The sequence below is a fragment of the Hydrogenophaga flava NBRC 102514 genome (genome assembly GCF_001571145.1).
In the GTDB taxonomy this organism is placed as follows: domain Bacteria; phylum Pseudomonadota; class Gammaproteobacteria; order Burkholderiales; family Burkholderiaceae_C; genus Hydrogenophaga; species Hydrogenophaga flava.
In genome coordinates this window covers 1-54695 of sequence record NZ_BCTF01000025.1, presented here as the reverse complement: position 1 = coordinate 54695, position 54695 = coordinate 1, and the positions used below count along the sequence as shown (strand labels likewise).

The 54695-nt window shown below is 67.4% G+C and carries 58 protein-coding genes and 1 pseudogene (1 of these 59 running past the window's edge); 37 read left to right on the top strand and 22 right to left on the bottom strand.

What is annotated here, in order from left to right:
• The 9 genes from HFL01S_RS19735 to HFL01S_RS19695 form a co-directional block, all read left to right on the top strand.
• Positions 1-865, top strand: the 3' portion of a protein-coding gene (locus HFL01S_RS19735; protein ID WP_066261696.1) for an ABC transporter permease. The gene continues 131 nt to the left of window position 1, outside the view; only the last 865 of its 996 coding nucleotides appear in the window; its start codon lies off the left edge, out of view; it ends in the stop codon at positions 863-865.
• Positions 862-1212: an L-rhamnose mutarotase gene (rhaM, locus tag HFL01S_RS19730; protein WP_066261693.1), complete on the top strand. Its 351-nt coding sequence runs from the start codon at positions 862-864 to the stop codon at positions 1210-1212. Before HFL01S_RS19735 ends, rhaM begins: the two co-directional genes overlap by 4 nt.
• A gap of 2 nt (positions 1213-1214) precedes the next feature.
• Entirely contained in the window at positions 1215-2657 is a 1443-nt protein-coding gene (locus HFL01S_RS19725; RefSeq protein ID WP_066261689.1) for an FGGY-family carbohydrate kinase, read from the top strand.
• A 17-nt stretch (positions 2658-2674) separates the two neighbouring features.
• The gene (locus tag HFL01S_RS19720; protein ID WP_066261688.1) at positions 2675-3124 is read left to right on the top strand and encodes a hypothetical protein; all 450 of its coding nucleotides are present in this window, start codon (positions 2675-2677) and stop codon (positions 3122-3124) included.
• 28 nt (positions 3125-3152) lie between these two features.
• Positions 3153-3896 (top strand): hypothetical protein, encoded by a 744-nt coding sequence (locus tag HFL01S_RS19715; protein WP_066261687.1) that lies wholly within the window; start codon positions 3153-3155, stop codon positions 3894-3896.
• Between the two features lie 11 nt (positions 3897-3907).
• Positions 3908-4438 carry a DUF1697 domain-containing protein gene (locus tag HFL01S_RS19710; protein WP_066261686.1) on the top strand — a complete coding sequence of 177 codons (531 nt, stop codon included), beginning with the start codon at positions 3908-3910 and terminating at the stop codon, positions 4436-4438.
• A 37-nt stretch (positions 4439-4475) separates the two neighbouring features.
• Positions 4476-4919 carry a VOC family protein gene (locus HFL01S_RS19705; protein ID WP_066261684.1) on the top strand — a complete coding sequence of 148 codons (444 nt, stop codon included), beginning with the start codon at positions 4476-4478 and terminating at the stop codon, positions 4917-4919.
• A gap of 15 nt (positions 4920-4934) precedes the next feature.
• Positions 4935-5207: a hypothetical protein gene (locus tag HFL01S_RS19700; protein WP_066261681.1), complete on the top strand. Its 273-nt coding sequence runs from the start codon at positions 4935-4937 to the stop codon at positions 5205-5207.
• Between the two features lie 84 nt (positions 5208-5291).
• The gene (locus HFL01S_RS19695; protein ID WP_157538965.1) at positions 5292-5903 is read left to right on the top strand and encodes a hypothetical protein; all 612 of its coding nucleotides are present in this window, start codon (positions 5292-5294) and stop codon (positions 5901-5903) included.
• Positions 5904-6007: 104 nt separating this feature from the next.
• Here the strand turns inward: HFL01S_RS19695 and HFL01S_RS19690 are convergent, their stop codons facing one another.
• Positions 6008-6910 carry a nucleotidyl transferase AbiEii/AbiGii toxin family protein gene (locus HFL01S_RS19690; protein ID WP_066261672.1) on the bottom strand — a complete coding sequence of 301 codons (903 nt, stop codon included), beginning with the start codon at positions 6908-6910 and terminating at the stop codon, positions 6008-6010.
• Positions 6907-7506: a type IV toxin-antitoxin system AbiEi family antitoxin domain-containing protein gene (locus HFL01S_RS19685; RefSeq protein ID WP_066261670.1), complete on the bottom strand. Its 600-nt coding sequence runs from the start codon at positions 7504-7506 to the stop codon at positions 6907-6909. Before HFL01S_RS19685 ends, HFL01S_RS19690 begins: the two co-directional genes overlap by 4 nt.
• A 126-nt stretch (positions 7507-7632) precedes the next feature.
• On the opposite strand from HFL01S_RS19685, the gene HFL01S_RS19680 reads away from it, so the two are divergent.
• The 9 genes from HFL01S_RS19680 to HFL01S_RS19640 all read left to right on the top strand — a co-directional run bounded on the left by HFL01S_RS19680 (position 7633) and on the right by HFL01S_RS19640 (position 16520).
• The gene (locus HFL01S_RS19680) at positions 7633-7902 is read left to right on the top strand and encodes a ParD-like family protein (RefSeq protein WP_066261668.1); all 270 of its coding nucleotides are present in this window, start codon (positions 7633-7635) and stop codon (positions 7900-7902) included.
• Positions 7902-8678, top strand: a complete 777-nt coding sequence (map, locus tag HFL01S_RS19675) for a type I methionyl aminopeptidase (protein WP_066261661.1) — start codon at positions 7902-7904, stop codon at positions 8676-8678. Before HFL01S_RS19680 ends, map begins: the two co-directional genes overlap by 1 nt.
• A gap of 44 nt (positions 8679-8722) precedes the next feature.
• A complete protein-coding gene (locus HFL01S_RS19670; protein ID WP_066261659.1) occupies positions 8723-9661 on the top strand; it encodes a GSU2403 family nucleotidyltransferase fold protein in 939 nt (312 codons plus the stop codon).
• A 135-nt stretch (positions 9662-9796) separates the two neighbouring features.
• Positions 9797-11140 (top strand): PDDEXK family nuclease, encoded by a 1344-nt coding sequence (locus HFL01S_RS25210; protein ID WP_157538964.1) that lies wholly within the window; start codon positions 9797-9799, stop codon positions 11138-11140.
• Positions 11141-11340: 200 nt separating this feature from the next.
• Positions 11341-13239: a sigma-54-dependent Fis family transcriptional regulator gene (locus HFL01S_RS19660; RefSeq protein WP_066261653.1), complete on the top strand. Its 1899-nt coding sequence runs from the start codon at positions 11341-11343 to the stop codon at positions 13237-13239.
• A gap of 184 nt (positions 13240-13423) precedes the next feature.
• Positions 13424-15220: an NAD(P)/FAD-dependent oxidoreductase gene (locus HFL01S_RS19655; protein ID WP_066261651.1), complete on the top strand. Its 1797-nt coding sequence runs from the start codon at positions 13424-13426 to the stop codon at positions 15218-15220.
• A 107-nt stretch (positions 15221-15327) separates the two neighbouring features.
• On the top strand, positions 15328-15858 hold the full coding sequence (locus HFL01S_RS19650) for a hypothetical protein (protein ID WP_066261649.1): 531 nt from the start codon (positions 15328-15330) through the stop codon (positions 15856-15858).
• Between the two features lie 72 nt (positions 15859-15930).
• A complete protein-coding gene (locus HFL01S_RS19645) occupies positions 15931-16296 on the top strand; it encodes a hypothetical protein (RefSeq protein ID WP_066261647.1) in 366 nt (121 codons plus the stop codon).
• On the top strand, positions 16293-16520 hold the full coding sequence (locus tag HFL01S_RS19640; protein ID WP_157538962.1) for a hypothetical protein: 228 nt from the start codon (positions 16293-16295) through the stop codon (positions 16518-16520). Before HFL01S_RS19645 ends, HFL01S_RS19640 begins: the two co-directional genes overlap by 4 nt.
• 22 nt (positions 16521-16542) lie before the next feature.
• Here the strand turns inward: HFL01S_RS19640 and HFL01S_RS19635 are convergent, their stop codons facing one another.
• Positions 16543-17442: a DMT family transporter gene (locus HFL01S_RS19635; RefSeq protein ID WP_066261643.1), complete on the bottom strand. Its 900-nt coding sequence runs from the start codon at positions 17440-17442 to the stop codon at positions 16543-16545.
• 550 nt (positions 17443-17992) lie between these two features.
• Positions 17993-18511 (bottom strand): annotated as a pseudogene (locus HFL01S_RS25805) (flavin reductase family protein); the annotation flags it as partial.
• 86 nt (positions 18512-18597) lie between these two features.
• Here HFL01S_RS25805 and HFL01S_RS19625 point away from each other — a divergent pair.
• The 5 genes from HFL01S_RS19625 to HFL01S_RS19605 are packed head-to-tail and all read left to right on the top strand — an operon-like array spanning position 18598 to position 23710.
• Positions 18598-19650: a 2,5-dihydroxypyridine 5,6-dioxygenase NicX family protein gene (locus HFL01S_RS19625; RefSeq protein ID WP_066261642.1), complete on the top strand. Its 1053-nt coding sequence runs from the start codon at positions 18598-18600 to the stop codon at positions 19648-19650.
• Entirely contained in the window at positions 19647-20465 is an 819-nt protein-coding gene (locus HFL01S_RS19620; RefSeq protein ID WP_066261641.1) for an alpha/beta fold hydrolase, read from the top strand. Before HFL01S_RS19625 ends, HFL01S_RS19620 begins: the two co-directional genes overlap by 4 nt.
• A 27-nt stretch (positions 20466-20492) precedes the next feature.
• On the top strand, positions 20493-21776 hold the full coding sequence (locus tag HFL01S_RS19615; protein ID WP_066261640.1) for an acyl-CoA dehydrogenase family protein: 1284 nt from the start codon (positions 20493-20495) through the stop codon (positions 21774-21776).
• Positions 21777-21802: 26 nt separating this feature from the next.
• Entirely contained in the window at positions 21803-22726 is a 924-nt protein-coding gene (locus HFL01S_RS19610; protein WP_084383515.1) for a M14 family zinc carboxypeptidase, read from the top strand.
• Positions 22727-22744: 18 nt separating this feature from the next.
• Entirely contained in the window at positions 22745-23710 is a 966-nt protein-coding gene (locus HFL01S_RS19605) for a LysR family transcriptional regulator ArgP (protein WP_066261632.1), read from the top strand.
• Here HFL01S_RS19605 and HFL01S_RS19600 read toward each other — a convergent pair whose 3' ends face one another.
• On the bottom strand, positions 23711-24166 hold the full coding sequence (locus HFL01S_RS19600) for a fasciclin domain-containing protein (RefSeq protein WP_066261631.1): 456 nt from the start codon (positions 24164-24166) through the stop codon (positions 23711-23713).
• Positions 24167-24218: 52 nt separating this feature from the next.
• Positions 24219-24728: a fasciclin domain-containing protein gene (locus tag HFL01S_RS19595; RefSeq protein WP_084383514.1), complete on the bottom strand. Its 510-nt coding sequence runs from the start codon at positions 24726-24728 to the stop codon at positions 24219-24221.
• A gap of 207 nt (positions 24729-24935) precedes the next feature.
• Here HFL01S_RS19595 and HFL01S_RS19590 point away from each other — a divergent pair, with 207 nt between their 5' ends.
• Positions 24936-25574 (top strand): TetR/AcrR family transcriptional regulator, encoded by a 639-nt coding sequence (locus HFL01S_RS19590; protein ID WP_066261629.1) that lies wholly within the window; start codon positions 24936-24938, stop codon positions 25572-25574.
• A 15-nt stretch (positions 25575-25589) separates the two neighbouring features.
• On the opposite strand, the gene HFL01S_RS19585 is transcribed toward HFL01S_RS19590, so the two are convergent.
• From HFL01S_RS19585 to HFL01S_RS19575, 3 genes are all read right to left on the bottom strand, one after another.
• Positions 25590-26012, bottom strand: coding sequence for a universal stress protein (locus tag HFL01S_RS19585; RefSeq protein ID WP_066261628.1), 423 nt, complete (start codon positions 26010-26012; stop codon positions 25590-25592).
• Between the two features lie 71 nt (positions 26013-26083).
• A complete protein-coding gene (locus tag HFL01S_RS19580) occupies positions 26084-26914 on the bottom strand; it encodes a metallophosphoesterase (protein WP_066261626.1) in 831 nt (276 codons plus the stop codon).
• Positions 26911-27900, bottom strand: a complete 990-nt coding sequence (locus tag HFL01S_RS19575; RefSeq protein ID WP_066261795.1) for a LysR family transcriptional regulator — start codon at positions 27898-27900, stop codon at positions 26911-26913. Before HFL01S_RS19575 ends, HFL01S_RS19580 begins: the two co-directional genes overlap by 4 nt.
• A 102-nt stretch (positions 27901-28002) precedes the next feature.
• Here HFL01S_RS19575 and HFL01S_RS19570 point away from each other — a divergent pair, with 102 nt between their 5' ends.
• The gene (locus tag HFL01S_RS19570; RefSeq protein WP_157538960.1) at positions 28003-28560 is read left to right on the top strand and encodes a hypothetical protein; all 558 of its coding nucleotides are present in this window, start codon (positions 28003-28005) and stop codon (positions 28558-28560) included.
• Between the two features lie 84 nt (positions 28561-28644).
• Here the strand turns inward: HFL01S_RS19570 and HFL01S_RS19565 are convergent, their stop codons facing one another.
• A complete protein-coding gene (locus HFL01S_RS19565; protein WP_066261623.1) occupies positions 28645-30519 on the bottom strand; it encodes a phosphoenolpyruvate carboxykinase (GTP) in 1875 nt (624 codons plus the stop codon).
• Positions 30520-30838: 319 nt separating this feature from the next.
• On the opposite strand from HFL01S_RS19565, the gene HFL01S_RS19560 reads away from it, so the two are divergent.
• Positions 30839-31228, top strand: a complete 390-nt coding sequence (locus HFL01S_RS19560) for a nuclear transport factor 2 family protein (RefSeq protein ID WP_066261622.1) — start codon at positions 30839-30841, stop codon at positions 31226-31228.
• Positions 31229-31290: 62 nt separating this feature from the next.
• On the opposite strand, the gene HFL01S_RS25440 is transcribed toward HFL01S_RS19560, so the two are convergent.
• The 3 genes from HFL01S_RS25440 to HFL01S_RS19550 form a co-directional block, all read right to left on the bottom strand.
• Complete coding sequence (locus HFL01S_RS25440; protein ID WP_169802357.1) at positions 31291-31434, bottom strand: hypothetical protein; 144 nt, start codon at positions 31432-31434, stop codon at positions 31291-31293.
• A gap of 75 nt (positions 31435-31509) precedes the next feature.
• Positions 31510-31935: a PaaI family thioesterase gene (locus HFL01S_RS19555; protein WP_084383513.1), complete on the bottom strand. Its 426-nt coding sequence runs from the start codon at positions 31933-31935 to the stop codon at positions 31510-31512.
• Positions 31936-31940: 5 nt separating this feature from the next.
• A complete protein-coding gene (locus HFL01S_RS19550; protein ID WP_066261619.1) occupies positions 31941-33140 on the bottom strand; it encodes a threonine ammonia-lyase in 1200 nt (399 codons plus the stop codon).
• 314 nt (positions 33141-33454) lie between these two features.
• Here HFL01S_RS19550 and HFL01S_RS19545 point away from each other — a divergent pair, with 314 nt between their 5' ends.
• A complete protein-coding gene (locus HFL01S_RS19545; RefSeq protein ID WP_439648608.1) occupies positions 33455-35722 on the top strand; it encodes an ATP-binding protein in 2268 nt (755 codons plus the stop codon).
• Here HFL01S_RS19545 and HFL01S_RS19540 read toward each other — a convergent pair.
• The 6 genes from HFL01S_RS19540 to pdxR all read right to left on the bottom strand — a co-directional run bounded on the left by HFL01S_RS19540 (position 35712) and on the right by pdxR (position 41491).
• On the bottom strand, positions 35712-36437 hold the full coding sequence (locus HFL01S_RS19540; protein ID WP_066261616.1) for a glutamine amidotransferase: 726 nt from the start codon (positions 36435-36437) through the stop codon (positions 35712-35714). The genes HFL01S_RS19545 and HFL01S_RS19540 overlap by 11 nt on opposite strands.
• Positions 36438-36566: 129 nt before the next feature.
• Entirely contained in the window at positions 36567-36908 is a 342-nt protein-coding gene (locus tag HFL01S_RS19535) for a hypothetical protein (protein ID WP_066261615.1), read from the bottom strand.
• A 171-nt stretch (positions 36909-37079) separates the two neighbouring features.
• A complete protein-coding gene (gene recQ, locus HFL01S_RS19530) occupies positions 37080-38975 on the bottom strand; it encodes a DNA helicase RecQ (RefSeq protein ID WP_066261613.1) in 1896 nt (631 codons plus the stop codon).
• Positions 38972-39391 carry a rhodanese-like domain-containing protein gene (locus tag HFL01S_RS19525; RefSeq protein ID WP_066261611.1) on the bottom strand — a complete coding sequence of 140 codons (420 nt, stop codon included), beginning with the start codon at positions 39389-39391 and terminating at the stop codon, positions 38972-38974. The genes recQ and HFL01S_RS19525 overlap by 4 nt, the downstream gene beginning before the upstream one ends.
• 52 nt (positions 39392-39443) lie before the next feature.
• A complete protein-coding gene (locus HFL01S_RS19520) occupies positions 39444-39803 on the bottom strand; it encodes a hypothetical protein (RefSeq protein ID WP_157538958.1) in 360 nt (119 codons plus the stop codon).
• A 224-nt stretch (positions 39804-40027) separates the two neighbouring features.
• Positions 40028-41491, bottom strand: coding sequence for a MocR-like pyridoxine biosynthesis transcription factor PdxR (gene pdxR, locus HFL01S_RS19515; protein WP_084383511.1), 1464 nt, complete (start codon positions 41489-41491; stop codon positions 40028-40030).
• A gap of 105 nt (positions 41492-41596) precedes the next feature.
• Between pdxR and HFL01S_RS19510 the strand changes: the two genes are divergently transcribed.
• From HFL01S_RS19510 to HFL01S_RS19495, 4 genes are all read left to right on the top strand, one after another.
• Positions 41597-42055 (top strand): rhodanese-like domain-containing protein, encoded by a 459-nt coding sequence (locus HFL01S_RS19510; RefSeq protein ID WP_066261609.1) that lies wholly within the window; start codon positions 41597-41599, stop codon positions 42053-42055.
• On the top strand, positions 42049-42516 hold the full coding sequence (locus HFL01S_RS19505; RefSeq protein ID WP_066261783.1) for a GNAT family N-acetyltransferase: 468 nt from the start codon (positions 42049-42051) through the stop codon (positions 42514-42516). The genes HFL01S_RS19510 and HFL01S_RS19505 overlap by 7 nt, the downstream gene beginning before the upstream one ends.
• A 57-nt stretch (positions 42517-42573) precedes the next feature.
• Positions 42574-43620 (top strand): homocysteine S-methyltransferase family protein, encoded by a 1047-nt coding sequence (locus HFL01S_RS19500; protein ID WP_066261608.1) that lies wholly within the window; start codon positions 42574-42576, stop codon positions 43618-43620.
• Between the two features lie 295 nt (positions 43621-43915).
• Positions 43916-44866, top strand: coding sequence for a TerC family protein (locus tag HFL01S_RS19495; protein ID WP_066261602.1), 951 nt, complete (start codon positions 43916-43918; stop codon positions 44864-44866).
• 36 nt (positions 44867-44902) lie between these two features.
• Here HFL01S_RS19495 and HFL01S_RS19490 read toward each other — a convergent pair whose 3' ends face one another.
• Genes HFL01S_RS19490 through HFL01S_RS19480 form a run of 3 tightly spaced genes read right to left on the bottom strand, consistent with a single transcriptional unit; the run spans position 44903 to position 47332 of the window.
• Positions 44903-45523, bottom strand: a complete 621-nt coding sequence (locus tag HFL01S_RS19490) for a cyclic nucleotide-binding domain-containing protein (RefSeq protein ID WP_066261599.1) — start codon at positions 45521-45523, stop codon at positions 44903-44905.
• A gap of 56 nt (positions 45524-45579) precedes the next feature.
• Complete coding sequence (locus tag HFL01S_RS19485; RefSeq protein ID WP_066261597.1) at positions 45580-46458, bottom strand: pirin family protein; 879 nt, start codon at positions 46456-46458, stop codon at positions 45580-45582.
• 1 nt (position 46459) lies between these two features.
• Positions 46460-47332, bottom strand: coding sequence for a pirin family protein (locus HFL01S_RS19480; protein WP_066261595.1), 873 nt, complete (start codon positions 47330-47332; stop codon positions 46460-46462).
• 76 nt (positions 47333-47408) lie between these two features.
• On the opposite strand from HFL01S_RS19480, the gene HFL01S_RS19475 reads away from it, so the two are divergent.
• The 6 genes from HFL01S_RS19475 to HFL01S_RS19450 all read left to right on the top strand — a co-directional run.
• Positions 47409-48461 carry an RNA methyltransferase gene (locus HFL01S_RS19475; protein WP_066261594.1) on the top strand — a complete coding sequence of 351 codons (1053 nt, stop codon included), beginning with the start codon at positions 47409-47411 and terminating at the stop codon, positions 48459-48461.
• Between the two features lie 159 nt (positions 48462-48620).
• Entirely contained in the window at positions 48621-49676 is a 1056-nt protein-coding gene (locus tag HFL01S_RS19470) for a methyl-accepting chemotaxis protein (RefSeq protein WP_066261592.1), read from the top strand.
• 27 nt (positions 49677-49703) lie between these two features.
• Positions 49704-50075: a response regulator gene (locus tag HFL01S_RS19465; protein ID WP_066261590.1), complete on the top strand. Its 372-nt coding sequence runs from the start codon at positions 49704-49706 to the stop codon at positions 50073-50075.
• Positions 50076-50085: 10 nt separating this feature from the next.
• On the top strand, positions 50086-50394 hold the full coding sequence (locus HFL01S_RS19460; RefSeq protein WP_066261589.1) for an STAS domain-containing protein: 309 nt from the start codon (positions 50086-50088) through the stop codon (positions 50392-50394).
• The gene (locus HFL01S_RS19455) at positions 50391-52523 is read left to right on the top strand and encodes a chemotaxis protein CheA (protein WP_066261586.1); all 2133 of its coding nucleotides are present in this window, start codon (positions 50391-50393) and stop codon (positions 52521-52523) included. Before HFL01S_RS19460 ends, HFL01S_RS19455 begins: the two co-directional genes overlap by 4 nt.
• The coding region (locus tag HFL01S_RS19450) for a methyl-accepting chemotaxis protein (protein WP_066261584.1) at positions 52520-54695 on the top strand (2176 nt) is incomplete at its 3' end. The genes HFL01S_RS19455 and HFL01S_RS19450, both read left to right, overlap by 4 nt.

The window sequence follows — 54695 nt, the reverse complement described above, 5'->3', positions numbered from 1 at the left end:
GAAGGCGCTGATCGCGCTGGCCATGGCGCTGCTGGTGATCGGCGGCGAGATCGACCTGTCGATCGCCGCCACCATGGCACTGGCGTCCATGGCCATGGGCTTTGCCATGAAGGCCGGTGCTGGCACCGCCACCATGGTGCTCGCGGCGCTCGCCACCGGCGCGGCCTGCGGCGCGCTCAACGGCTGGCTGGTCACGCGCTGGAAGCTACCCTCCATCGTCGTCACCATCGGCACGCTCTCGCTCTACCGCGGGCTGGCGCAGGTGGTGCTGGGCGACCAGGCCATCACCGGCTACCCCGAGACCCTGGTCACCTGGGGCAACGGCTATCTGGGCGACCTGCTGGACCTGCCCTGGCTCATCGTGCCCATCGAGTTCGCGGTGATGCTGGTCGCGGCGCTGCTGGTCGGTCTGTTCCTGCACGCCACGGTGCACGGCCGCCGCATCTACGCCATCGGCGCCAACGCCACCGCCGCGCGCTTCTCCGGCATCGCGGTCGACCGCTACCGCATGGGACTGTTCGTCTTCGCCGGTGTCATGGCCGCGCTGGCCGCCGTGCTGCTCACCGGCCGCATCGGCAGCACCCGGCCCAACCTCGCCATGGGCTGGGAGCTGGACGCGGTGACCATCGTCATCCTCGGCGGCGTCTCCATCCTGGGCGGCAAGGGCAGCGTGGTCGGCACGATGCTGGCCGCCGTGCTGCTCGGCAGCTTCACCTTCGCCATGGGCATGCTCAACGTCACCGGCATCGTGGTCTCCATGGTGGTCGGCGGCCTGCTGATCGTGGCCATGGTGCTGCCGCTCTACCTGCGCCGCTTCATGGCGCGCGTCCGCCCGGCCGCACCGGTGCGGGGGAGCTTCTCATGAGCACGAATGCCACCACTGTTAACCCACACGCGACCGAGAAACACGCCTTCCGCATGTTCCTCAACCCCGGCTGTGTCGACGAATACCGCCGCCGCCACGACGCCATCTGGCCCGAGCTGGTGGCCCTGCTGAAAGACAGCGGCGTCGAGGACTACAGCATCTACCTCGACGCCGAGCACCATGTGCTGTTCGCCGTGCTGCGCCGCCGCCCCGGCCACACCATGGCCAGCCTGCCGCAGCACCCGGTGATGCAGCGCTGGTGGCAGCACATGAAGGACATCATGCGCAGCAATCCCGACGGCTCGCCGGTGGCCGAAGACCTGCCGTGTCTCTTTCATATGAATTGACCATGGACCGCGACGCCCACACCCTCGTGCTGGACATCGGCAAGAGCAACGCCAAGCTGGTGCTGTTCAACGCCGAGGGCGACGTGCTGACCCGCCGCGTGCAGGCCAACGCCTCGGTCGAGGCCGATGGCTACACCGCGCTCGGCACCGAGGCGCTGCAGGCCTGGCTGCTGGACGCCATGCCCACACTGCCCGAGCGCCGGCAGATCGGCCGCATCGGCATCACCACCCACGGCGCCGCCTTCTGCGCCATCGGCGACCACGGCCTGGCGCTGCCGCCGATGGACTACGAGTGGGACGGCTACGGCCCCTGGCGCGAGCGCTACACCGCGCTGCTCGACGGTTTCGACATTACCGGCTCGCCGCTGCTGCCGCTGGGCCTGAACGCCGGCCTGCAGCTCTACTGGCTGCAGCAACACCGGCCCGAGGCTTGGGCGCGCGTGCGCCACTGGCTGCCGTACCCGCAGTACTGGGCCTGGTGGCTCACGGGCGTGGCCGCGAGCGAGGCCACGTCCCTGGGCTGCCACACCCACCTCTGGCAACCCGCGCGCAACGCCTTCGCGCCCTGGGCCGTGCGCCAGGGCCTGACCGACCGCTTCGCGCCGCTGCGGCTGGCGCACGAAGTGATCGGACCGCTGCGCCCCGAACTCGCTGCGCGCCTCGGCCTCGCGCCCGACTGCCGCGTGCACGTCGGCCTGCACGACAGCAACGCCTGCCTCGCCCGCCACCTGCACGCGCTGCCCGGCGCCAGCGTCGTCTCCACCGGCACCTGGACCGTGGTCATGGCACCCGGCGTGCCCACCGACGCGCTCGCGCTCGACCCGCTGCGCGACCAGCTGTTCAACCAGTCGGTCGAGGGCAGACCGGTGCCCACCGCGCGCTTCATGGGCGGGCGCGAGTTCGCCCACCTCTGCCACGGCGCCGACCCTTCGCTGGCCACGCTGCGCGCGCTGCGCGACGTGATAGCCGCGGGCTGGACGGTGCTGCCCGAAGACAGCGCACAACCCGGCGCCGCGCACGGCCGCGTGGCCGAACTGCGCCAGGGCGAACGCCGCATCGGCGACCGACCCGGCGAGGTGCCGCTGCACCTGCGCCCCGCGCTCGGCGCCTGGTACTGCGCCCTCATGACCGCGCAGACCCTGCGCGAACTGCTGCCCGGTGATGGACATGACCCAGACCACACCGTCGTGCTCGAAGGCCCCATGGCCGAGAACCCCGCCTTCGTCACCGCGCTCGCCGCACTGCTCGCGCCGATGCGCCTGCTGCGCAGCGTGGACGAGGTGGAAGGCACGGCGCGCGGCGCCTGGCTCAGCACACGCTGGGACCAACCGGCGGGCGAGGGCGCGCGTTACGCCGAGGTGCCGCTGCCCGAGGCGGCCGAGGTGGCGCGGCTGCAGGCGGCGCGGGCCGCGTGGGAGGCGGTGGTGGAGGGTGTGGCGGTCTGATAGGCTGCTGCACCAAGATGCCCGACGCCCTTCACCTCCAGTTCAGACCTGATATCGACGGTACGGGCGAGCTCTTCGCGCAAGTCCACTCCAATGGCTATGCCGGCTATGGGTCTGCATGGTTCGCCGTGTCTGTACTCGTGGATTTTGCGAAGAGACTTGGTACTGCATTTCCGTTGCCTGCCGATTCACCGCTTGGACTACAAGGGGGCTTCTGGAGCCAGTCCGGTGATGGTTTGGAACAGGAGCATGTTGGGCTCACGTTCTACCCTGTGGGTGCGGTTGGTCGGGTCGGTTGCCGTGTGGTGCTGAGCACCCCAGTCCATGTGACCGATCGGCAGGAAAGCCAATCATCCTTGGCGGTCGAGTTGCTCACCACCTACGAAATGCTTGGCACTTTCGCCCAGTCGCTGGAACAGCTCGCAACTGGAGGTGCTGACAAAGCAGTCCTCGAAGCGACGAGCTGAATCAAGGCCTCTAGCTCAATCACGCTCCATGCCCACCCTCGTCACACAGCGCCGGGCCACCGATGAAGAACTTGATTGCCTGGCGAACATGCTTCGCGATGCACCGACCAGTTTTCAGCGGTTCAAACAAGGTGTCGAAAACGCGGTCGTTCTCTGGGCGGTGACATCTCTTTGCTTTGTCGTGATCTGGTCGGTCATCGCATGGGTGGCTGACAAGGTTGCCGGTGTGCAATGCGGGTTGTCCAGCCCCGTCGGGGTCTGGGCTGTCATCGTGGTGGTTCCGCTGTGCGGCATCTTTGCGGCGATCTCCAGCGTGCGCTGGGTCAGGTCCTGGAAAGACTATCGCCCACTCATCCAGGCCGACCTGGACGCTGGGAAAGTGCGGGAAGAGCGCTATGCCTTCACGGCGGCCAAACGGTTCCAAGAACCCGAGCACGGAGGGCTGCTCTATTTCCTGCACACGGGGGAAGGCAAGGTATTCACCATGTTCGACTCCGAGAGCCAAGACCTCGGCATCTACGAACAAGACCCGCTCACCAGCAGTTTTCGTCCCAGGTCGGAACTGGTCATGGTGCGATCACCCAATACGGGCTTCGTCATTCGCCAGACCTTCTCCGGTGAACCGTTGGAGCTGGGTCCTCCACTGGAGATTGAGGCCAACCCCAGAGACTGGCCTGAGTCCGAGACCTACTGCGACATTCCGTGGGCCGATCTGGAGTCTCGGCTGGGCTCAGAGAGCACCACGCCGCCTGCTGACGCTGTGCCAAGCTAAATAGGCGAACCATGCCTCGCTTCGCAGTCCTCCTCCGCGGTGTCAACGTCGGCAAGGCCAACCGCGTGCCGATGGCCGAGTTCCGGGCGATGCTCGAAGCGCTGGGCCACAGCGATGTGAAGACCCTGCTCAACAGCGGCAACGCGGTGTTCAGCTCGACCCGCCGCAGCGCGGACAAGCTGGCCGACGAGATCGGCGCCGGCCTTGCGGAGCGCTTCGGAGTCACCACGCCCGTGATCGTCAAGTCCGCCAGCGAGCTCCAGGCGATCGTGAACGGCAACCCCATCGTTCCGCCTGAAGCGGACCACGGGCGCTTCCTCGTGGCGTTCGCGATGGCGCCGGACCGGTTGACGGCACTGGAGAGCCTGCGGCCTCTGCTGAGCCCGGGCGAACGCCTCGCCGTCACCCAGCACGCCGCCTACCTGCATTGCGCGAACGGTCTGCTGGAGAGCCGGGCCGGGGAGGCGCTGCTGGGCAAGGTGGGCAAGGGCGTGACCAGCCGCAACTGGGGCACGACGCTCAAGCTGGCCGCGCTGGTTTGACGCCAGAATGCGGCCATCCTTTCCAACACCGCCGCCCATGCTTCCATTCACTGTCGAACGCATCGATCACGTCGTGTTCCGCGTGCGGAACCTCGCCGCCAGCGTGGCGTTCTACGAGCGTGTGCTGGGCTGCCACCTTGTGCGCGAGCGGCCCGACCTCGGGCTCATGCACCTCCGGGCGGGTGCGTCCATGGTGGACCTGGTGTCCATCGACGGCAGGCTGGGCCGGGTGGGCGGGGAAGGGCCGAAGGCGGAAGGACGCAACGTCGACCATCTCTGCCTGCGGGTGGGGCCCTTCGACGAACAGCGCATCGTGGCGCACCTCGCCCAACAAGGCGTCACTTCCAACGGCCCGGCGAGCACCAACTTTGGCGCTGAGGGAGAGGGGCTCTCCCTGTACTTCTGCGACCCGGACGGCAACGTCATCGAGCTCAAAGGGCCGGCCCATGAAGGGCCTGGGTCGCCCCGTCCATCGCGTTGAACCTGGGAGTAAAGAATGATCGATGTCCCCGACTGGCTGGATGCCCCCAGAGGGCATTTGCTCGGCGTCCTGCGATTCCTCTGGTGGCTGGCCTGGGATGTGTGCATCCAGACCGTGGGCTGGTCGATCGGCTGGTGCCTGCTGCGCGTCGTGACGCTGGGGCGCTATCCGCTGGAGCGCTTTGGCGGCGTGGATGACGCGGACACCGGCACAGCGATCCTTGTGGAGATCGTTGGTCTGGTGGTGTTGGCGGTGGGGATCTGGTGGTTGGCGGGGGATTGGCCCTGACCACGTGGACCACCGACATCGGTTCATGGCCTTCAATGAAGCTGGCCTGCAGTTCAAGAGGTTATGGAGTTTGGGAGGTTGAGAGTGACGCAGGTGAAAAAGGTGTTGGCGTTCGAGCTGACTGGGCATGACGACGGTTCGTACATGCTCGGGAACGACACTTTTAAGCCGCTCGCGGGAGCGAGTGAGTGGCGTTTTGGTCGGAACGGTGTTCCGCACACGGCGACCTGTCGCGAGTGTGGGGGCAAGGTCAACCATGAGTACGTCGATCCCGGGTATCGGGTCAAGAAGCGACGGAGGGACATCACCACCACGTACGACGGGTACACGTTGGTCTCATCGCGTCTGTGCCGGGTGCTCACGGAAAACGGCGCGAGTAGCCACGATTTCGTGAGGCTTCCGGCGGACCAGGACTTTTTCTGGCTGCGTCCACAGTCGGTGTTGAGGTACTCAGCGATGCAGAGATCAAGGCCGTGCGCTGTTTGCGGGAACTTTGCCGATGAGGTCGTTCCTGTTCCTGAATTTGCTTCAACGCTTTCGGAGCAGATTGCGTCCGGTGTGTTTCGCTCCAGCATTGAGTTCGGTTCAACACCCTTAAAGTCATTCAAGGTGGTCGTGGGCGCAAACGCTGGCACAGCGCTGTCTGCCGCGTCGTTTGTCGGCGTTGAGCTGACGCCTGTGCTTTCTCAAGTCTGAAATCTTCTTGGCATGTCCAGTCCTTCTGGCTATTCACCGTCTGCATCGATTGAATGGCTGGATGTGTTTGTGTATGGCTCTGTGCTTCTCCTTTCGGGAAAGCCTCAGATCCACCGCAAGGTATCAGGGCGCCAGGTGGCGGTGGCCAGGCTGTTGGCCGCAGCCACTTGCGTGGGCGGCCACAGCAGGTCGTGCAGCAGCGATACGGTGTCACCCAGACTGGCCGCCTCAATGCGGTTCTTGTTCAGGAAAGCTTGCCACTGGCGCAACTTGGCGGCGTCTTCGCTGAACGTTGTCGTCAACGCAAGCGGGCGCTCCATCGGCAGCACGGTATGGCGCCGGGCAAAGGTGGCGGCGATAGCGGCTGCCAGCGTCGCGCCATCCAGCTCTGTGCGCTGCGCTATCACTGCGAGGTCGAAGAAGTCCTTCATGCGGCTGTTGGCCTGTCCCAGCATCACCATGGCCTGGTACTTCTCGGCGATCACGGTGTAGACCGGGTAGACCCGCAGTGTGGGTGCCGGGAAGTCGCCCAGCAGGACGGGAAAGGCCACGGTTTGCGGCCCGGGTGTCACGGCATCACCAAATCCCACGTCGATCTGCAGGGCGCAGCGTGCGGAGCCGATGCGCCCCACCAGCGTGATGCGTGTGCCGCCGTAGGTGTTGTCTTCGCGGATGGCCTGCGCTTTCACCGATTCGGGGTCGAACACGATGCCGTCGCGCAGGTCGATGGCGGCGATGTCGCGGAAGGTGGCGATCAAGGTGGCCTCGTCGTCTGGCCCGAAACCCAGCAGGTCGGCATCCCGCGTCGGGCGGTGTGGGGTGTCGTACCACAGCGCAAAGAGCAACGCGCCCTTGAGCAGGAAGCGGTCGGCATGCTTCGATGCACTGACGCGCGTCAGCAGACGCTCCATCGCGAACCGGTTGAGCAGCAGGCTGTAGTCGTCGCCCCGTTGTTTCGCCAGCGTTAGCAGCCGGGCCAGGATGGACGCAGAGATGTTGGCGCTCATTGCGCGACGGCTTCCAGGTAGGGCTGCATGACACGTTCGACGCGGTTGATCCTGGCGAAGTGGTTCAGCTCGGCCATCGACACCTTGCGGCTGCGCCAAGCCTCTTTTAGCGCCTCCAGCGCCACGTCCAGGCCGATCTTGTGGCGGAACTTGAAGCAGTCGGTCACGGTCTTGGCGGCGCTGTACACACGCACGGGGGCGCCGTGTTCGGTCACCGTCTGGATGCCCTCGCTGTACGCAGCGCCGCGCAGGCGCACCACCCGAAGCGGCGGGTAGCCCAGCTGCGGTGTCTGCCGGCCTTCGGGCAGCGCGATCCAGACTTCGTGGGGCATCTGCGTGCTGATCTCATGGAACTGCAGCGCGCTCAGCAGGCACAGCACCGCCTTGGGCACCCGCTGACACACCTCGATCTGCGTCTGGTGTTCAGTGACTTCGGCGTCTGGCAGGCCATACAGACCGCGGGCGAACCGTTGCAGCTTGCCCGTCTGGTGCAGCCGGATCAGCAGCTGCGGCGACCAGCCTTGCGCACGCACATCCGCCGCCCGCAGCACATGCCGCTGCCGGGCCAGTTCGAGGATGTGGTCGGATGGATTCATGGGCACTGAAGTTTAGTATCTGCATGACTTCTTAACAAGTCATGCAGTTTTCAAAACAAGGGCCACGGTGGATTGGGAATATACGATGCAAATACAATTCGTATATGTTTCATATGAAGGCCTCAGATGGGTATCGTCAAGATTTCCGACCAGATGCATGAGAACCTGCGGGTCGCCGGCACGGCCCTGAGCCGGTCCATCAACGCGCAGGCCGAGCACTGGATGCGCGTGGGCATGCTCACCGAGATGCATCCCGACCTTGACTACCGCGAGATCTGCCAGCTGCTGATCCAGGCCGAGCTCAACGGCGGTTTGGACCTCACCAACGCCGCCACCCTCGTGACGACAGCGCCACACAAGACCGCCGCCGCAGCCGCCACCAAAGGCCGCCACTGATGGCGCGCGGCGTCCCCATCCGCAGCGCCGACGAACTGGTCATGGCGCGGCGCGCCGCGCAGCTGGCGGCCGAGGTGCTGGACATGATCGGGCCGCACGTCGTGCCCGGCGTCAGCGCCGAAGCGCTCGACCGCCTCTGCCACGACCACATCGTGAACGTGCAAGGGGCCGTCCCCGCCAACCTCGGTTACCACGGCTACCCCAAGACCATCCTCACCTCGGTCAACCACGTCGTCTGCCACGGCATCCCCGCGCCCGACAAGATCCTCAAGGCCGGCGACATCGTCAACATCGACGTGGCCGTGCTCAAGGACGGCTGGTTCGGCGACACCAGCCGCATGTTCTGCGTCGGCACGCCCAGCACCCTGGCGCGGCGGCTGGTGGACACCACCTACGAGGCCCTGCTGGCCGGCATCCGGCAGGTGCGGCCCGGCGCCACGCTCGGCGACGTGGGCCACGCCATCCAGACGGTCGCGCACCGCGAGCGCTTCAGCGTGGTGCGCGAGTACTGCGGCCACGGCATCGGCCAGATCTACCACGACGAACCCAACGTGCTGCACTACGGCCAGCCCGGCCAGGGCCTGCGGCTGGAGGCCGGCATGGTCTTCACCATCGAACCCATGCTCAACGCCGGCAAACGCGAGACCCGGCAGCTGGCCGACGGCTGGACGGTGGTGACCAAAGACCGCTCGCTCTCGGCGCAGTGGGAGCACATGGTGGCGGTGACGGAGCAGGGGTTTGAGGTGCTGACGGCGTGGGATAAGTCATTGATTTAAAAGAATTCACCTGTTAGATTGTTTTTTTTCTCTGCAACAGGTGAATGAACTACCTCCCCCTGCCTGACGAGGCCGCCCGGCAGGTCATCGACGCCCAGACCATCCTCGCCGAACTGACCCGCGTGAAAGCACTTGCCCGCCAGGTCGAAGGCGGCATGTACTGGAAGCAGGAAGGCGCCTACGAGTACCTGATCAAAACCGGGCGGGGCAACCGGCAACAGCGGCTGGGCGCCCGCAGCCCGGAGCTCGAAGCCACCTACACCGCTTTCAAGGCGCGCAAGGCAGAGACCGAGGCCCGCCTGGCCAGCCTCAAGGCGGCGGCCACCACCGCGCAGCGGCTCAACAAAGCGGTGAGGGCGGGGCGCGTGCCCGCCCTGGTGGTGGACCTGCTCAACAAGCTGGAAGACAGCGGCTTGGCTCCGCATTTCACGGTGGTCGGCACGCACGCGCTCTATGCCTACGAAGCGGTGGCGGGCGTTCGCATCGTCGCTGGCGCGCTCGCCACGCAGGGCGTCGACCTGTTGTGGGACGCCCGTCAGCGTGTGCGCTTCCTCGCCGACGTCAAGCGCCTGGACAAATCCATGCTGCAGCTGCTGCAGGAGGTGGACCCTACTTTCGTGCGCAAAGACCTGCAAGCCGAAACCGCCATCAACGCCAAAGGCTTCGAGGTGGACTTCCTGCGCCGCATGCAGGAGGGCGACGACCCCCACCCCTTCAAGCTCTCGGACGCGGAAGACGAGCTCTGGCCCGTCATGGCCGAAAGGGCCAAGATCCTTACCGAGGCGCCGCGCTTTTCACATGTGGTGATCGGTGCCACCGGCAAGATGGCCGTGATGCACACCATCTCCCCGGTTACCTTTGTGGAGTTCAAGCGCTGGCTGGCGGAGCGTCCCAACCGGGAGCCTTCGAAGCGCAGGCGGGATTCGCTGCAGGCGCAGGTGGTGCAAGGGCTGATGGATGAGGGTTTGCTGCTGGTGCAGTGAACTGCCATGCTGCCAGCGTGGGGCAACGCGGGCGCTGATTGCTTTGGGCCTATCCGACGAAGTCAATGTGCTCCGGGTCGACATAGCGATTGTTGATTTCAGTATTTAATTATTTGGGTGAATTTGGGGGTTTTAATGAGTGATGAGAAATTTCTTGATCGTCTCCTTGACAGGCTGACGCTTGAATGCACCCCGGGTAGCTGGGCACCCCGGCCTGTTCTCAGCGAGGATCAGTGGTCTGTGTTTAAACGGTTAGTTAGCTGTCTTGACGATGATGAACATGTCGTCCTTGCGGGCTGCGCGCTATCCGCATTCTTTGACCCAGATAAGCATGCGGCTGGACATGCGCACGATGTAAAAAAGATGAGCGTGCTATTCGCAATTGCGCATGGTAGAGAAAAGACCGATGTAAGGCCGATTTTATTCATCACTGACGAAGAGTCAGACAGAAGCGGTGCTACTGAATTTCTTCAAGTATGGGGTGTGGCTGTACTTCCCTTCGAACCACTTCTAGTCCCGCATGATTTTGTGGAGAAGGTCATTTCTATTTTGAATGTTGGTCGAAATTACTCTGGGGATAGGCGCCCTATTAATGTGATGGAGAGTAAGGTTGCTAACCAAATTAAGATCGGAGTGCAGGATGAGTACACTTTGTTGCACGAGGTTTCGGCCTATCGAATGATGCCGGAAGGGGTGCTTACCTGTAACAATGAACTGAACGAGTCCATAAGGCGCCTTGGACCTATAGATGTAGTCATTCATGGTCAGAACCCCAACAGACCTGTGTTGTGCATTGAGGTTGATGGTCAAACGCACACCGAATGGCGAAGCGTGATTAAAGATAGCCATAAAAACAGGCTCCTGCGAGAAATCGGGCTTCCTGTGCTGAGAATTCTTCCGTCAGATATGGCCTTGTGGCGAAATAGTTGGAGAAAAGAGTTTTATCTGTATGCCAAAATAATCTCAAGCTGGGCAAGGGTAATTTCAAGGGGTATGAGTGAGTCTCTTGTGCAAGATGTTGAGGATGATCAATTTCAGCGCAAATTTCTGAGGCAGCGTGAACAGCTGGCTAATGCGATGTTTGGTGGCAATTACCAGGATCTGTCAAAGGATCTGCAAATTCTCGTTGATGATTCTGATTTGCTCACGGAGTTGGTTGCTGATAAGTACTATTCAGATCTTTTGAGGATGGAGTCTTCATCGTTTTATCAGGAGGGTATGCCTCATTCTTTGAATAAGCTGCCGTCACGGCTTTCGAGGCATCTGGGAGGGGTGCGTATACACGGATCTATTCAGTCCGGTGTAAGAACTGAGGCTGTGTTTAAGCACAAAGGAGCTTCGGAAAACCTTCAGTCCGCGACCTTCTTCCTAGTCCATCCCAAGTTAACGGAAGTGGAGTCCTATGAGCAGTTGAAAAATATTGCACTCCGCCACCTGTATTGGCTCGCTGATCAGAAAGTTGCCGAAATCAGGAGGTGATGGCTACCGCTTGCCAGAGCGGTGCGCCTTGCGAAAACCTCCCGTTGCGATCCGAACTGCACATCTTCGGTTTCGGTCCGCGTGCCAAAGCTTCGTGCAGCCGGATTTCCCCGGGTAAACCCTCCATTGACACCACCCCGCGCTGATCCGAAGGTGCAAGGCTTTCTGAAGCCTGCCAGCCTTCACCCCGGAGACGCGCCATGCAAACCACCAGCCCGCACCAGCACATCGCCACCGTGATGCAGGTGGCCGCGGACGGGGTGGGGGCGCAGGTGGCGGCGCGGCATGAGCAGGTGATCCGCGATTCGTGGTTGCGCTGTGTGCAGCAGCACCGGCTGGACCCGACGCGCATGCAGGAGGCCGTCATCCTGCCGCAGGCGCGGTTGCGCGAGCACCAGGACCAGATGGAGGCGCTGCTGCAGATCGCGCGCCACGGGCTGGAATCGCTCTACAGCAAGGTCGCGGGCCTGGGGTATGTCGTGCTGCTGACCGACGCGCGCGGCGTGACAGTGGACTTTCTGGGCGACCTGGTGTTCGAGCCCAGCCTGCGCAAGGCGGGCCTCTACCTCGGCGCGGACTGGAGCGAGCACCACGCCGGCACCTGCGGCGTGGGCACCTGCATCAGCACCGGCCAGGCGCTGACCGTGCACCTGGACGACCACTTCGACGCCACCCACATTCCGCTGACCTGTACCACCGCGCCGGTCTACGACAGCGCCGGGCAGCTGAGCGCGGTGCTGGACATTTCGCAGCTCAGTTCGCAGCAGCCCAAGGAGAGCCAGCACCTGGCGCTGCAGCTGGTGAAGATGTACGCGCACGACATCGAGAACGCGGCCTTCCTGCACCGCCACCGCCACGACTGGGTGCTGCGCCTGTCGCAGGCGCCGCAGTTCCTCGACGTGCAGCCGGACTACCTGCTGGCGCTGGACGCCAACGGCCGCGTGGTGGGCCACAACCGGCGGGCGCAACTGGCGCTGCAGAACGGTGAGTCTTTGTTGGGCATGGGCTTCGAGCAGCTGTTCGGCCTGCCCTTCGGCCAGATCGGCCGCTTCGTGATGACCCAGCCTTCGGACCAGCGCGCGGTGATGCTGGCCGGTGGCAAACAGCTGCTGTTCCTCTCGGCGGTGCCGCCGCCCGCGCGCCCGGTGGCGAGTGCGCCGCGCGAGGAGCGCCGCGTGCCCGCGCCGCTGGCCGCGCTCTCGGCGGGCGACGCCGCGCTGGACCGGCAGGTGGAGCGCGTGGCGCGGCTGGTGAACACGCCGATCAGCCTGCTCATCACGGGCGAGACCGGCTCGGGCAAGGAGTATTTCGCGAAGGCGGTGCACACGGCGAGCGAGCGGCGCAGCCGGCCCTTCGTGGCGGTGAACTGCGCGGCGATTCCAGAGCACCTGATCGAGAGCGAGCTGTTCGGTCACCTGCCGGGCAGCTTCTCGGGCGCCTTGCCCAAGGGCAAGCGTGGTCTGATCGCCGAGGCCGACGGCGGCACGCTGTTCCTCGACGAGATCGGCGACATGCCGCTGGCGCTGCAGGCGCGGCTGCTGCGCGTGCTGTCCGAGCGCGAGGTGCTGCCGGTGGGAGCGACGCGGCCGGTGCCGGTGAACATCCGCGTGATCGCGGCGACGCACGCGCCGCTGGAGCAACTGGTGCTGGCGGGGCGCTTCCGCGACGATCTGTACTACCGGCTCAAGGGCGCGCACATTCAGCTGCCGCCGCTGCGCGAGCGCAGCGACCTGGGCGCCATGATCACGCGCCTGCTGGACGGCCACGCCATCGCGCCCGCGGCGCTGCAGCGCCTGCTGGCGCACCGCTGGCCGGGCAACCTGCGCGAGCTGCGCAACGTGCTCGACTACGCGGCCAGCCTGTGTGGTGACGGGCCGATCGACCTGGACGACCTGCCGGAGCTGCAGGTGGCTCGGTTGCCCGCGCGAGTCACGGCGGGCGAGGGCGGTCAGGACGAGGGGCCGGAGGCCCTGCTGCAGGCGCTGCGCGCCGCGCAGTGGAACGTGAGCGCGGTGGCGCTGGCGATGGGGCTCTCGCGCATGACGCTCTACCGCCGGATGAAGCGCGCCGGCATCGTGCCGCCCAACCGCATGGCCTGAAAGGGCTGGATGCCTGTGACAGCTGTCACTCCGAAGGGGTGACAGGTGCACGGGGTGTGACACCACCGCACCCCAGACAAATCCCTGCCAGATCAAGCACTTGCGCGCGCCGACCGCCTGGCACGCGTCTTGTGATGCACAAGGCACCGGCCCGCACCGAGGCCGGCATCACAGGAGACAACCCATGACTGCAAACACGCCCTCCCAGCGGGCACAGCGCTGGCTGGACGCTTTCGGAGCCGCCCTGGCCTCCGGCAATCCCGACAACGTGCTGCCCCTGTTCGACGCCGACTGCTACTGGCGCGACCTCGTGTCCTTCACCTGGAACATCCGCACGCAGGAAGGCCACGACGCGGTGCGCGACATGCTCGCCGCGCGCCAGGCCGACGCGGGCGCCTCGAACTTCCAGCTCGAAGGCGAAGCCACCGAGGCCGACGGCGTCACCGAGGCCTGGTTCACCTTCGACACCCGGGTCTCGCGCGGACGCGGCCACCTGCGCCTGAAGGGTGACAAGGCCTGGACCCTGCTGACCACCATGGTCGAGCTCAAGGGCTTCGAAGAGAAGAAGGGCGCCAACCGCATCAAGGGCGCCGAACACGGCGTGCACAAGGGCCGCAAGAGCTGGCTCGAACTGCGGCAGGACGAGCAGGCGCGCCTGGGTTACGAGGAGCAGCCTTATGTGGTGATCATCGGTGGCGGGCAGGGCGGCATCATCCTGGCCGCGCGGCTGCGTCGCCTGGGTGTGCCGACCATCGTGGTGGAGAAGAACCCGCGGCCCGGCGACAGCTGGCGCAACCGCTACAAGAGCCTGTGCCTGCACGACCCGGTCTGGTACGACCATCTGCCCTACATGCCGTTCCCGGACGACTGGCCGGTGTTCGCGCCCAAGGACAAGGTGGGCGACTGGCTGGAGATGTACACCAAGGTCATGGAGATCAACTACTGGGGCTCCACCACCGCGAAGAAGGCCAGCTACGACGAGGCCAAGGGCGAGTGGACCGTGGTGGTGGACCGCAACGGCGAAGAGGTGACGCTGCGGCCCAAGCAGCTGGTGTTCGCGCTGGGTGTGTCGGGCTACCCCAACGTGCCGAAGATCGCGGGCGCCGAGACCTTCGAGGGCGACCAGCACCACTCCAGCAAGCACCCCGGCCCCGAGAAGTACGCGGGCAAGAAGGCGGTGGTGCTCGGCTCCAACAACTCGGCCCACGACATCTGCGCGGCCCTGTGGGAACACGGCGCGGACGTGACCATGATCCAGCGCAGCAGCACACACATCGCGCCGTCGAACTCGCTGATGGAACTGGCGCTGGGCGGGCTCTACAGCGAAGAGGCGGTGAAGAACGGCATCGACCACCACAAGGCCGATCTGGTGTTCGCCAGCGTGCCCTACAAAATCATGCACAGCTTCCACATCCCCGTGTACGAGGAGATGAAGAAGCGCGACGCCGACCTCTACAGCCGGCTGGAGAAGGCGGGCTTCCTGCTCGACTTCGGCGACGATGGCTCGGGCCTGTTCATGAAGTACCTGCGCCGCGGCTCGGGCTACTACATCGACGTGGGCGCGAGCGAACTGGTGGCCAACGGCAGCATCAAGCTCAAGAGCGGCGTGAACATTGAGCGCATCAACCCGAAGAGCGTGACGCTCTCCGATGGCACCGAGCTGCCGGCCGACCTGATCGTCTACGCCACCGGCTACGGCTCGATGAACCACTGGCTGGCCGACCTGGTGTCGCCCGAGGTCGCCGACCGCGTCGGCAAGGTCTGGGGCCTGGGCTCCAGCACTACCAAGGACCCGGGGCCGTGGGAGGGCGAGCTGCGCAACATGTGGAAGCCGACCAACCAGCAGCAGCTGTGGATCCACGGCGGCAACCTGCACCAGAGCCGCCACTACTCGCAATTCCTGTCGCTGCAGCTCAAGGCGCGCTACGAAGGTCTGGACACGCCGGTGTACGGGCAGGCGGCGGTGCACCACCTGCGGTGAACGGGCCGTGAGGGCCTGACCTCCTGAGGCGTGGCTATAGTGGGCTGGCTCGCAACGCCAGCCCACGCCATGCCTGTTCCTTCTTCGAAGTTTTGCCGGAGCGATCCATGCTGATCGCCCTGCAGCGCTCGGCCCTGTCCGGCTTCACCTACGACCTGGCCGCGGCCGACGGCACCGTGATCGGCGAGCTGTGTTTCCCCGACTGGGCCGAAGCCCGCAACGCGCGGCTGAAGAACCCGGCACCGGGGCGGCTGCGGTCGAGCATCGACCTGCGTCTGTCTGGTGAGGCGTACACCATCGAGTTCGAATACACGCGCCGCGGCTGGAACAACGACACGCGCTTCGAGCTGATGCAGGGCGGCGCCCGTCTCGCATCGGCCGAGGTGGTGGTGCCCCAGGGCTTCTTCGGGCGCGCGCGGCTGCTCATCACTGAGCCCTTTAGTGGCGAGTTGGTGCGGCGCAGCACTTTTTTCAAGACCCGCTTCGAGCTGCAGCAGGACGGGCAGGCGCTGGGCCTGGTCCACGAGCCTCAGGCCTTCACCACGCGGCGCCGGCTGTGCGCCGAAGTACCACCCGACGTCCCGCCACCGGTGCAGGGGTTCCTGCTGTTCCTGGTGATCAATCTGGCGTTCGGGTGAACAGGTGCGAAGGGTGACCTTCAGCTCTTCTATGCTGTACAAGTGACGAACAGCGAATCAATTGAGGGGGCCATGTCAGAAGGCGTGAAATCTTCAGAACTTATCCAACAGCGGGTCCGGCAGCGCATTGTGGAGTGGCTCGAAATGGTTGCTGAATACCCATCCGATCCACCGCCGTGGGATCTGAACGAAACCATCAATCAGTGGTACGACTGGAGCCCAGATCACCCCACCAAGGACAGCTACCCGGCGCCGATCTACTCAGAAAATGAGGCACAGGCGCTTCTTTCTGTTGGGACGGCGGTAGATGTCTTCTGCCAGGCTACGCCTGCAACGATGCGTGGCGATAGCCAGGAGATGGCGAGGCCCGAGTGGATTGAACTGGTGGGTTCGGTCCGGCAGGCGCTTCAGGTCATTGCTCACCAAGAGAACCCATGAAAAAACCGTTGGAGGTGATCACGCTGACCCTGGTGGGTCTGTCGGTCTGCGTCATCGCAGGCATGGCGATCTACCGCTGGATGACGCAAGGCGATGAGATCCGGTGCGTGGCCCACGAGTTCGCATTCGGGTGCACCACCACCCTGGGTCATGTGCTGACCGGGGTGGGGGCGCTGGTGGTGGTCGTGGCGCTGGTGCTGTGGGCGCGTTTCCGCGGTCACTGACCTTGCCGAAGCGGGCGGCCGCTCAGCCCTTGCGGCTCACCAGCACGATCCCCGCCGCCACGCCCAGCAGCGCCAGCACCAGCTGCAGCGTCAGTGGTTCGCCCAGCAGCACCACGCCGAAGACCAGCGCGAACAGTGGGGTGAGGAAGGTGAAGGTGGACATCTGCGTCGCGGGGTAGTGGCGCAGCATCCACATCCAGGCCAGGTAGCTGGCAAACGCGCCGACGGCGGTCTGCAGGAACACCGAGCCCCAGGCGAGGGCCGAGTAGTCGAAGGACCAGGTTTCGCCCAGCGCCAGCGACAGCAGCGGGCAGACCGTGGCGGTCACGCTCAGCTGGTAGAACAGCGATTTCTCGGCCTGGATGGTGGCCACCTTGGTGGTGCGGATCGCGATGGTGGTCAGGCCCCAGAACATGCCAGCCGCCAGGCCCATGGCGTCGCCCTTCCACTGGCCCGGCGCCGAGCCGTGCAGGAAGGCTTCGCTGAAGGCGATGCCGACGGCGCTGAATGCGATGACCAGGCCGATCCACTGGATCTTGCGCAGCTTCTCCGAGGGCACGAAGCGCGGCAGCAGCACCGCCACCCAGAACGGGCTGGTGTAGAGGAACACCGTCAGGCGCGAGGCGCTGGTGTGCTGCAGACCAAGGTAGATCAGGCAGAACTCGGCCGCGAACAGCAGGCCGACGATCAGCCCACCCTTGAGCGAACCGTCGCTGTTGAACAGTTTGACGCCGCGCAGCTGGCACCACAGCCAGAGCAGGGCGGTGGCGCCGGCCATGCGCACCGAGGCCTGCCACAGCGGCGGGATCTCGCGGCCGGCGAACTTGATCAGGATCTGCTGGAAGCCCCAGAAGGCGCAGCAGGCCACCAGCACGGTGATGGCGAAGGTGTCGAGGTGGTCTTTGCGTTGGACGGCGGTCATGGGGGCAGGAGGGTAGCGCAGGCGCGGCGCGACTCATGTCGCGCGCGGCGCCTTACTGGCCGGAGGCCAGCTTTTGCAGGTGTCGCTTGAGCGTGTCCGCCTCGTGCGCCGACCAGCGCGAGAGCAGGTGGCTTTCCTGTGCGCGGGCCTGTTCGATCAGCGCCGCGGCGATGCGCCGGCCTTCGGCGGTGGCGACCACCAGGGTGCGGCGCTGGTCGGCCGGGTCGGCCAGCAGTTCCAGCAGGCCGTCCTCGGCCATGCGCTGCACGAGCTTGGTGACGGTGGGCTGTTTGGCCAGCACGTCGTGCGCCAGCTGGCCGACGGCGATGGCGCCCTGGCCGTTGGGGGGGCTGTGGGGCTGGCTGAGCGCGGCGTCGTGCAGCACGGCCAGCACGCGCCAGGCGATGTGGGTCAGGCCCTGGGCGGCAATCGCGTTTTCGAAGTCGCGGTAGACCGCGTGGCTGGCCTGGCCGAGCAGGTAGCCCAGGTAGCTGCCGACGAAGCGGCCATCGGGCGGCTGCGGTGCGCTGGCGTCGGCCGGCGCGCCGTGCAGCGGGTGTTCGGTGTAGAAGCGGCCACCGTGGTAGAGCAGGGGCGAGGCGTCGGCCCGGCGCGCGCAGCGCTCGACCTCGCCGACGAAGATCACGTGGTCGCCCTCGGTGTACTGGCTGCGGTTGAAGCACTCGAATGTGGCGACGCAGCCCTCCAGCAGCGGCGCGCCGCCCGCGCCTTCGGTGAAGCCGACGCCGGCCCAGCGGTCGACGCCGCGGGCGGCAAAACGTTCGGCCAGCGCCTGCTGGTCGGCGGCGAGCACGTTGATCGCGTAGTGCCGGCCGTTGCTGAACACCGCCATCGAGCCGGCCGCCTTGCCCAGGCTCCACAGCACCAGCGGCGGGTCCAGAGAGACGGAATTGAACGAGCTGGCCGTCAGGCCGACGGGCTCACCCTGGTCGTTGCGCGCGGTGACGATGGTGACGCCGGTCGCGAACATGCCCAGCGTCGCGCGGAAGTCGCGCGGCGAAAAATCGGGCGGTTGGGCGGCGTGGCCGGCGGCACGGGACGGGGACATGGCTGCAATTTATATGAAAATTCATCAATAATGGGCCCGCAACCGCCATTTCCCCGATGGCAGGCCCCCAAAACAGGAGACAACCCATGTTGCAGGAGCGGATCGAACCCGCCTGGATCGACGCGTTTGAAGCGGTGCTGCGGCGCTGTGCGCTGCAGCCGGGCGACACGGTGGCGATTCTCAACGAAAGCCAGAGCCGTCCGGTGCTGGTCGAGCTGGCGCGTCTCGCGGCGGCGCGGCTCGGGGCCCCGGCCTTCGTGTTGACCCTGCCGTCGGTGTTCGGCGCCGCGGGCGAACCCGTGACGCGCTCCACCGGGGCATCACCGGCCATTCAACAGCAGTTGCCGGTAATCGCGGCATTGCAGGCCTGCACCTTGGTGATCGATTGCACGGTCGAGGGCCTGATGCACGCGCCCGAGCTGCCGGCCATCCTGCAGGGCAACGGCATCACCCAGCCGCGCGTCGTCTACGTGAGCAACGAACACCCCGAGGCGCTGGCGCGCCTGCTGCCCGACGACGCCACCGAGGCGCGGGTGAAGGAACACGTCAAGCGCCTGCGCGGCGCGAAGGCCCTGCGCGTGACTTCGCCCGCCGGCACCGAGCTCACGGTCTCGCTGCAGGGCGCCGTGGTGGGCGGCAACTGGGGCAGCACCACACGCCCCGGCACGCTGACCCACTGGCCCGGCGGCCTGGTGCTGGCCTTCCCGGCGGCGGGCAGCGTCAGCGGTCGGCTGGTGCTGGCCGAGGGCGACGTGAACCTGACCTTCAAGCGCTACATCGAGCGCCCGATCACGCTGACCATCGAGAGCGACTACGTGACCCACATCGACGGCGGCGGCGTGGACGCCGAACTGCTGCGCAGCTACTTCGCGGCCTGGGGTGAAAAGGAGGCCTATGCCGTCAGCCACGTCGGCTACGGCCTGAACGACGCCGCGCGCTGGGACAGCATGGCGCTGCACGACAAGCGCGACTTCAACGGCACCGAACTGCGCGCCTTCGCCGGCAACTTCCTCTACAGCACCGGCGCCAACGAGACGGCGGGCCGTTACACCCGCGGCCACTTCGACTGGCCGATGCGCGACTGCACCGTGTCGCTGGATGGCACGGTGGTGGTCGATGCCGGAAAGGTGGTCGCGTGAGCAGCTTGCCAACATTCACCACCCTGGGCGATGGCGCCACCACCGTGCTCATGCTGCACGGCATCGGCGGCGGGCACCTGGCCTTTGCGCCCCAGGTCGAAACCCTGGCCAGCGTGGGTTACCGCGCGGTGGCCTGGGACATGCCCGGCTACGGTCACAGCGCACCCATCGAGCCCTACACCTTCAAGGGGCTGGCGCAGAGCTGCATCAACCTCATCGACGCGCTGCAGTGCGACAGCGTGGTGCTGGTCGGCCACAGCATGGGCGGCATGGTCGCGCAGGAGGTGATCGCGCGCCGGCCCGAGAAGGTGCGCAAGCTCATGCTCTGCGGCACCTCGGCCGCCTTCGGCAAACGCAGCGACGGCCAGCGTGCCGAGGTCTGGGCGCAGCAGTTCATCGCGCAGCGCACCGCGCCGCTGGACGCCGGCCAGAGCATGGCCGAGATGGCGGCGAAGCTGGTGCCGCAGATGGTCGGTCCCGGCTCGCTGCCCGAAGGCGTGCGCCTGGCCGAGCAGTGCATGGGCCGCGTGCCGGCCGCCACCTACCGGCGCGCGCTGGACTGCATCGTCACCTTCGACCGCCAGGCATCGCTGGCCCACATCGGCGTGCCCACGCTGCTGGTCGGCGGGGAGTTCGACCGCGTGGCCGCGCCCGCGGTGATGAAGCAGATGGCGCTGCAGATCCCGAACGCGCGTTACACCGAGATGGCCGGCGTGGGCCACCTGATGAACCTGGAAGCGCCCGACGAGTTCGACCGCCTCCTGCTGGACTTTCTCCGCGAGCCCGTTCCAAGGACGCGCCCGGACCTGCACTGAATCCACCCGACAAGAGGAGACAAACCCATGACCACCCGTCCCGTCAACCCGGTCACCGGCCTGGACTTCACACCCGCCGTCGGCGACATGCCCTTCACGCCGCTGCAGCGCGAGTGGCTGGCCAAGGCCCACGCGCTGGGCCGCGACAAGTTCGCCGCCCGCGCCGCGCAGTGGGACAAGGAGGCGAGCTTCCCGTTCGCCAACTACGACGACCTGCGCGAACAGGGCTTCCTCAGGCTCTGCGTGCCGGTCGAGTTCGGCGGTGCGGGTGCGGACTTCCCGACCTACATGATGGTGGCGGCCGAGATCGGGCGTTTCTGCGGCGCCACCGCGCTCACCTGGAACATGCACATCTGCAGCACCATGTGGACCGGCGTGCTGGCCGACGGCATCGCGATGAGCGACGAGCAGCGTGTCGAACACGCGGCGCGGCGCAAGCTGCACTTCGCGCGCATCGTGAACGAGGGCAAGCTCTACGCCCAGCCCTTCAGCGAAGGCACGGCGGCCGCGGCGGGCCGTGCGCCCTTCGGCACCACGGCGAAGAAGGTGGAGCGGGACGGAAAGAGCGGCTGGCTTATCAACGGCAAGAAGATCTGGGCGAGCCTCTCGGGCGCGGCCGACTACTACGGCGTGCTCTGCACCGAAGACAAGGGCGACCAGCACCCCGACGCCCGCGACACGCTCTACATCAGCGTGCCGGCGACTTCGGAGGGGTTCTCCATCAGCGGCGACTGGGACCCGCTGGGCATGCGCGGCACCGTCAGCCGCAACCTCACGTTCAAGGACGTGTTCGTCAGCGACGACGAGCAGCTCATGCCGCGCGGCATCTACTTCAAGGGCGCGCAGACCTGGCCGGCGATGTTCTTCACGCTCTCGCCGACCTACCTGGGCGTGGCGAATGCGGCCTACGACTTCACGGTGCAGTACCTGCGCGGCGAGGTGCCAGGCGAGCCGCCCATCAAGCGCCGCCAGTTCCCCACCAAGCAGATCACGGTGGCGCAGATGCGGCTGCAGCTCGAAGCCATGAAGAGCCTGTTCACCCGCGCCATATTCGAGGCCAAGCCTAACCCGAGCAAGGACGAGAAGCTGCGCCTCTACGCCGCGCATCACGCGGTGATGGAAGGCGCCAACGACCTCGCGCGGCTGGCCATCCGCACCTGCGGCGGCCAGAGCATGCTCAAGCACCTGCCGCTGGAGCGCCTGTACCGCGACAGCCGCTGTGGCGCGCTGATGCTGCCCTGGACGGCCGAGCTGATCCTCGACCGCATGGGCCGGGAGACCCTGTACGAGCCCGGCGAAAAGGACGAGTGAGGGAGCCGGTCCATAGAATCGTGGTCATGACCAGTGACCACCGTTCCTCGCCGCTCCCACGCCGATCTGTCCGTCCGCTCCTGGCGCTGGGCCTGGCGCTGGCGGCGCACACCGGCGCCATGGCGACGCCGAAGCCACCCGCCGCGGACAAGGCGGCGGACCCCTGCATCGAATTTGTGGCGCGCCTGCCCAACGTGAAGGCGCCGCTGTGCCACGCGGCCCAGCTCAAACCTTCCAGCGGTGGCGTGTCGGTGCAAGGCCGCACGCTGTACCAGCGCGACGTGATGGCCCCCGACGCCAAGGTGCGGGTGCTGGTGGTGGGGGCGATGCACGGCGACGAGCTGTCCTCGGCCGCGGTGGCCCTGCACTGGATCCAGCGCGCCGTCGAGACGCCGTCCAACGTGCACTGGCGCTTCATCCCGGCGCTCAACCCCGACGGCCTGATGGCCCGGCCCGCCAAGCGGGTCAATGCCCGCGGTGTCGACCTCAACCGCAACTTCCCGACCCCCAACTGGGCGCGTGACGCCAAGATCTACTGGGAACAACGGACCAAGAAGGACCCGCGCCGCTGGCCCGGCCCCAAGCCGCTGTCCGAGCCCGAGTCGAAGTTCTTCCACGAAGAGATGGAGCGCTTCCAGCCCGACCTGATCGTGAGCATCCACGCGCCTTACGGCGTGCTCGACTTCGACGGTCCCACCGTGCCACCGGCGCGCCTGGGCCGCCTGTACCTGGACCAGGTCGGCATCTTCCCCGGCAGCCTGGGCAACTACGGCGGCGTGCACAAGGGCATGCCCGTGGTCACCATCGAGCTGCCCAGCGCCATCCGCACGCCGCTGGACGCCGAGATGCGCCAGATGTGGCTGGACCTGCTGCGCTGGATGAGCGAACGCGTCATCCCCGCCGAGGGCGACGCCAAGGTGGTGCCGGTCAAGGTGAAGAAGACCGGTTGACCCGCGCGCGGAGAACACATGAGCACCTTTGATCCCGACGCCCTGGAGTGTCTGGCCGCCATCATCGAAGAGGGTGGTTTTGAACGCGCGGCCCAGCGCCTGTCGATCACGCAGTCGGCGGTGTCGCAGCGCCTGCGCGCGCTGGAGGCGCAGGTCGGCACCGTGCTCATCGTGCGCAGCCGGCCGCTCAAGCCCACACCGGCGGGGCAGCTCATGCTCAAGCACGCCAAGATGATGCGGCTGCTGCGGGCCGATCTGGAGACCGAACTCAGGGAGCTGGCGCCGGGCGCCGGCGGGGCAGGGCGGGACGAGGAGCGCATCTCGATCGCGATCAATGCCGACAGCATCGCCACCTGGGCGATGCCGGCGCTGGACGCGCTGGTGCGTCAGGGCCTGCCGGTGGAAATCATCACCGACAACGAGGAATTCACCCAGGAGTGGTTGCGCGAGGGCCAGGTGCTGGGTTGTGTCACCTCGCTGGGGCAGGCGCTGCGCGGCTGCAAGATGGTGCCACTGGGCTGCATGGACTATGTGGCCGTGGCGCAGGCGGATTTCGCCCGCATCCATTGCCCCAAGGGCCTCAGCGCCCACAACTTCCATCAGCTGCCGTTTGTCGCTTTCAATCGCAAGGACTATCAGCAGCACGGCTTCGTGGAGCAGGCCTTCGGTCTGCCGCGTGTCGGGCTCAAGCAGCTGTACGTGCCGTCCAGCGTCGGGCAGCTGCGGGCGGTTCAGGCCGGCTGGGGCGTGAGCGTGCTGCCGGAACTGCTGGTGCGCGATCTGCTGGCCCGCGGCGAGCTGGTCAACCTGTTGCCGCGCCACCGGTTGAGCGTGATGCTGTACTGGCACTGCTGGAACCTCAGTTCCGACGTGCTGGAGGCGCTGACCGCGGCGCTGACCGGGGCGGCCAAGCACAACCTGCTGCCCGCCGGAACGCAAAAAACCCCGCCGGGGCGGGGTTCGAAGCGCAAGGAAGCGGACTGATCACTTCGGCATGATGACGCTGTCGATGACGTGAATCACGCCGTTGTCGGCGGCGATGTCGGTCTTCACGACGTTGGCGGCGTCCACCTTCACACCGCCCATTGTGCTGACGGTGATCTCGCTGCCCTGCACGGTCTTCACCTTGCCGGCCTTGACGTCGGCGGCCATCACCTTACCGGGCACCACGTGGTAGGTCAGCACGGCGGTCAGCTTGGCCTTGTCCTTCAGCAGCGCATCCAGATCGGCCTTGGGCACCTTGGCGAAGGCTTCGTCGGTGGGGGCGAACACGGTGAACGGGCCCTTGCCCTTGAGCGTGTCGACCAGACCGGCGGCCTGCAGGGCCGTGGCCAGGGTCTTGAACGAGCCGGCAGCGACTGCGGTGTCGACGATGTCCTTGGCGTGGGCGGAACCCAGGGTGGCCAGGGCGATGACGGAGGCAATCAGGGACTTCTTCATGGGTAACTCCTAAGAGAGGTTGAGGACAGGGAACGGAAAAAAGAGAAGGAAATCAGGCCGGCGGCAGGATCACCCGGTCGATCAGGTGCACCACGCCGTTGCTGCACAGGATGTCGGTGGCGACGATGGCCGCCTGGCGGCCGCGGCCGTCGGTGATGCGCAGGTCGCCGCCGACGGTGAAGCTCGCGCCCTGCAGGGTCGCGATGGGGGTGTCGACCGGCACCTGGTCCTTCAGCACCCGGCCGGACACCACGTGGTAGGTGAGCACGGCGGTCAGCAGCGGCTTGTCGGCCAGCAGTGCCTCCTTGGTGATGCCCAGTTCGGTCAGCAGGGCGGCAAATGCGGCATTGGTGGGGGCGAACACGGTGAGCGGCCCGGGCGCACTGAGAGCATCGACCAGACCCGCGGCGACCACGGCCTCGACCAGGATGCTCAGGTTGGGCGTGGCCTGGGCGGTGGCCACGATGTTGGGTGGCGCATGGTCGTCGTCACTGCCGCCGCAGGCGGTCAGCAGGCCCGCTGCGGCACCAGCCAGCAACAGGGAACGTCTCGGGATCGGCATCTCGGTCTCCTTCAGGCGTGGGGTGGATAGAGACAGCCGGCGCCGGGGCGGGGTGCTCCGGAATCAGGGTCCGCAGCTGTCTGGGCGTGATATTAGTCGCATAAGATCAAAAAGTGACCAATCAGTATAGAAAAGATACTTGTCAGTATGGTTATCTACTTTGGCGTCCATTTGGGGCACAATACGAGTGCTGCCCAAAGATTGACCATGACCACCGCCGTTTCTTCTCCGACCCCCCGTTCCACTCCCAAGCGCAGTTTTCGCGAACAGATGCATCTGGCGCGCGAGGACGCCATCGTCTCGGTGGTGAACCGGCTGCTGGCTGAAAAGGGGTTCGAGGCGATGACGGTGGACGAGGTGGCCGCCGAGGTGGGTATCGCCAAGGCCAGCCTCTACAAGCACTTCCCCAGCAAGGAAGACCTGGCGGCCGCCGCGATGGTCAAGGTGATGAACCGGGCGCGGGCCTTCCTGGACACGCTGGACCCGAAGGCGCCGCCGCTCGACCTGCTGCGCTCGGTGGCGCGCTGGACCATGGAGGTGCAGCTGGCCGGTGAAATGCCCTCGCTGCCCAGCGAGAACTCCAGCCTGCGCGCGTCGTTGACGACCAACAAGGCCTATGTGGACGGTTTGATGGATGTGAGCGACCGGCTGGGCGCCTGGATCGAGGCGGCCCAGCAGCAGGGCAGCGTCAATCCCGCCCTGCCGCCGATCGCGGTGCTGTACACCCTCTATGCCCGGGCCTGCGACCCGGTGCTGGGGTTTCTCAAGGGGTCCGGCCTGTACAGCGACGGCCAGATCATCGACATGGTGCTCAGCACCTGTTTCGACGGATTGCGCCAACGCTGAGGCTGGCGCGGCGCGTCAGCGCACCAGCATCACCGGCACACCGCAGTGCGCCAGCACCTGCGTGGCGACGGAACCCATCACCAGGTTGCCCAGGGCGCTGTGGCCGTGCGAGCCCATCATGACCAGGTCGTACTTGCCGGCGTCGGCCTGTTTGGCGATCTGTTCGCCGGGCGTACCGGTCTTGTGCACGACCTTGGGTTCGATGCCGTGGCGCTTGAGGAACTTGACCACAGGCGCGGTGACCTTTTCGGCCTCCTCGGCGTAGTAGCTGTTGGCGACCTCGGCACCGACGGCGGCGCGCGCGCGCGGAGGCAGGGGCATCTGCACGGTGAAGATGGTGAACTCGTTGTTGGCGCTGAACACCTCCAGGTGGGTGGTCAGGTAGGCCAGCATTTTCTTGGTGTAGGCGCTGCCGTCCACAGCGAGCAGGATCTTCATGGTCTCTCTCCGGTTGTGTGCCCCAAAGGCGGGCGAATCGCGCCAGTGTACGCGCGGGGTGTGGGCATTTCCTATGGGATTTCCACATTCACCGTCAGTGTGGGCCTGAAATCGTTCTGCTCACCCTTGCGCGCATAGCCCAGTGGATTGGCCACGATGCGGCAGCGGCCGACCTGCACATCGGTTGCGCAGTGCAGGTGTCCGTGCAGCCAGAGATCGGCCAGGGGCAGCAGGTCGTCCAGCGCATTGCAGAAGCCGGCCGTGCCGGGCGCCAGGCCGTAGCGCGGGTCGGCGCTGTGCAGGGTCGGCGCAAAGTGCGTCACCACGACCGTGGGCCCATCGTGCGGCTGGGCCAGCGCCTCGCGCAGCCAGTCCTGGCATTCCAGCGCCAGCTCGCGCATGGCGGCCGCGTCGAACAGCGCGCCGCCGCGCAGGCCCGCCATCTTGTGCAGGTAGAAGTTGGCGGCGCGAAAGGCTTTCTCTCGCAGACGCAGGCGCTCGGTCTCGGTGGTGCCCGTCGGGGCCAGCGCGTCGTAGTCGCTCCAGAGCGTGGTGCCGATGAAGCGCACCCCATCGATCTGCAGCGTCTCGCGCTCCAGCCAGGCAATGCCGAGCCGGTCGCAGGCGCGGCGCAGGTCCGCGTGCGCCTCGTCCCAGTCGAGGTTGTCGTATTCGTGGTTGCCCGGCACGAACAGCACCGGGGTCGGCCAGCCGCCATGCTGCGGCAGGGGCGAGAAGCGCCGCAGACCCCAGTCGGCTTCGTCCATCACCGAGTCGTCGCGCCGTTTCTGGTAGGAGCCGATGTCGCCCGCCAGCACCAGCAGGTCGGCGCCTGCCGCGGGTGTGGCAGCAAAGCTGGCGTCGGTTTCGAGATGCAGGTCGCTGAGCAGTTGGAGCTTCATGGCGCGATTGTCGGCGCAGCGTCGGCCGCGGCTTCCGCGAAGCCGCGCCGCGCCGCCCGCTCGACCGCCTGCCGCAGCCAGCGGTGTGCGCCGTTGTGCGCCGACTGCCGGTGCCACAGTGCGTCGACGTGCACCGCCGGCACCGGCAGCGGCAGCTCGCGCAGCGTCAGTGCCGACTCGATCCCGGTGACCTCGACGAAGTGCCGCGGCAGCACGGTCAGCAGGTCGGTGCTGGCCACCACGCGACCTGCGGTGAAGAACTGGTTGACCGTGATCACGATGCGGCGCTGGCGCGACATCGCCGACAGCGCCTCGTCGACAAAGCCGAAGGGCCGGCCGGAGAAGCTCACCAGCAGGTGGCGCGCCGCGCAGTAGGCGTCGAGCGTGAGCGGGGCCCGGGCCAATGGGTGGTGGCGTCGCATCACCACCACGTACTCACCGTCGTAGAGCCGCTGGTGCAGGAAGCGTGGCGTGTGTTCCTGCAGGTGGATCGCGGTCAGTTCTGCGATGACGCCGGGAAAATGCCCGACCGCCAGGTCTGCCGAACCGGACTCCAGCAGTTCGCGCGGATCGCGCGTGGTCAGCGGCACGATGCGCAGGTTCACACCCGGCGCTTCCTTCTCCAGCAGGTCCACCAGCCCGGGCACCAGCTTGGCGGCGGTGGCGTCGGCCATGGCCAGCACGAAGGCCTTGCCCGCGGTCGACGGGTCGAAGTCGGCCGGCGACAGGGACTCGCGCAGCTGCGCCAGCGCGTCGCGGACCGTCGGCCACAGGGCCAGCGCGGCCGGTGTCGCCTCCACCCCGTAGCCCGAGCGCCGGACCAGTTCATCGCCCAGGTGTTCCCGCAGGCGCTTGAGCGCGTTGCTCACCGCCGGCTGTGTCATGGCCAGGTTGTTGGCTGCGCGGGTGAGGTTGCGCTCGGCCATGACCTCGTCGAACACCCTCAGCAGATTGAGGTCCAGCGTGCGGAAGTTGGTCTCATTCATCATCTTGGTGAATGTAATTCATCACAAAAATAAATTGGCGTGACATCAGGGTTCACCCTAGTATTCGCCTGTCCAAAAGACTGTCTATCCAAGGAGTTCGCCATGAGCACCGTCTTCTCTCCCTCTCCCGCATCCGTCGGCATGGGCCCTGCCGCCGACAAGGGCGCCGGTCGCGCCCGCCGTTTTGACGGCTCGCGCAGCCTGGCCACCATGCTGCTGGCCGCCGCCGTGGCCGCCCTGGTGGTGCTGGCCGACCAGATGATCGGCTCCTGGGCCGATGGCCACCTGTTCCTGGGCTGGGTCGCCCTGTGGGTCGTGATCTTCGCCGGCTCCGCGCTGTTCGCCGGTACGGCCCGCCGTGCGGCGCAGGTCACGCTGCGCTCGCTCGACAGCTGGTCGCGTTCGCTGGCCGAGGCCCGCGCCGAAGCCCGCCTCTGGGACCTGGCCCGCACCGATCCGCGCCTCAAGGCCGAGCTGATGCAGGCCCGTGCCCGCGAAGCCGAGCTGGCCGAAGCTCTGAACCCTTTGCCCGTTGCGGCGAAGAACGACTACTCGGACGCGCTGGCGCCGATGGGTCTGGACACGGGCTTCTCCGCACCGCTGCGCCGCTGGGCTCAGATGGAAGTGCGCCGCCAGACGGGCTACCTGCCTTACCTGTAATCCTCCGCTGTCGCACATGAAAAAAGCCCCCCGGCAGATGCCGGGGGGCTTTTTCGTTTGGGGGCCAGCCCTTGCGGGCCGGGATCAGGCAGCGGTCAGACGCTTTTCCAGGTCGTTCTTGGTGTCGATCAGGGCCTGAGGCATGTGGTAGGCCAGCTGCTCGAAGTGGGCGTCGTGCAGTTTGAACTCCTCGGCCCAGGCGGCCTTGTCGATGCTGGTGACCTGCTGGAACTGCTCAGCGCTGAAATCCAGGCCGGTCCAGTTGATCTCGGCGTAGGCGGGAGCGGTGCCGAACATGGTGGTTTCGCCCTGGGCCTTGCCCTCAATGCGGTCGATCATCCACTTGAGTACGCGCATGTTGTCGCCGTAGCCGGGCCAGACGAACTTGCCGTCGGCGTTCTTGCGGAACCAGTTCACGCAGAACATCTTGGGCAGCGCGGCGCCGGACTTGGCCACGGTCTCGCCGACGTTGAGCCAGTGCTGGAAGTAGTCGCTCATGTTGTAACCACAGAAGGGCAGCATGGCGAACGGGTCGCGGCGCACCACGCCCTGCGCGCCGAAGGCGGCGGCGGTGGTTTCAGAACCCATGGTAGCGGCCATGTAGACGCCTTCGGTCCAGCTGCGGGCCTCGGTCACCAGCGGCACGGTGGTGCTGCGGCGGCCGCCGAACAGGAACGCGTCGATCGCCACGCCGTTGGCGTCGTCCCACTGCGGGTCCAGCGCCGGGTTGTTGGTGGCGGCGACGGTGAAGCGCGAGTTCGGGTGTGCGGCCTTGGTGCCCTTTTCTTTGGCAATCGCCGGGGTCCAGTCCTTGCCCTGCCAGTCGATCAGGTGGTCCGGCAGCGTGCCGGTGTCCTTCTCCATGCCTTCCCACCACACGTCGCCGTCGTCGGTCAGCGCGACGTTGGTGAAGATGACGTTCTTGTCCAGCGAGCGCATGCAGTTCGGGTTGGTGTGCATGTTGGTGCCGGGTGCGACGCCGAAGTAGCCGGCCTCGGGGTTGATGGCGTACATGCGGCCGTCGTCGTGGGGCTTGACCCAGGCGATGTCGTCACCGATGGTGGTCACTTTCCAGCCGGGGAACGCGCTCTCGGGCGGCACCAGCATGGAGAAGTTGGTCTTGCCGCAGGCGCTGGGGAAGGCGGCGGCGACGTGGTACTTCTTGCCCTCGGGGTTGGTCACGCCCAGGATCAGCATGTGCTCGGCCAGCCAGCCCTGGTCGCGGCCCATGTTGGAGGCGATGCGCAGCGCGAAGCACTTCTTGCCCAGCAGCGCGTTGCCGCCGTAGCCCGAGCCGTAGGACCAGATCTCGCGCGTCTCGGGGAAATGCACGATGTACTTGGTGGTCGGGTTGCAGGGCCAGGTGGTGGTGTCCTTCTGGCCTTCGGCCAGCGGCGCGCCCACGGTGTGCATGCAGGGCACGAAGTTGCCGCTGTCGCCCAGCACGTCGTACACGGCCTTGCCCATGCGGGTCATGAGCTTCTGGTTCACCACCACGTAGGCGCTGTCGGTCAGTTCGATGCCGATGTGGGCGATGTGCGAGCCCAGCGGGCCCATGGAGAACGGCACCACGTACATGGTGCGGCCCTTCATGCAGCCGTCGAACAGCGGGTTCAGGGTGGCGCGCATCTCGGCCGGGGCCATCCAGTTGTTGGTCGGGCCGGCGTCTTCCTTCTTCTCGGAGCAGATGTAGGTGCGGTCTTCCACACGGGCCACGTCGGACGGGTCGGTCCAGGCCAGGAAGGATCCCGGGCGCTTGGCCGGGTTGAGCTTCTTGAAGGTGCCGGCGTCGACCAGTTCCTGGCACAGGCGGTCGTATTCTTCCTGGCTGCCATCGCACCAGACCACGTCGTCGGGCTTGCACAGGGCCACCATGTCGGCCACCCAGGCGATCAGGCGGGCATGTTTGACGTAGGAGGGGGTGTTGAGGTTGAGGCCCTGCATCACGGGAGAGTTCATCGAAAAGGCTCCGGTAGTTTGAAAGCGGCGGCCAAGAGACACCAACAGCCGCAGGCCACGGAACGGTGGCGGGCGGCTGTGCAAGATCCCTTGGGCAAAAAGGGCGGTCGGCGCTCGGGGCTGCAGGGCGGTTGCGGATGCAGCGCGACAGCCAGAAAGGGGGCGGGTGATCCCGGGTTCTGGTCCGCGTGTCGGCCTAACCCGTCAATTTTAAAAAAGAAGGCCGGTCAGTTACCGGCAAGTTACATGCAAGACTTGCATAACCTGATGCATGAATGCCGGCCGGGCTGCGCGGTGCTGCAGCCGCTAGAGTGGCGCCATGGAACCCGAACTCACCCTGGAACCCGGTCTGGCGCCCTTGCTGGACGAGCTCATAACCCTTGAAGACCTCTACCACGCCGCCTTCCCGGACGCGACCCTGGCCGATTTCGACCGGCTGGTGGCGCCCGGCTTCTGGGAAACCGGGGCCACCGGCCGCCGCTACAGCCGGGCGTTCGCCCGCCAGGTGCTGGCGCAGCGCCCCGGACGGCCCGACCCGGCCACCTGGCAGACCGACCAGCACCACCTGCAGCAGGTGGGGGCGGACGTCTGGCTGCTGACCTACCGCCTGCACCAGCCGGGCCGGGTCACGCGGCGCATGACGCTGTGGCGGCGGGAAGAGTCGTCCTGGCAGGCGGTGTACCACCAGGGCACGGTGGTCGGCGGCTGAGCATCGCCCAAAAGAAAAGCCGCCCGGCCGGGCGGCTTTCAGTTCCCTGGATCGCCCGGGTTTCAGGCCATGAACACGGCGATGAAGGCCAGCAGGAAGATCAGCACGCCGCCGGCGATGGGCAGCACGATGGGCATGAGCGGAACGATGGACTCGACCACGTCCTGGGGCTGATCGGCGTGGCTGTCGTGGGGGGCGTGGGCCATGGGGCGTCTCCGGGATTGAGAAAAATCAACGCGGATTCTAAAGCCGGCGGCCCCAGGCCGCACCCGGCCGAACCCTCACAGCAGCGCGTAGGTGGTGCTGGCGCGGCACACGCTCTTGCCGTCATCGGCACCGGCGATGTCGATTTCGCCGAACACCAGGTTCTTGCCGGCCCGCACCACCCGCGCCGTGACCAGCGCATCCTGGTTCGACAGCGGCTTGAGGAAGCTGCTGTTCTGCTGCACGGTGGTCATTGGCCGGCGCGTGCCCAGCCGCGTCACGATGGCCAGCACCATGGCGGTGTCGGCGGCGGCCATCATGGCCTGGCCGCAGACCATGCCACCGATGCGCGCGAGCTGGTCGTTCTGCGGCAGGCGCAGCACCACCTCGTCGGTCTGGAAAGACTCGACGCGCAGGCCCAGGGCCTGCACCCAGGGCGCGAACCAGTCGGACAGGCAGGCCTGCAGGGTGTCTTTGGTGAGGGGTTCGTCGGGAGCGGTCATGGAGCTCACATCAGTTGGGCGTCGAAACCGGAGGCCTGCAAGGCGTCAATCACCTGCTGCACATGCTCGCGGCCGCGCGTCTGCAGCACCAGCTCGACCGCCACGTTCTGCGCCGCCAGCAGGGTGAAGGCGCGCTGGTGGTGGACCTCGTCGATGTTGGCGCCGGCCTCGGCGACGATGGCCGTGATGCGCGCCAGGTTGCCGGGCACGTCGCGCGCGCTGACCTGGATGCGGGCCAGCCGGCCGGCCCGCACCATGCCGCGCTCGATGATCGAGGCCAGCAGCATCGGGTCGATGTTGCCGCCGCAGAGCACCAGGCCCACCTTGCGGCCGGCGAAACGCTCGGGGTGCTTGAGCACCGCGGCCAGCCCGGCGGCGCCCGCGCCTTCGACCAGGGTCTTCTCGATCTCCAGCAGCATCACGATGGCCTGCTCGATGTCGCCCTCGTCGACCAGAAGCAGGTCGTCGACTTTGTCCCGAATGATCGCCTGCGGGATCACGCCCGGCGTACCGACCGCGATGCCCTCGGCGATGGTGCTGCTGCCCTGCGGCAGGTGCGTGCCGTTGATGGTGTTGTACATGGCCGGAAAGCGCTCGGTCTGCACGCCGACGATCTGGATGTCGGGCCTGATCGCACGCGCTGCGGTGGCCATGCCGGCGATCAGGCCGCCACCGCCGATGGCGATCACCAGGGTGTCGATGTCGGGTTGGGCGCGCAGCATCTCCAGCGCCACCGTGCCCTGGCCGGCGACGATGGCCTCGTCGTCGTAGGGGTGCACGAACACCAGGCCCTGCTGATCGGCCAGCCCGTAGGCGTGGGCCCGGGCCTCTTCCAGCGTGTCGCCGTGCAGCACGACCTCGGCGCCAAAGCCGCGCGTGCGTTCCACCTTCACGCCCGGCGTGAAGCGCGGCATCACGATCACCGCGCGGATGCCCAGGCGCTGCGCGTGGTAGGCCACGCCCTGGGCGTGGTTGCCGGCGCTCATGGCCACCACGCCGCGCGCCCGTTCGTCGGCCGACAGCTGGGAGAGCTTGTTGCAGGCGCCGCGTTCCTTGAAGGAGGCGGTGTATTGCAGGTTCTCGAATTTGAGGAACACCTGGCAGCCGGTGAGCTGCGAAAGCGTGCGCGATTCCACGCACGGTGTGTCCAGCACCTGGCCGTTCAGGCGCTCAGCGGCGGCGTCGATGTCTCTTTTTTCCAGCATCGGGCGATTGTGCCGCGGGACGATTGTCACAAGTGAGCGGGAAAGGCCCCACAACTCGCCGGACCGCGCTGGATCATGCTCTTCCATGATGGATCAAGCTGGGTTATGGTCCGCTCAATTCCGCAATACGGACCGAGTGCCCCGTTGTCAAGACTGGAGGTGTCCTCATGAGCAAACGCCTGTTGCAGCGCGCCACGCCGGCGACGCCGCGCCCGGCCGAAGCGCGCCCGAGCCCCGAGCCCCGGCACAGCCCGGCCTCGGACGCGCGCGTGTTCGTGCCGTCCGGGCTGCGCCAGGCGCCGGTGCTGGACCTGATGTGCTCGCATTTCGTGCTCACGCTCGCCGCCCGCCAGGGGCAGCGCTTCAACGTGCGCCGCGACCTCAACACCCTGCTGGCGCTGGCCGGCCGCCACCTGGTGTGGCCGATGACCGTGCTGACCCGCCTGCGCGAGTTCCTGGCTCGCCGCTGCAAGGACAACGAACTCTGGACCGGCAACGACCAGCTCTCGACCGCCGCCTTCATGGAGCGCTACGGGGTGTGGCGCGGCCCCTATGAAGAAGGCACGCTGTTCTTCTACCTGGACGAGTACGCCAAGGAGTCGCCCAAGGACCTGCTGTCGGTGCTGGCCGTCACCGGCGACTGGCTCAACCAGGCGCTCAAGAAGCAGAGCACGCTGGTGGAGAAGAACATCGACGCGCTGGCCAACCTGCTGCAGCTCAACCGTGCCGAGCGCGCGCTGCTGCTCTACGGAACCCTGGCGCGCTACCAGCGCGACCTGCGCTCCATCCTGGTCGAGTTCAAGGTGAATAACGCGCCCGAGGCCTACGCCGCCATCGCCGACGTGGCGGGCGTCAAGGCCAGCGAGGTCGGCGAGGCGCTGCGCGCCGGTTCGCGGCTGGAGCGCATCGGCATGGTGGAGAACCTGATCTCCGAACACAACATCACCGACCTGGCCGACCTGATGAAGGTCAGCGAGAAGCTGCCGCCGGTGCTGATGCGCGAGTACCGCAACGAAAGCGAGCTGATGGCGGTGTTCACGCGCCCCGCCGCGCGCTCGGCGCTGACGCCCAAGGACTTTGCGTACGTTGCCGACGACGTGCGCCTGCTCAGCAGCCTGCTGCGCGAAGCCGTGGCGCGCAAGGAGCCCGGCGTGAACATCCTGCTCTATGGCCCGCCCGGCACCGGCAAGACCGAGCTGGCGCGGGTGGTCGCGCAGGCGGCCGGGCTGGAGCTGTTCGAGGTGGAATACGCCGACCGCGACGGCAACGCGCTCAGCGGCCGCGACCGCTACCGCTCGCTGCAGATCGCACAGGTGTTCCTCAAGGGCACGGCCCACTCGGCGCTGCTGTTCGACGAGGTAGAGGACGTGTTCCCGCCCATCAGCAGCGAGGCGGCGCAGTTCATGGCGCGCGCCGAGCAGGTCTCGGCGCCGCACAGCAACAGCGTCAGCGGCAAGGCCTGGGTGAACCAGATCCTCGAATCCAACGCGGTGCCGACGGTCTGGGTCACCAACCGCATCGAGCAGATCGACCCGGCCTTCCGCCGCCGCTTTGCCTACCACCTCGAACTCAAGAGCCCGCCGCCCGGCGCACGCGAGCAGCTGGTGCGCAAGACGCTGGAGGGCGAGCCGGTGTCGGAGGCGCTGGTCGCGCGCCTGACCGCACGCAAGGGGCTGACGCCGGCGCAGATCCGCACCGCGGTGCGCTTTGCCCATCTGGCGGCCGCGCCCGTGAAAACGCCGGGCCGGCGCAAGAAGGTGGCAGCCGACACCGGCCCCACGCTGGACGAGCTGATCGAGCGCCAGCTGCGCAACGCCGACCTGGCGCTTGGCCGCCAGCCCGACGCCGGCCAGCGACCGGAGGTGACGCAGTACAGCCTGGACATGCTGAACGTCGAGTCGCGCTATGAGATCGGGCGCATCGTCGAGGCACTCAAGGCGCGTGGCCATGGCTGCCTGTGTTTCCACGGCGCACCCGGCACCGGCAAGACCGCGCTGGCCGAACACATCGCCAAACAGCTCGAACGCCCGCTGATGATCCGCCGCGCCAGCGACCTGGTGAGCAAGTTCGTGGGCGAGACCGAGCAGCAGATGGCGGCGATGTTCCGCGAGGCCGAGGCCGAGAAGGCGGTGCTGCTGCTGGACGAGGCCGACAGCTTCCTGCAGGACCGGCGCGGTGCCCAGCGCACCTACGAGGTGACCGAGGTCAACGAGATGCTGCAGGGCATGGAGCGCTTCAACGGCATCTTCGTCTGCACCACCAACCTGATGGACGCGATCGACCAGGCGGCGCTGCGGCGCTTCACCTTCAAGATCCGGTTCAAGCCGCTGCGCCGGGAGCAACGCGAACGCATGTTCGTGGTCGAGGCGCTGGGCGGGGACGAGGCGGGTCTGACCGAGCCGATCCGTTCACGGCTGGCCAAGCTGGAGCAGCTGTGCCCGGGCGACTTCGCGGCGGTCAAGCGCCAGGTGGAGATCCTGGCCGAGACCCTGCCGCCCGAGGAGTTCCTGGCGCAGCTCGAAGCCGAGCACCGCATCAAGCCCGAGGTCCGCGAGGCGCGGACCATCGGATTTACGCACTGAGCGCCAGCCGCGCAAACCGGGGCAGCACCGACGCCGCTTCGGGTGTTGGCCTGAGCGCATCGGCAATCTGCGCCGCATCCAGACCCTCCTGGGCCAGCGTCGGTTCCAGACCGTCGAGGTAGGCGCGCAGCGCCTCGTCGGAAAACTCCGGGTGGAACTGCACGCCCCAGGCGCGCTCGCCGACGCGGAAGGCGTGGTGCGCCTCGTGCGCGCTGCCGGCGAGCAGCACCGCGTTTGCGGGCAGACGGCGGACCGACTGCCAGTGCACCGCCTGCGCGGGAAAGTGCTCGGGCAGGTCGCCCAGCAGCGGGTCTGCGTCGGACGCCGCGTGACGCGCCACCGTTACCGTGCCGATCTCGACACCATCGGGGTGGTGGGCCACCTCGCCACCCAGCGCGTGGGCCAGCAGCTGGTGGCCATAGCAGATACCCAGCACCGGCGTGCCGGCCTCGACGGCGGCCTGCAGCCAGGGCACCAGCGCCTCGCTCCAGGGCTCGCGCTCGCTGACCATGTTGTGCGAGCCGGTCAGCACCACGCCCGAGAACCGCTGCGGCGCCTCCGGCAGCCCATCGGCCTGCGCATCGTGGGTCGCCAGCACGGTCGCGCCGCCAGCGCGCAGCCCGGCGGCGATCCAGTCGTCGAAATCGCCGAGGCGATCGCGGATGTGGGCGTGGGTGGAGCCGGTCTTGAGGATGAGGAGGGGCGCGTGGGACATGCGGGCGATTCTAGGAAGCTGCCGATGGCCTTGCCTCGCCTGGGGCACCGGCCGGTGCCCGCGCCAGAAATGGCGAAGCCGCCCGCACCTTTCGGCGCGCGGCGGCTTCTGTGACCGGGCAGCCCCCGGTCAGTGCAACAGGGCCATGGGACCCGACGGCAGCTCTTCGGGCGTGTGGTCCGGATGGTGGTTCACGAAGAAGCGCAGCTTCTGGTCCAGGCGTGAGACGCGCTGGTGGGCCACGCCTTCGCAGTGGTGCTTGGAGATCAGGTTGAACAGCTTGCCGCGCAGGAACCAGAGGTCTTGCGGGTTGCGGCAGGCCAGCAGTGCGGCGTGCAGGCGCGTGCGCAGCGGGTCCTGTATGTCGGACACGGCGTCTTCGAATTCGCTCACCAGGAAATCCATTTCCAGGACCTGGGTGTCGTGGTAGCTGGCTTCTTTCTGTCCGAACCAGGGCAGCTTGAAAAACATGAATGGTCTCCGCTGAAGTCGAGGCGCCGGCACTTCACCGGCTTCCCATGTTTTTTCGGCGCAGGGGGCAGGGTCTTGAGAGAAATGGGCCGGAAAATACCCCCATTTCCGACGGGCGGTCGGGCGGTCAGACGATGGTTGACAGACGTATCGGCGCCAGGCCGGCGGGCTTTAATCGAAAGCACTCACCACGCGCAGCACCTCGGCGCCGTAGGCCTCGCGCTTTTTCTGGCCGATGCCGGAAATGCCGTCCAGATCGGCCATCGAGCGTGGCTTCTGGGCGGCGATCGCGCGCAGGGTGGCGTCGTGGAAGATCACGAAGGCCGGCAGGTTGTGCTCGCGCGCCACCTCGGCGCGCCAGGCCTTGAGCGCGTCCAGGCAGTCGCGCTCCGACAGCGACAGCGGCTGGCCGTCGGGCGCCACCGCGTCGCGCGTGGCCTTGCGGCCGCTGCGTTTGCTGCCTTTGGATTCGCTGACCTCACGCAGCCAGACCTGGGCCTCGCCCTTGAGGATGGGGCGGGCACCGTCGGTCAGGTGCAGGGTGTTGTACGGGGCGTCGTCCACCCGCACCGCCTCGCGCGCGATCAGCTGGCGCAGCAGTGCGCGCCACTGGCTCTCGCTGAGGTCGGCGCCGATGCCGAAGGTGCTGAGCTTGTCGTGGCCGTACTGCGTGACCTTCTCGGTCACCTTGCCGCGCAGGATGTCCATCAGGTGGCCGGCGCCGAAGGCGGTGCCGCTGGCCTGCTGCACGCGGTAGATGCACGAGAGCATCTTGCGCGCCGCCTCGGTGGCGTCGTGCAGGGCCGGGGGCGAGAGGCAGTTGTCGCAATTACCGCAGGGCTGGCTGGGCTCGCCGAAGTAGCTCAGCAGCCGCACCCGCCGGCAGTCGCTCGCCTCGGCCAGCGCCAGCAGCGCGTCCAGCTTGCCGCGCAGCACCTGCTTGAACTCGTCGCCCGCGGGGCTCTCGTCGATCATGCGGCGCTGGTTCACCACGTCCTGCAGGCCGTAGACCATCCAGGCGTCGGCGGGCTCGCCGTCGCGGCCGGCGCGGCCGGTTTCCTGGTAGTAGCCCTCGATGTTCTTGGGCATGTCCAGGTGGGCCACGAAGCGCACGTCCGGCTTGTCGATGCCCATGCCGAAGGCGATGGTGGCCACCATGATCAGGCCTTCTTCGCGCAGGAAGCGGTCCTGGTGCTTCTGGCGCACCGACGAATCGAGGCCCGCGTGGTAGGGCAGGGCGTTCAGGCCGTGGTCGCACAGCAAGGCGGCCACTTCCTCCACCCGCTTGCGCGACTGGCAGTAGACGATGCCGGCGTCGTGGCCCTGGCCGTTCATGTGCTCATCGCGGATGAAGCGCAGCAGCTGCTGGGTGCCGTCCTTCTTCTCGACGATGCTGTAGCGGATGTTGGGCCGGTCGAAGCTGCTGACGAAGCGCCGTGCATCCTGCAGCTGCAGGTGCGTCACGATGTCTTCGCGCGTCAGGTCGTCGGCGGTGGCCGTCAGCGCAATGCGCGGCACGCTCGCGTAGCGCTCGTGCAGCACCACCAGCGCGCGGTACTCGGGCCGGAAGTCGTGGCCCCACTGGCTCACGCAGTGCGCCTCGTCGATGGCGAACAGGCTCAGCAGGCCGCGCTCGTGCAGCGAATCGAGCAGCGCCAGGAATCGTGGCGTGGTCAGCCGCTCGGGCGCGGCGTAGAGCATCGTGATCTCGCCCTTGAGCAGGCGGCGCTCGATCTGCTGCGCCTCGTCGCTGGTGAGGCTGGAGTTGAGGAAGGCCGCGTCCACACCCGCTTCGAGCAGCGCGCCCACCTGGTCGTGCATCAGCGCGATCAGCGGCGAGACCACGATGGACACGCCGTGCCCGGCGCGCTGGCGCACGATGGCCGGGATCTGGTAACACAGGCTCTTGCCGCCGCCGGTGGGCATGAGCACCAGGGCGTCGCCGCCCTCACTCACGTGGGTGACGATGCCGGCCTGCGGGCCGCGGAAGGCCTCGTAGCCGAAGACCGCCTGCAGCACCTCGGCGCAGGCTTCCAGCGTTTCGCCTTCGGAGGAAATGTCGATCACATCTGTTCCCAGGGCAGGCCGTCGAAGCGCCAGCCGTTGACCGTGCTGCGCTTGAACTGGTCGTCCAGATCACCCTCGAAGCCGTGCACCACGTGCACCACCTCGGCGAAACCGGCGGCCTCCAGCGCGGCGCCGGCGTCCTGCGTGCGCTTGCCGCTGCGGCAGATCAGCAGCACGGGGCGGCCCTTGTCGCCCGCCTCGGCCTCCACCGCGGCGGCGAAGGCCTGCGGGTTGGCGGTGAGGTCCGGGTACTCGTACCAGGCGATGTGCACCACACCGGGCGGCCGGCCGACGTAAAGCGACTCGATTTCCATGCGCACGTCGACGAACAGCGGGGGCTCCAGGCCCTGGGCGGCGCGCTGCGTGGTCTGGTCTTGCAGCCAGGCCCAGGCTTCGGTCGGGAGCAGGTGTTTCATGGGGGCGTATTGTCGTTGAGGCCGTGGCCCGCATGCGGCCGGTGCGGCCGGATCAGGGTGCCGCCCGGGGCGTCAGCGTGATCGTGAACAGCTGGTTCTGGAATTCGGGGCGGAACACCTGGCGGTCCGGCTCCCCGAGCGAGCGGGTGATGATCGCCCCCGGCATGCGCGGGTAGGTGCCGCGCCAGTAGTACAGGACCACCGGCTTTTCCCGGGCCAGCTGCTCGGCCGACAGGCGGGCCTCGAAGACCTCGTCGCCTTCGGTGGCGGTGGCCGCAAAGCGCGCCGAGGTCGATACCAGCCGCCAGCGGCAGCGGTCGCCCTCGCCAGGCCCTCCGGCGGCGGCCGGGGGGCTGGGTGGCACTGTGGCCTCATACTGCTGTTCGCTCAAGCGCGTGAACGGCAGTGCCAAGGTGCGTTCTCCCACAAGGCAGCTGGTGCCCTGGTAGTCGGCGTGCCAGGTCACATGTCCGAAGGGACCTGGTGCGCGATCAATCACCAGGACAAGGCGGTGTTCGCGGTCGAACCCTGCAGGGTCGAGCAGGTCGCAGCCGCTCGCGAGAGCACACAGCCCCAGCACCCACACCCACGCCCGTCTTGACGGGGGGGTGGTCCTTGACCGTTCATCAGTGGGGTTCATGGTGTTCGTCCCATACCAGGCTGCAGCGGGGCCAGCGTCTTGCAGGCGGCCTCGATGTCCTTGGGCGGCAGGGCGGCGAAGCCCAGCCGCCAGCCTTCGGTAGGCGCCGTCGTGTGGTACAGCGCCCCGAGGCTGGGGGTCACGATGCCGCGCCGCGCCGCCGCGCGCGTCAGTGGCTGTTCGCTCCCCGGTGGCAGGCGCGCCGCCATCTGCAGGCCGCCCCGGCTGTCCAGTGGCTCAACCCAAGGGAGGTGGGTGCGCAGAGCCTGCAGCAGGGCGTCGCGCCGGCTCCGGTAGAGCTGGCGCATCAGGCGCAGGTGGGCCGCGAAATGACCTTGCGCCATGAAGTCCGCTGTCACCGCTTGCATGGGCTGCGAGGGATGGCCGTCGCAGATGGTGCGAGCGGTCACCAGTGGCGCCACCAGCGCCTCGGGAAGGACCATGTAGGCCAGCCTCACCGATGGGAACAGCGACTTGGAGAAGGTGCCGATGTAGATCACCCTGCCGTGCTCGTCCAGTCCCTGCAGCGCAGGAGCAGGCTGGTGGTCGTAGAGGAATTCGCTGTCGTAGTCGTCCTCGATCAGCCAGGCGCCGGTGTCGCGCGCGTGGCTGATGAAGGCCAGCCGCCGCTCCAGCGGCATGGCACGCCCGGTGGGGAACTGGTGCGAGGGCGTGAGGTAGACCAGTCGTGGTGTAGGGCGCGCCGGGTCCAGCGTGGCGCCGTGTTCGTCCAGCGCCATGTCCACCAGTTGTGCCGCACTGGCGGCAAAGGCCGCGCGTGCGCCCCCGTAGCCCGGGTCTTCCATCCAGACCGCATCGCCTTCGTCGAGCAAAGTGGACGCCAGCAGCTGCAGCGCCTGTTGCGAGCTCGTCAGCACCAGCACCTGGCCCGCGTGGCAGCGCACGCCGCGCGATTGGTTGAGGTAGCGGGCAACGGCCTCGCGCAGTTCGGGCAGCCCCTGCGGATCCCCGTAGAACATCAGCGCCGCCGCGTCGCGCCGCCAGCGGCGTTGCATCAGCTGGCGCCAGAGGTCGGTGGGAAAGACCTGCAGATCCGGGCTGCCGGCCACGAACGCCCGAGGTCGGTCGGGTTCGGTGCAGCCGCCCGTGTTCACCATGCGCTGGCCCCGTTGCGACAGCAGCCCCGGCTCGGCCACCCCGCGTTGTGCGAACGTTGGCCGAGCCGCTGTGCGCTGGGCCGCAGAGCCCATGTCGATGGCAACGAAGCTGCCCTGGCCCACCTGGCGATGCAGATAACCCTCGGTCTCCAGCTGTGCGTAGGCCGCTTCCACCGTCACGCGCGAAAGACCCAGGTCCTGGGCCAGGTTCCGGCTGCTGGGCAGCCGTTCTCCCTGCCGGGCCTGGCCGCTGTGCACCGCCTCACGCAAGGCTGCACACAGGCGATCCCGCCGGCCGCCAGTCTGGCCTTCGAACAGGGTGAGCAGCAGGCGCGGCTTCATGGGGCTTGGTCTTATCTGGATTGACAAATTGGCATTATGAATAAGACCAGTCTGGCACACACTGCCCTCACCGCCCCACGGCACCCACACAGAAAGGAATCCACCATGTCCGTCGCACACGACTCGCTTGTTCTGGCCTTCCGTGCGCCCACACCCGAACAGTCCCGGGACTTCATGGCCGCAAAGCTCAGCTACCACGCCGACGCCTGGGACGTTGCAGAAGACCTGCGCAACGGCATCGACGCGATTGTCGTGATCGACACCCGCTCGTCGGCGCACTACCAGGCAGGCCACGTGCCCGGCGCCATCAGCTTTCCGCACCGGACCATGGACGAGCACAGCACCGCTCAGCTGGATCGCAGCAAGGTCTACGTGACCTACTGCGACGGCATTGGTTGCAACGGCTCGACCAAGGGGGCCTACAAGCTCGCGAGCCTGGGCTTCACGGTCAAGGAAATGCTGGGTGGTCTGGACTTCTGGATTCGCGACGGCCAGCCAGTGGCCACCGGGCCTGAGCGCGGTCAGATGCCTGCCGCCCGCCCCGCCATCGAGTGCGCATGCTGAACCGCCGTCGGCCGCCCGCCGGCTGGGAAGTGCGCCCGGCCGGTGCGGCCGACACCCCGGCCCTGGTGCGTCTGTGCGCCGCGCATGCAGCCTACGAACAGCTGCTGCCGCCGCCCCCGGACCATGGCGTGCGGCTGACCGATGCGATGGCCGCCGGCCGGCTGCGCGCCTGGCTGGGGCGGTTGCGGGGCGATGCGGTGGGCTACGCCAGCGCCACAGTGGACTTCTCCACCCTGGCCGGTGCGCCGTTCCTGCACCTGGACTGCCTCTATCTGGAACCGGCTGCCCGCGGCATGGGGCTCGGCGGAGATCTGCTGGCCGCCGTCGCCGGCCAGGCTCGGGCGCTCGGCTGTGCCGAACTGCAGTGGCAGACGCCGGCATGGAACGCCGATGCCATCTGCTTCTACGACAGGCTTGGTGCCACGCGGCTTGAGAAGCAGCGCTACACCCTGGCGGTGTGAGTGCGCCAAACCCTTGCGCACCCTCGCACCAGAGTGAGTTCCTACAATCGCGGGATCATGAAAACGCCCGTCTACACCCGCGCCCAGGCGCTGCCCCAGATCCTGTCCCAACGCATCGCCATCCTCGACGGCGCCATGGGCACCATGATCCAGCGCTTCAAGCTGGGCGAGGCGCAGTACCGCGGCGAGCGCTTCAAGGACTTCCACAAGGACGTCAAGGGCAACAACGAACTGCTGAGCCTGACCCGCCCCGACGTGATCCGCGACATCCACGAGGGCTACCTCGCGGCCGGCGCCGACCTGATCGAGACCAACACCTTCGGCGCCACGACCATCGCGCAGGAGGACTACGACATGGCCCACCTGGCGCGCGAGATGAACCTGGCCTCGGCCCGCATCGCGCGCGAGGCCTGCGACAAATTCAGCACGCCCGACCGGCCGCGCTTCGTGGCCGGCGCCCTGGGCCCCACGCCCAAGACCGCCAGCATCAGCCCCGACGTGAACGACGCCGGTGCGCGCAACGTGACCTTCGAGCAGCTGCGCGCCGCCTACTACGAGCAGGTCGAAGCGCTGGTCGAAGGTGGGTCCGACGTGCTGCTCGTCGAAACCATTTTCGACACGCTCAACGCCAAGGCCGCGCTGTTCGCCATCGACGAATACTTCGAGAACAGCGGCGAGCGCCTGCCCGTCATCATCAGCGGCACCGTGACCGACGCCTCCGGCCGCATCCTCAGCGGCCAGACCGTCACCGCCTTTTGGGCCAGCGTGCGCCACATCCAGCCGCTGGCCGTCGGCCTGAACTGCGCGCTGGGCGCCACGCTGATGCGCCCCTACATCCAGGAACTGGCCAAGGTCGCGGGCGACACCTTCATCAGCTGCTACCCCAACGCCGGCCTGCCCAACCCGATGAGCGACACCGGCTTCGACGAAACGCCGGACGTCACCAGCCGCCTGCTGCACGAGTTCGCGGCCGAAGGGCTGGTGAACATTGTCGGCGGCTGCTGCGGCACCACCCCCCAGCACATCGGCGCGATCCACGACGCCGTGGCCACGCAGGCGCCCCGGGCCGTGGGGCGGGCGGTGTTCTACAAAGAAGCGGCCTGACCCAGACCGTGCTGCCGCTGCCGGTCGAGCGGCGACATTCCATTTTTTTCTGAACGACCTTCGCCTTGTGAGAGCGGAACTCCGCCCCCACAATCGCGGCTCCCATCAAGGGGAGTAACCAGCCCGCCACCGGACGCACTGTCCGGCTTCGGCGGGCGGGGTATCCGTCAGTACGCGGCCTTCAGCGCAAGGCCGCCGGATACCCCGGGCAGGGCGCCACGCCCGGTCCCGGCCAGACCTTGGAGGGTGTTCTTCATCCGATCAACACCGTCCTCAAAAAAAGGTCTTGTCCATCATGGAAACCATTGCACCCCTCTGGCTCTGGGGCGTCTTCGTCGCCTTCGTGCTCGCGGCCCTGTTTGTCGACTTTGTCGTGCTCAAGAAGCAGGGCGCCCACGCCGTGGGCGTGAAGGAGGCGCTCAACTGGTCGCTGGCCTGGATCGGCGTCAGCTTCCTCTTCAACGGCCTGCTGTGGTGGGCCATCAAGGACACCACCGGTTCGACCGCGATGGCCAACGAGAAGTCGCTGGAGTTCCTGACCGGCTACCTGATCGAGAAGAGCCTGGCGGTGGACAACATCTTCGTCTTCCTGCTGATCTTCACCTACTTCGCAGTGCCGCCGGCGTTCCAGAAGCGGGTGCTGATGATCGGCATCCTGGGCGCCATCGTGCTGCGCACCATCATGATCCTGGTGGGCGCCTGGCTGCTGGAGCAGTTCCACTGGATCCTCTACGTCTTCGGCGCCTTCCTGATCCTCACCGGCATCAAGATGTGGTGGGCCGCGGGCAAGGAAGAGAGCCTGGACGACAACCCTGCGCTCAAGCTGCTGCGCCGCGTGATGCCTGTCAGCAAGAACTTTGACGGCGAGAAGTTCTTCACCGTCGAGAACGGCAAGAAGATCGCCACGCCGCTGCTGATGGTGATCGCCATGGTGGGCCTGACGGACGTGATCTTCGCGGTGGACTCGATCCCGGCCATCTTCGCCATCACCAAGGACCCGTTCATCGTGCTGACCAGCAACGTGTTCGCCATCCTGGGCCTGCGCGCCATGTTCTTCCTGCTGCAGGCCGCGGCCAGCCGCTTCCACCTGCTGAACTACGGCCTGGCCGTGATCCTGGTCTTCATCGGCAGCAAGATGATGCTGATCGACGTGTTCAAGATCCCGGTGGCCGTGTCGCTGGGGGTGGTGCTGGGCATCCTGGCCATCACCATGATCTGGAGCGCCAAGACCGCGCCCAACACCTGATCACGAGGCCCCGGGAAACCGGGGTTTTTTTTTGTCTCACCGTCGCCCGTCGGGCGTCGGCATCAGAGAGTCGATTTCCTGCTGCATGGTCTGCACCAGCTGGCTGTAGACCTTCAGCTTGTGCCCGCTGTCGCGCAGGCGCTCGGCCAGGCGCTGGGCCACGGCGGTCATGAGCTTGGCGGCGGTGGCGGGCTGTTCGGCCGTCACCGCCTCCAGGGCATCGCGTGTGAGCACGGCGCAGACCACGTCGGTGCTCGCGGTGCAGGAGGCCGAGCGCGCACCGCCGTCGACCAGGGCCATTTCCCCGATCAGGCTGCCCGGGCCCAGCACGGTCACGGTGACCGGGTTGACGCGGCGCGCGATCAGCGTCTCCACGGTGATCTCGCCTTCGAGCACCAGCACCATGTAGCCGGTGTCGGTGGCCTCGCCCTGGCGGATGATGGTTGTGCCGCTCCTGAAGCGCCGCGGCCGCATGAAGCCGACCACGGTCAGCGCCTCGGCCTCGCTGAGCTGCATCAGCGCGGTGGGCGCGCGCAACAGGCGGGCGGCCTCGTGCGCGGAGGACGAACCGTCCACGGCGGCCTGGCGGTCGGCCGGCAGGCGCGACTCGGGGTGTTCCCGGCCACGCGCGCCGAACAGTCGGTCAAAGAGGGACATGCCGGCATTGTGCCGTGGCGGCCTGGTACCTGGTGTGACCAAGTGCGCGCCGCATTTCAGGGCAGTGGAATCCACTCGTCGTGGTCGTCCGGCGGCAGCGCGAAGCGGCCTTCCCGCCAGTCGGCCTTGGCCTGCTCGATGCGTTCCTTGCGTGAGGACACGAAGTTCCAGAACATGTGGCGCTCGCCCAGCGGCTGGCCACCGAAGACCATCAGCGTGGCGCCGTCGGCGCCCGCGGTGACGGCGTCGCCATCGCGTTCGCTGTCTCCGGTGAAGACCAGCAGCTGGCCGGGTTCCGCGGTGGTGTCGCCATGGGTCACGGCGCCGCGCGCCACGTACACCGCCTGCTCGGCGTGGCCGCCGGACGGGGCGAGTGTGGCGCCGGGTTGCAGCTGCGCGTGCAGCGCGAACAGCGGCGAGTGGGTGCGCACCGGTGTGGTCTGCCCATAGGCGCTGCCGGCGAACAGGCGCCACCACACGCCGTCTGCTTCCTGCTCAGGCATCAGGGCCTGCGGGTAGTGGGTGAAGGCCGGCTCGCACTCTTCGTCGGCTTCGGGCAGCGCGACCCAGAACTGCATCAGCTCCAGCCCGCCGCCCGCGAACGATTCGGGGTGGGTGAAGCGTTCGGAGTGGCTGATGCCGCGGCCGGCGGTCATCCAGTTCACGTCGCCCGGTTTGATGTCCTGCCGGATGCCCAGGCTGTCTCGGTGGGTGATCATGCCGCTGAGCAGGTAGCTCACGGTGGACAGGCCAATGTGCGGGTGCGGCCTCACGTCGGCGGCGCGCACATGCTCGGGCGCCAGCGTCACCGGGCCGGCGTGGTCCATGAACACGAACGGACCGACGTGGCGGCGCTTCGCGTAGGGCAGCACGCGCCGCACCGTCAGGCCGTGGCCCAGGTCGCCGGGGCGGGCGGTGATCAGCATCTCCAACATGTCAAAGCCTCCCCATTCTTCCGGACTGGAAATCGACAAACGCCTGCTGGATTTCCTGCGGCGTGTTCATCACGAAGGGACCGTAACCCACGACGGGTTCGTCGATGGGTTCGCCGCACAGCCACAGCAGCGTGGTGTCGGCCAGCGCGGTCAGCTGCACGCCTTCGCCCGCGCGCTCGTAGACGATCATTTCGGCGTCGCCGGCTTCCTGGCCGTCGGCCGTCTTCACCCGGCCCTGGTAGACCAGCGGCACCGTGGTGTGGCCCTCGGGCGCGGGCAGGGCGACGGTGTGGCCGGCTTTCAGTTGCACGTCCCAGACCTGCATGGGCGTGAAGGTGTTCGCCGGTCCGGTGGCGCCGTCGAACGTGCCCGCGATGGGCCGTACCGTGCCTGCGTCCTGACCGTTCACATCGGTCAGCGGCAGCGTCGGAATCTGCGCGGCCGTGATGCCCTGGTAGCCGGGGGGCGCCATCTTGTCGCGCGCCGGCAGGTTCACCCACAGCTGCACCATGCGGAAGGGGCCGCCGCTGCGGCCATAGGCCTCGCTATGGAATTCCTCGTGCACGATGCCCGCCGCGGCGGTCATCCACTGCACCTCGCCGGGGCCGATGGTGCCGCCGCCGCCGGTGGAGTCGCGGTGGGTGACCTCGCCGTCGTAGACGATGGTCACGGTCTCGAAGCCGCGGTGCGGGTGCGCGCCAACGCCGCGCCGCTTGGTCGTCGGCTCGAACACCACCGGGCCGCCGTAGTCGAGCATGAGGAAGGGCGAGAACGCGGCGGGGTCGTCGTTGTACGAGAACAGGGTGCGCACGGGAAAACCGTCGCCGACCCAGTGGCCCTGCGTGTTGCGCTGGATGAATGACACGGACTTCATCGTGGGGAGTCTCCTTTTCGAAGGCGCATTCTCTGTCGGCCCGGCGTTCAGCGCGACCCTCAGGGACAATCCCGGGATGCGTATCTCTGACTTGCGCGAGCGGCTTCAGTCCCTCGGCGCCCTGCCCAAACACCAGCACCGCGTGCTCCGCCTGTGGAGCAACGCCCTGCCGCAGACGGCGGGCAAGCGGCAGATCGAACACTTCCTGCCAGCCACGCTGCGCGCCGCGCTGCCGGCGCTCGAAGCCGAGCTGGCCGGCCTGGCGATGCTGGAATCCGCCCACCCGGGCGACGATGGGTCCGAGCGCCTGCTGGTCAAACTCGGCGACGGCCAGCTGGTGGAGAGCGTGCTGCTGCTGCCCGACCGTACGCCGGGGCTGTGCGTGTCCACCCAGGTGGGCTGCGCGGTGGGCTGCCGCTTCTGCATGACCGGCACCACGGGGCTGATCCGCCAGGTCGGCAGCGCCGAGATCGTGGCCCAGGTGGCGCTGGCGCGCACGCGCCGGCCGGTGAAGAAGGTGGTGTTCATGGGCATGGGCGAGCCCGCGCACAACCTGGACAACGTGATGGAGGCCATCGAGCTGCTGGGCACGGCCGGCAACATCGGCCACAAGAACCTGGTGTTCTCCACCGTGGGCGACCCGCGCGTGTTCGACGAACTGCCGCGCGGCGCCGTCAAGCCGGCGCTGGCCCTGTCGCTGCACACCACCAGGGCCGATCTGCGCCGCGATCTGCTGCCGCGCGCGCCGCTGCTCACGCCCGAAGAACTGGTGGAGGCCGGCGAGGCCTACGCCCGCGCCACTGGCTACCCCATTCAGTACCAGTGGACGCTGCTGGACGGCGTGAACGACGGCGATGACGAGATCGAAGGCATCGTGCGCCTGCTCACCGGCAAGTACGCCATCCTCAACCTGATTCCGTACAACACCACCGAAGGCATGCCCTTCACGCGGCCGAGCTGGGAGAAGGCCGCCAACATGGCGCGGCGCCTGCACCGGCGCCACATCCTGACCAAGCTGCGCATGTCCGCCGGGCAGGACGTGGACGGCGGCTGCGGTCAGCTGCGGGCGCGTGCGGAAAAGCCCGAACGGCCGCTCCGGCGCACCGTGCCGATCCAGCCGGTGGCCTGAACGCACTGGCGCGAAAAGCTCGCTACCACACTTTCTATTTGGGGCTTAAGCCCATGCCAATCCGGTCGATAGTGAAGAGACCGGTGATTCGATTTGTTACGACTGAGTGCGTTTGGTCGACAGGATCACTGTTCATTCACTCACTTCGAGCACTTTGGTATGCGTGTCCTGTTGCATCCCCATGCACCGCTGGCAGAACGGTCCGGTGGGCTCGGCGCCTGGCTGATGCAGCCCTTCGCCCGGTTGCTGCCCGCCTCGTCCCGGCCGGCGGCGCCGCCCGTCCTGGAGGAGGTGGCGCAGCGCCTGAGCCAGGCGTCGGCGCTGTGGTCGACCCACCTGGGCACCGCGCAGGACCAGATGCACGAGGCCACGCAGACCCTGCTGGGCGGCTTCTCCGCCATCCTCCAGACGCTCGACGCCATCGTCTCCCCCGAGGGTGAGGCCGGCGATTCCGCCGCCGAGGTGGACGCCAGGGCCGCCATGCTTGGCAGTTGTGAGCAGCAGCTGCGCGAACTGTTGGACACCTTCTCGCACCTGGTCGCCTCGCGCGACGGCATGATGGGTTCGGTGCGTTCGCTCTCGACCGCGTCGCACAGCCTGGCCCAGATGGCCGAGGACGTGAGCAAGCTCGCGCGCCAGACCAACCTGCTGTCGATCAACGCCGCCATCGAGGCCGCGCGCGCCGGCGAAAGCGGCCGCGGCTTCTCGGTGGTGGCCGCCGAGGTGCGCCGCCTGTCCACCGAATCCGGCACCACGGGCAAGAACATCGCCGAGCAGGTGAGCCAGTTCGGCAACCGTGTGCGACATGCCCTGGAAGATGCCGATGCCCACGCACAGCGCGATGCCCAGGCCGTGAACTCTTCCGGCCAGCTGGTCAACGACGTGATCGCGCGCGTCGACAGCACCGTCTCCGATCTCAATGCCCGTGCGACCGAGCTGCGCCAGCGCGGCGCCATGGTCAAGGCCGAGGTCGAGCAGCTGATGATCGCCTTCCAGTTCCAGGACCGCGTGCACCAGATCCTCGACCAGGTGCGCAACTCCATGGCCCAGGCCGCCGATCGGCTGCAGGGCGCGCTGGCCGACGGGCGCGTGCCCGACGCCAGCGAATGGGAGGCCCTGCTCACCGCGGGCTACACCACCGACGAGCAGCGGCAGGCCGCCTCCGGCGGCGCGGCGGGCTCCGCCGGCAGCAGCACCGAAACCACCTTCTTCTGACCCCCCTCCGACCTCCGGGAGCCTTCCATGGCCAAGACCATACTGATCGTCGACGACTCCAGCTCACTGCGCCTGGTGGTGAAGCTGGCCCTCAACCGCGCGGGCTACGACGTGCTCGAAGCCGGCGACGGCAAGGAAGGCCTGGCCCAGCTGGAGAAGGCGGGCAAGGTGCACCTGATCGTCAGCGACGTGAACATGCCGGTCATGGACGGCATCGCCTTCGTGACCGAGGTCAAGAAGCACCCGCGCCACAAGTTCACCCCGGTGGTCATGCTCACCACCGAAGGGCAGGACGCCAAGAAGGAGCAGGGTCGTGCCGCGGGCGCCAAGGCCTGGATCGTCAAGCCCTTCAACCCGCCGCAGCTGCTGGACGCGGTGTCCAAGCTGATCCTGCCGTGAAGGGGCTGCCATGGACACCCAGCGCAGCCTGCCCCCCGAACTGACCATCTACACCGCCAGCGAGCTGTGCGCCCAGGCGCGCACCTGGCTGGCCGAGAACACCACCGACGGCGGTGACGCCTGGGCGCTGGAGGCCTCTGCGGTCGACCAGGTCGACGCCGCTGGTGTGCAGCTGCTGCTGTCGCTGGCCCGCTCCCTGGAGGAGCGCTCGCAGGCGCTGCGGCTGAACCAGCCGAGCACACCGCTGGTGGAGGCCTGTGCCGCCCTCGGGTTGGCCGGCTGGCTGTCCGACCGAACCGAACAGGGAGTCACCGCATGAGTGCACAGGACGCCGACCAGAGCTTCATCGCCGAGGCCTTGCCCGCCTTCATCAGCGAGTCGGGCGAACAGCTCGAAGCCATCGAACACCTGCTGCTGGAGCTGGAAGACCAGCCCGACAACGGCGAACTGCTGGGGGCGCTCTTTCGCTGCGCCCACACCGTCAAGGGATCGGCCGGCATCTTCGGTCTGGACGAGGTGGTGGCGTTCACGCACCACGTCGAGACCCTGCTGGACCGGCTGCGCGACGGCCTGGTCGGCTTCACGCCCGACATGGGCACGCTGCTGCTGCAGTGCAACGACCAGATCCGCTTCCTGATCCGCCTGGCGCAGTCGGGCGGGGCGGTCAGTGCCGACGAGGCCGCGGCCCGCGCCAGCCTCGAAACGCGCCTGCAGGCCTTCAGCGGTGACGCCCCGGCGGCCTCTGCGGTGGCGGCAGGGGCTGCGCCCGAGGCGGTTGCCGACGGCGACAGCGCCACCCGGGTCTGGACGCTGCAGGTCGGCTTCCTACCCGACACCTTCCGCAACGGCATGGACCCGCTGGCCATCCTCAACTACCTGCGCGGTCTGGGCGCCATCACCCGCATCGAGTGCGACCGCTGCGCCGTGCCGGGTCTCGACACGCTCGATCCGGAAAGCTGCCACCTGGCGTTCGGCTTCGAGCTGGAGACCACGGCCGATCAGGCGGCGATCGAGGCCGCGTTCAGCTTCGTGCGCGAGGACTGCACGCTGCAGATCACTCCACCGGCGCAGCCGCAGGCCTGCGCGCCGGCCGCCATGGTGGCGGTGACCGCACCGGCCGACACCGCATCCCTTGCGCCCGCCACACCCGCCACACCCGAAGCGGCCCGGGCACCGGCGGCGGGCACCAAACCGCGCGAGGGCGGCGAGGAGCAGCGCTTCATCCGCGTGCAGGCCGACCGGCTCGACGCCGTGATCAACCTGCTGGGCGAGCTCGTGATCGCGGGCGCCGGCGCCTCGCTGCTGGCGCGCCAGTCGCGCCAGGGCTCGCTGATCGAGGCCAACGAACAGATCAACCAACTGATCGAGGAGATCCGCAACGGCACGCTGCAGCTGCGCATGGTGCCCATCGGCGAGACCTTCTCGCGCTTTCGCCGAGTGGTGCGCGACACCGCGTCCGAGCTGGGCAAGGAAGTGCAGCTGGAGATCGTCGGTGGCGACACCGAGCTGGACAAGTCGGTGGTCGAGCGCATCGCCGACCCGCTGATGCACCTGGTGCGCAACGGGCTGGACCACGGGCTGGAAACCCCCGAACAACGGGTCGCCGCCGGCAAGCCGGCACAGGGCCGGCTCATCCTCTCGGCCTGCCACGAGTCCGGCAGCATCCTGATCCGCATCACCGACGACGGTCGTGGCGTGCAGCGCCAGAAGGTGCTGGCGCGTGCCTGGGAGCGGGGCCTGGTGGAGCCTGGCGTGGTGCCGGCCGACGCCGACATCCTCAAACTCATCTTCGCGCCCGGGTTCTCCACCGCCGAGAAGGTCACCAACCTGAGCGGCCGTGGTGTCGGCATGGACGTGGTGCGCAGCAACATCGAGGCGCTGCGCGGCACGGTGCAGCTCACCAGCGAGGAAGGCGCGGGCTCGACCATCGAGATCCGCCTGCCGCTGACCCTGGCCATCATCGACGGCTTCCTGATCGGGGTCGGCGACTCCCGCTTCATCTTCCCGCTCGACGCGGTGGTGGAGGTGATCGAGAGCCGCTCCAGCGCCACCGAGATGGACGCCAGCGGCCGCGGTGTGACCGAGCTGCGCGGCCAGGCCCTGCCGGTGGTGAGCCTGCGCCAGCTCTACGCGCTCGACTCGCCCGAACCCGACCGGGTCAGCATCGTGGTGATCCGCTCGGGCGGTCAGCGCTACGGGGTGCTGGTCGACCAGCTGCTGGGTCAGCACAAGACGGTGATCAAGCCGCTGGGCCGCATGTTCCGCAGCCTGCGTGGCATGTCCGGTTCCTCCATCCTGGGCAATGGCGACGTGGCCCTGATCTTCGACGTGGCCTCGCTGTGCCAGCTGGCGATCCATCCGCCGTCCCGCGCGCGTCCCCGCCCTGCCGTCTTCACCCCTCCCTCTTCGATCACCGAATCCGCTCCTGCCGAAGGACCCTCGCAATGACACAGACACGCACTCCCTGGATCGCCCGCCTCTTCGCTGGCTCCGAACTCGACCAGCTCGCCCAGGCGCTGCAGGACAAGGAACAGGCCCGCGCCGCCACCGCGGCAAAGCTGGCCGAGGTGTTGCACGAGAAGGAACAGATCCGCGCCGCGGCCGAGGCCCGGCTGGCCGAGGTCACCGGCAGGCTCGACCAGGTGGTCGCCGAGGCCGGTCGGGAACGCCAGATCAGCCGGGCGATGGCCGCGGGTGTCGTGACCGCCATCGACACCAGCTACGCCTACATCGAGTTCGACACCCAGGGCCAGGTGCTCAAGGCCAACGGCAATTTCTGCTCGCTGCTGGGCTACGCCGAGAGCGAGATCGTCGGCAAGCACCACCGCATCTTCGTCGACCCGGTCGTGGTGAACAGCCCGGCCTACCGCGACTTCTGGGACGAACTGAACGCCGGCAAGACCCAGGTGGACGTGTTCAAGCGCATCGCCCGGGACGGCCGCGAGGTCTGGATCCAGGCCACCTACGCGCCGGTGAAGGACGACAACGGCCGTGTCACCAAGGTCATCAAGATCGCCACCGACGTCACCCAGTCCAAGCGGGAGGCGGCCAACTGGAGCGGTCAGATCGACGCGATCGGCAAGGCCCAGGCGGTGATCGAGTTCGATCTCTCGGGCAAGGTGCTCAGCGCCAACGACAACTTCCTGCGCGCCCTGGGCTACACGCTGGACGAGATCCGCGGCCAGCACCACAGCCTGTTCGTCGAACCGGCCCATGCGGCCAGCCCCGAGTACCGGATGTTCTGGGACAAGCTCGGCCGCGGCGAGTACGACGCGGGCCAGTACAAGCGCATCGGCAAGGGGGGCAAGGAGGTCTGGATCCAGGCCTCGTACAACCCGATCCTCGACCCCGCGGGCAAGCCCTTCAAGGTGGTGAAGTACGCCACCGACATCACCGCGCAGCGCCTGCAGGCGGCCGACTGGTCGGGCCAGATCGAGGCCATCGGCAAGGCCCAGGCGGTGATCGAGTTCGATCTCTCGGGCAAGGTGCTGAGCGCGAACGACAACTTCCTGGGCGCACTGGGTTACACGCTGGCCGAGATCCAGGGCCACCACCACAGCATGTTTGTCGACCCGGTCGAGCGCGCGCAGCCGGCCTACCGCGAGTTCTGGGACCGCCTGGGCCGCGGCCAGTTCGACGCCGGCCGCTACCGCCGCATCGGCAAGGGCGGTCAGGAGATCTGGATCCAGGCGTCCTACAACCCCATCCTCGATCTCAACGGCAAGCCCTTCAAGGTCGTCAAGTACGCCACCGACGTGACCGCCCAGGTCAAGGCCGCCGAGATGCTGGCTACCGTGGTCGAGCAGGCGCAGGCCGCCACCGCCGCGGCGCGCGAGGGCGACCTGGAGCAGCGCATCCCGGTGGAGGGCAAGACCGGCGCGCCGCTGGCGCTGTGCGAGGGCATCAACGCCCTTCTGGAGACCACCGAGGTGATGTTCGGCGATGTCGGCCGTGTCTTCGGCGCCCTGTCCAGCGGCGACCTGAGCCAGCGCATCGACCGCGACTGCGCCGGCACCTTCCTGCGCGTCAAGGACGACGCCAACGCCACCTGCGAGAAGCTGGCCGGCGTGATGGACGAGGTGCGCTCGGCCGCCGAAGCCCTGACCGGCGCGGCCAACCAGGTCAGTGCCACCGCGCAGAGCCTGTCGCAGGCCGCCAGCGAGCAGGCCGCGTCGGTCGAAGAGACCACGGCCTCGATCGAACAGATGTCGGCCTCCATCTCGCAGAACAGCGACAACGCCAAGGTCACCGACGGCATGGCCACCAAGGCCAGCAAGGAAGCGGGTGACGGTGGGCAGGCGGTGACGCAGACCGTACAGGCCATGAAGCAGATCGCGGCCAAGATCAGCATCGTCGACGACATCGCCTACCAGACCAACCTGCTGGCGCTCAATGCGGCCATCGAGGCGGCGCGCGCCGGTGAACACGGCAAGGGCTTCGCGGTGGTCGCGGCCGAGGTGCGCAAGCTGGCCGAGCGCAGCCAGGAAGCGGCCAAGGAAATCGGCGACCTGGCCGGTCACAGCGTGGACACGGCCGAGCGGGCCGGGCATCTGCTGGGCCAGATCGTGCCCTCGATCCAGCGCACTTCCGACCTGGTGCAGGAAATCGCTGCCGCTTCGC

Coding starts and splice junctions, on each gene's coding strand:
- HFL01S_RS19635 (WP_066261643.1), bottom strand. CDS start 17,442: ATGACCGCCGTCCAACGCAAAGACCACCTCGACACCTTCGCCATCACC.
- HFL01S_RS19505 (WP_066261783.1), top strand. CDS start 42,049: ATGCTGAACCGCCGTCGGCCGCCCGCCGGCTGGGAAGTGCGCCCGGCC.
- HFL01S_RS19615 (WP_066261640.1), top strand. CDS start 20,493: ATGACCACCCGTCCCGTCAACCCGGTCACCGGCCTGGACTTCACACCC.
- HFL01S_RS19680 (WP_066261668.1), top strand. CDS start 7,633: ATGGGTATCGTCAAGATTTCCGACCAGATGCATGAGAACCTGCGGGTC.
- pdxR (WP_084383511.1), bottom strand. CDS start 41,491: ATGAAGCCGCGCCTGCTGCTCACCCTGTTCGAAGGCCAGACTGGCGGC.
- HFL01S_RS19650 (WP_066261649.1), top strand. CDS start 15,328: ATGCTGATCGCCCTGCAGCGCTCGGCCCTGTCCGGCTTCACCTACGAC.
- HFL01S_RS19705 (WP_066261684.1), top strand. CDS start 4,476: ATGCTTCCATTCACTGTCGAACGCATCGATCACGTCGTGTTCCGCGTG.
- HFL01S_RS19595 (WP_084383514.1), bottom strand. CDS start 24,728: ATGCCGATCCCGAGACGTTCCCTGTTGCTGGCTGGTGCCGCAGCGGGC.
- HFL01S_RS19625 (WP_066261642.1), top strand. CDS start 18,598: ATGTTGCAGGAGCGGATCGAACCCGCCTGGATCGACGCGTTTGAAGCG.
- HFL01S_RS19580 (WP_066261626.1), bottom strand. CDS start 26,914: ATGAAGCTCCAACTGCTCAGCGACCTGCATCTCGAAACCGACGCCAGC.
- HFL01S_RS19605 (WP_066261632.1), top strand. CDS start 22,745: ATGAGCACCTTTGATCCCGACGCCCTGGAGTGTCTGGCCGCCATCATC.
- HFL01S_RS19455 (WP_066261586.1), top strand. CDS start 50,391: ATGAGTGCACAGGACGCCGACCAGAGCTTCATCGCCGAGGCCTTGCCC.
- HFL01S_RS19490 (WP_066261599.1), bottom strand. CDS start 45,523: ATGTCCCTCTTTGACCGACTGTTCGGCGCGCGTGGCCGGGAACACCCC.
- HFL01S_RS19570 (WP_157538960.1), top strand. CDS start 28,003: ATGAGCACCGTCTTCTCTCCCTCTCCCGCATCCGTCGGCATGGGCCCT.
- HFL01S_RS19495 (WP_066261602.1), top strand. CDS start 43,916: ATGGAAACCATTGCACCCCTCTGGCTCTGGGGCGTCTTCGTCGCCTTC.
- HFL01S_RS25210 (WP_157538964.1), top strand. CDS start 9,797: ATGAGTGATGAGAAATTTCTTGATCGTCTCCTTGACAGGCTGACGCTT.
- HFL01S_RS19670 (WP_066261659.1), top strand. CDS start 8,723: ATGAACTACCTCCCCCTGCCTGACGAGGCCGCCCGGCAGGTCATCGAC.
- HFL01S_RS19500 (WP_066261608.1), top strand. CDS start 42,574: ATGAAAACGCCCGTCTACACCCGCGCCCAGGCGCTGCCCCAGATCCTG.
- HFL01S_RS19550 (WP_066261619.1), bottom strand. CDS start 33,140: ATGCTGGAAAAAAGAGACATCGACGCCGCCGCTGAGCGCCTGAACGGC.
- HFL01S_RS19660 (WP_066261653.1), top strand. CDS start 11,341: ATGCAAACCACCAGCCCGCACCAGCACATCGCCACCGTGATGCAGGTG.
- HFL01S_RS19640 (WP_157538962.1), top strand. CDS start 16,293: ATGAAAAAACCGTTGGAGGTGATCACGCTGACCCTGGTGGGTCTGTCG.
- HFL01S_RS19470 (WP_066261592.1), top strand. CDS start 48,621: ATGCGTGTCCTGTTGCATCCCCATGCACCGCTGGCAGAACGGTCCGGT.
- HFL01S_RS19560 (WP_066261622.1), top strand. CDS start 30,839: ATGGAACCCGAACTCACCCTGGAACCCGGTCTGGCGCCCTTGCTGGAC.
- HFL01S_RS19525 (WP_066261611.1), bottom strand. CDS start 39,391: ATGAAACACCTGCTCCCGACCGAAGCCTGGGCCTGGCTGCAAGACCAG.
- HFL01S_RS19540 (WP_066261616.1), bottom strand. CDS start 36,437: ATGTCCCACGCGCCCCTCCTCATCCTCAAGACCGGCTCCACCCACGCC.
- HFL01S_RS19720 (WP_066261688.1), top strand. CDS start 2,675: ATGCCCGACGCCCTTCACCTCCAGTTCAGACCTGATATCGACGGTACG.
- HFL01S_RS19610 (WP_084383515.1), top strand. CDS start 21,803: ATGACCAGTGACCACCGTTCCTCGCCGCTCCCACGCCGATCTGTCCGT.
- HFL01S_RS19725 (WP_066261689.1), top strand. CDS start 1,215: ATGGACCGCGACGCCCACACCCTCGTGCTGGACATCGGCAAGAGCAAC.
- HFL01S_RS19710 (WP_066261686.1), top strand. CDS start 3,908: ATGCCTCGCTTCGCAGTCCTCCTCCGCGGTGTCAACGTCGGCAAGGCC.
- rhaM (WP_066261693.1), top strand. CDS start 862: ATGAGCACGAATGCCACCACTGTTAACCCACACGCGACCGAGAAACAC.
- HFL01S_RS19700 (WP_066261681.1), top strand. CDS start 4,935: ATGATCGATGTCCCCGACTGGCTGGATGCCCCCAGAGGGCATTTGCTC.
- HFL01S_RS19590 (WP_066261629.1), top strand. CDS start 24,936: ATGACCACCGCCGTTTCTTCTCCGACCCCCCGTTCCACTCCCAAGCGC.
- HFL01S_RS19585 (WP_066261628.1), bottom strand. CDS start 26,012: ATGAAGATCCTGCTCGCTGTGGACGGCAGCGCCTACACCAAGAAAATG.
- HFL01S_RS19645 (WP_066261647.1), top strand. CDS start 15,931: ATGTCAGAAGGCGTGAAATCTTCAGAACTTATCCAACAGCGGGTCCGG.
- HFL01S_RS25440 (WP_169802357.1), bottom strand. CDS start 31,434: ATGGCCCACGCCCCCCACGACAGCCACGCCGATCAGCCCCAGGACGTG.
- HFL01S_RS19690 (WP_066261672.1), bottom strand. CDS start 6,910: ATGAGCGCCAACATCTCTGCGTCCATCCTGGCCCGGCTGCTAACGCTG.
- HFL01S_RS19655 (WP_066261651.1), top strand. CDS start 13,424: ATGACTGCAAACACGCCCTCCCAGCGGGCACAGCGCTGGCTGGACGCT.
- HFL01S_RS19510 (WP_066261609.1), top strand. CDS start 41,597: ATGTCCGTCGCACACGACTCGCTTGTTCTGGCCTTCCGTGCGCCCACA.
- HFL01S_RS19480 (WP_066261595.1), bottom strand. CDS start 47,332: ATGAAGTCCGTGTCATTCATCCAGCGCAACACGCAGGGCCACTGGGTC.
- map (WP_066261661.1), top strand. CDS start 7,902: ATGGCGCGCGGCGTCCCCATCCGCAGCGCCGACGAACTGGTCATGGCG.
- HFL01S_RS19575 (WP_066261795.1), bottom strand. CDS start 27,900: ATGAATGAGACCAACTTCCGCACGCTGGACCTCAATCTGCTGAGGGTG.
- HFL01S_RS19685 (WP_066261670.1), bottom strand. CDS start 7,506: ATGAATCCATCCGACCACATCCTCGAACTGGCCCGGCAGCGGCATGTG.
- HFL01S_RS19460 (WP_066261589.1), top strand. CDS start 50,086: ATGGACACCCAGCGCAGCCTGCCCCCCGAACTGACCATCTACACCGCC.
- HFL01S_RS19475 (WP_066261594.1), top strand. CDS start 47,409: ATGCGTATCTCTGACTTGCGCGAGCGGCTTCAGTCCCTCGGCGCCCTG.
- HFL01S_RS19555 (WP_084383513.1), bottom strand. CDS start 31,935: ATGACCGCTCCCGACGAACCCCTCACCAAAGACACCCTGCAGGCCTGC.
- HFL01S_RS19600 (WP_066261631.1), bottom strand. CDS start 24,166: ATGAAGAAGTCCCTGATTGCCTCCGTCATCGCCCTGGCCACCCTGGGT.
- HFL01S_RS19485 (WP_066261597.1), bottom strand. CDS start 46,458: ATGTTGGAGATGCTGATCACCGCCCGCCCCGGCGACCTGGGCCACGGC.
- HFL01S_RS19465 (WP_066261590.1), top strand. CDS start 49,704: ATGGCCAAGACCATACTGATCGTCGACGACTCCAGCTCACTGCGCCTG.
- HFL01S_RS19715 (WP_066261687.1), top strand. CDS start 3,153: ATGCCCACCCTCGTCACACAGCGCCGGGCCACCGATGAAGAACTTGAT.
- HFL01S_RS19545 (WP_439648608.1), top strand. CDS start 33,455: ATGTGCTCGCATTTCGTGCTCACGCTCGCCGCCCGCCAGGGGCAGCGC.
- HFL01S_RS19535 (WP_066261615.1), bottom strand. CDS start 36,908: ATGTTTTTCAAGCTGCCCTGGTTCGGACAGAAAGAAGCCAGCTACCAC.
- HFL01S_RS19565 (WP_066261623.1), bottom strand. CDS start 30,519: ATGAACTCTCCCGTGATGCAGGGCCTCAACCTCAACACCCCCTCCTAC.